This is a genomic window from Novosphingobium sp. HR1a (genome assembly GCF_015594425.1).
In the GTDB taxonomy this organism is placed as follows: Bacteria; Pseudomonadota; Alphaproteobacteria; order Sphingomonadales; family Sphingomonadaceae; genus Novosphingobium; species Novosphingobium resinovorum_A.
In genome coordinates, this window is record NZ_JABXWS010000006.1 from 1 (window position 1) to 56,837 (window position 56,837).

Sequence of the window (56,837 nt, forward strand, 5' to 3'; positions counted from 1 at the left end):
ATCCGCGTCGCCAGAAACGGCGCGGCGGCGCGGGGGGCATAGTCCACCGCGACGGGAATCGGGTTGAGGTCGGCGAAGATCAGGATGCGCTTCACCTGTGGCAAGGCGCGCGCATCGACGGTGACGGGAAAGACGCGCTGGTTCTCTGCGATTTCAGGTATTTCGACCTTCACGGCAGGGTCGAAGCGTACCGTGGCGCCGCCGAACAGACGCTCGGCGTGATACTCCCACATCGGCGATTTCAGCGGGTCGGCAGGCAGCGCGAAGGCGGCCGGGACCGGCGCGGCGAGGGTGGCGATGAGGGCCAGCAGGATCTTCTTGCGGATCATACCAAGGGCCAATGTAGGCCGGGCCTCGCTCGCGTCATATTGGACCTTGGGAGGAGCCATGGAACGCATCGGACGAAGGCTGGCGATAGGGCTGATTCTGGCGGTCGTTTGCGCCCCGGCAGCGCACGCCGCCGACGACTTCGACATAGATGGCTACCGCACCGCCCGCTACCGCGCGCCGGTGGACCGGCTGCCCGCGCCCGCCCGCCGGATCGCGTTGGAGGACGCGCTCGGGCTGGACGAAGCGCTGTTCATCGACGTGCTTCCGGTCGAGTCCGGCCACCGTGACCCCGCGACCGGCCAGTGGCGCCTCAGCCAGCCGCACGAGACAGTGCCCGGCGCGCTCTGGCATCCGGAGACGGGGCGCAGTCCGGTCGATCCGGTGCTCTGGCGCGGGCTGGAGCAGGCGGTCGCCGAGGCGCGCCGGGGGAGTCCGCGCCTGCCGGTCGTGCTGTTCTGCCGCACCGATTGCTGGATGGGCTGGAACGCCGCGCGGCGTCTGGCGAAAGGCGGCGTGCGTCACGTCTACTGGCTCGCCGAGGGGATCGAGGGCTGGCACGCCGCAGGCCGCGCACTGGTGCGGGCGGAGCCGGTGGTGGTGGCGCCGGGTTCCTGGCTGCCGCAATGATAACGCAGCGTGCGCGTCGACATCCTTCGACAAGCTCAGGCTGAGCGGAGTCGGGTGCCGTGCCCCCCTTTCTCCCCGCTCAGCCTGAGCTTGTCGAAGGCCCCGCGTGCAGGGATTCGCGCCGTTCACTCAAGAACGATGAGAGATGAAAAACCCGCCCGCCGCTGGGTCGCGGCGGACGGGCCCCTTGAGAGTCGGTCGTGAAACTCAGCGCTGCTTCTTGAGGTAGTCGATGATTTCCTTGCGCTTCGCCGCGTCTTTGAGGCCGGGGAAGCTCATGCGGTTGCCGGGGACCAGCGCGCGCGGATTCTCCAGCCACTTGTCGAGCGTGGCGTCGTCGAGCGTCAGGCCCGACTTCTTCACCGCGTCCGAGAAGGCGAACTTGCCCTGGCCCATCTTGTGGCCATAAGTGCCGAACAGGTTCGGGCCGAGCTTGTCGGGCGCGCCCTTGGCGGCGTTGTGGCATACCGCGCAGCGTGCGAACGAGACCGGCGGCGCGGCCGGAGCGGCGGGGGCGGCCTCTGCGGTCGAGGTCAGCGCAGCCTGTCCGCCGAAGCAGGCCACCAGCGCCAGCGCTCCCGCAGCGGCGAGGCCCATGCGCTTCTGCCTGATGTTCATGTCATGTCTCCCGTTAGCCTGTCCTGTGGCCTGTCGCTTTCGCACGGGGCATGGCGGGTCGATATTGGACTTTGGACCGGGCCGATATTCGACCAAGCGGCATCGTACCAAGGGTCACTTGTCCGCCTCCGCCCCGCAGGCGCAGTCTGGCGCCGGGCAAAAGGGGGAGCGGACTTGCTGAACGAGCACAAACTGCGCCGCATGGTAGTGAGCGAGATGCACTTGCGACGCTGGCCTCTGGTCCGCGCGCCGGCCTCGATCGTGCAGTTCGTGCGTGTGCTCGATGCCGCCGACCGCGAGGAGGAACTGGCGGCGATGCGCGCGCTGCCCTCGGCCGGGCCGATAGAGCCGTGCAGTCGGCCTCGCCATCTTTCCGGGACCCTCGCGCCGGGGCTCGCCTTCACATGGGAGCGGCACAGCGAGGCGAGCACGACGACGCTGTTCGTGACCGGCGGCGCGGTGATTCGGCCCGCTCTCAGCGATGCGCTGGCATGGGCGGGGAGCTTGCCGGGCAAGGTCATCCGGGCCTCGCGCGTGCAGCTGGTCGAGGATGAGGCGGCGGCGCTGGCGCTGCTGCCCGAACTCGGCTTCGCGGCGGACGACCTCGTCACCTGCTACATCGGCGATGCGCCCGGAGAACGGCAGGCGCGGATCTGGTCGGACTTCCGGCTGCGCGAGGACGGCTTCGGGGTGATTCTCGCGGCGGCGTGCGGGATGGCGCCCATTGGCGGGGGCGGTGCGCTCTCGCGCACGGTGCAGCGGCTGCAGGAGTTGGGCAACTACCGCAACCTCGCGCTGCTCGGCCTGCCTGTTGCGCGTGAGGGCTGGCGCGCGCTCGACCGGATCGAGGCGATGCTGGGCGAAACCAACCGCGCCGTCGCCCGCCCCGAAGTCACCGACGATGATCTGCTGGAGGACGTGACCCGCCTCTCGATGGAACTGGTGGCGCAGGCCAGCGCCTCCGATTTCCGCATGAGCGCGACCGCCGCCTACGCCACCATCGTCGAGGAGCGGCTGGCCGAACTCAACATCGCCGCGATCCCGGGGCAAGTCTCGCTGGCGGACTTCACCCAGCGCCGCTTCCTGCCCGCCGTGCGGACCTGCGCCGCCCACCGCCGCCGGGCCGAGCAGCTGTCGCAGCGCACGTCGCAGGCACTGGCGCTGCTGAGGGTGCGAATCGAGACGCGAATCGAGAACCAGAACGGCCTGCTCCTCGCCTCGATGGAGCGCAGCGCCTCGCGTCAGTTGCGCCTGCAACAGCTGGTGGAGGGGCTCTCGGTCGTCGCGGTGAGCTACTACGCGCTCGGCCTGATCGCCAAGGTACTGGAAGGCGTGGAGGAACTGGCACCGCGGATTCATGCGCATGTGGCGACCGCGCTGCTGGCCCCGCTGGTCCTCGCGGGGGTGTGGCTGGCCATCCACCGGATGAAGCGGCGCATTCTCGGTCCGGAGGAAGGAAAATGACGCTGGATGAAAATAATCTGCAAGACTCACTTGCCGGGTCCGGATTCGTGCGCTAGTGGCGCGCTCCTGCCCCGGAGCGGATGCAAATCCAGCTCCAAGATTTAGCGGTCGTGGCGGAATTGGTAGACGCGCAACGTTGAGGTCGTTGTGGGCGAAAGCCCGTGGAAGTTCGAGTCTTCTCGACCGCACCAGGCAGTATTCGAACAGCACTGATCATGGCCTTCGGGCTCCCCTCGCAAGAGGGGGATCAGCTGTTCGTATCCTTTTTCGACCAGAAGCATCTGCATGCGGCGACCGGGATTATCCCCGACGCCGGCCATCGCCGCGTTCGGACGGACATGGGCAAATCTGCACGAATGTTACAGAGTCGCTCCACATCACTGCTGTAACGAGGCGCAATGCCCTCCCGGAACGTCCATTCCCGTATCCACGTGCTTGCCATCGGCGGCGCGCATCAGTTCGGCCATATCGTGCCGGTCGCCTGTGAGCTTGCCCGCCGTCATCCGGGGCAGGTACGCCTGTTCGTTTCCGCCGAGGCCGAAGTGGCGGCGGCCATGGCCTATGCAGGGCAGGGCGCGGCGCCCGAGATCGTCGTCATGCGCCTGCCCGCCGTCACTGCGCTGCTGCCGGCCTCGATGCACAAGTTCGTGCGGCTTACGCTCTGGGCGAAGCGGCTGCGCGATGCGGCGGTGATCCTCTGCGCCGAGCGGACCTCCACCATGCTCAAGCGCCTGCCGGGGGATTGCCCGCCGATCCTTCACATCCCCCACGGAGCGGGCGACCGCGCGGTCGGTTTCGAGCCGCGCTTCCGCCTGTTCGATCACGTCATGCTGGCGGGCCGCAAGGACCGCGATCGCCTCGTCGAAGCGGGCTTCGTGAGAGCGCAGGACTGCACCGTTACCGGCCCGGTCAAGCTGGCCGCCGTGCTCGATAATGCGCAGGCCCGGCCACCGCTGTTCGACAACGCGCGGCCGACGATCCTCTACAACCCGCACTTCTCGAAGAAGCTCTCCTCGATCGAGGCGTTCGGGCGGGGGCTGATCGCGGCAGTGGCGGCGGACGGTCGCTACAACCTCGTCGTCGCGCCGCACGTGCGGCTGGCGAAGCGATGGTCGGCGGCGAAGCGGCGCGCGTGGGAGGCGCTGGCGATCCCGGGGCAGGTGATCGTCGACCTCGGCTCGGCGCGCAGCAACGACATGACATATACGCTGGGCGCGGACCTCTACGTGGGCGACGTCAGCAGCCAGGTCTACGAATTCCTCGTCCGCCCGCGCCCGTGCCTGTTCGTCGATGCCAAAGGCGTCGACTGGCAGGACAGCGAGGACTACGCGATGTGGCACTTCGGCGAGGTGATCGCCCCCGACGCCGACCCCGTCGCCGCGATCGAGCGCGCCTTCGCGGCGCACGGGGACTACGTCCAGCAGCAGCGCGAGCGCATGACCTACACCATCGACGGCATCGCGTGGCTGGCTGACGGCACGCCGACTTTCGGCACGCGTTGCCCGGTGCGCGAGGCGGCAGACACGGTGGAACGGTTCGCGGGGCTGAGAATGAAGGCAATCGCGGCAATCGCTTGACCCCCAATTAGCGCGATTATCCACCTATCCTCGTCATCCCCACCTTCGCGGGGATGACGGGATGTGCTTACGGCCTTTCCGGCGGGGATCGAACGGCGGTGTGGACCTGCCTCCAGAATGGGAACATAAGAAGAACATAATTCCCGATTCGTAAGGCCCGTCCCATGTCCCGCCCTCAGGCCCCCGCCTGTATCGAAGATCCGCCCCCGGGCACGCTCCCACGCCTCGCCCGGGCGCAGCTGCACGAGGTCCATGCAGAGGCCGAGGACTGGGCCTCGGCGCTGGCTTTCGCCTTCGGCATGGTGGACGCAGAGAAGGCGCGCCCCGTCCTCCTGCTACGCCCCCGCCGCAAGGGCGCGGGCCTCGTGCCGTGCGGTGAGGGGCTGCGCGCGCTCGGCGTGGACCCGGCGCGGCTGGTGATCGTCGATGCCCGTAACGACGCTGCCCTGCTGCGCGCGGGGCTGGATGCGGCGCGCAGCAGCGGCCCGGCTGCGGTGCTGATGGAAAGCTGGGGGGCGATGCGCGAATACGACCTCGTCGCCAGTCGCCGCCTGATCCTCGCGGCGGAAGGCTCGCGCATCCCGGTGGTGATCCTGCGCGGCGATGCCGAGCCCCGCTCCAGCGCCGCACATACCCGCTGGACGGTTTCCAGCGCCCCCTCGACCCCGCTGGAGATGCGCGCGCCGGGGGCCGCGACGCTGCTCGTCGAACTCGTACGCAGACGCGGCGGCCCGGCGGGGCAGCGCTGGCGGCTGGAATGGAATGAAGACCATGGCGGTTTCCGCGAACTCCCCCTCCACACTGAACCCGCCACCGAAGAGCGCGGGCCGCCGCTACCTGGCACTGTGGTTCCCCTTTCTGCCGTGCGAGCGCGCGCGCCGCTCCGGCGTACTGCCTGAGGGAGATGCCCCGCAGGCCCTCGTCGCGCGCGATGGACAGGCGCTGCGCCTCGCTGCCGTGGACGTGACCGCGATGCGGCAGGGCCTGTCTTCCGGCATGACCCTCGCCGATGCGCGGGCGCGCAGCCCGGACCTTGCCACCGCGCCGCACGATCCCATCGCCGACGCGCGGGTGCTGGAGCAGCTGGCGGGGGCGATGATCGCCTTTACCCCGCTCGTCGCGCTCGATGCGCCCGATGGCCTGCTGCTCGACGTCACCGGCTGCGCGCACCTCTTCGGCGGGGAGGAGGCGCTGGTGCGCCGCGTGGTGAAGGATGTCGGTCCGACTACCCGCCACGCCCTCGCGCCTCACTCTGCCGCCGCCCGTGCGCTTGCCCGCTTCGGTGGGAAGGACGACGTTCGCACTCTTCCGGTCGCCGCGTTGGAACTGGACGAGGGCGCGCTTTCCGGTCTGCGCCGCGCGGGCCTCGAGACGCTGGGCGATCTTGCCGCGCGGCCGATGGCGGGGCTGGCGGCGCGTTTCGGGGAGCTTGCGGTCAGCCGCCTACGCGCCATTCTGGGAGAGACCGGCAGCCCGGTCATCCCCGTGCGCCTGACCGAGCCGATCCGGCTGGAGACGCGCTTTCCCGAACCGCTGGGCCGCACCGACGATGCGCTGGAGGTGGTCGAGGACATGCTCGCGCAGGCCGGGCGCACGATGGAGCAGCGCCAACTGGGCGGGCGGCGCTGGGCGGTCACGCTCCACCGCAGCGACAACCAGCGGCGGCGGCTGGTGGTGGAGACGGGCCTTGCGGTGCGCGATCCCGCCGCCGTCATGCGCCTGCTGCGCGAGCGGATCGACACGCTTTCCGACCCGCTCGACCCCGGCTTCGGCTTCGATGCGATCACCCTGGCGGTGCTCCACGCCGATCACCTGCCCTCGCGCCAGATCCTGCTTGAGAGCGGCAAGGAAGAAAACGCCGATAATGTTTCGGCGCTGGTGGACCAGCTCAGCGTGCGGCTGGGCGAGGACAGCGTGCGCCGCCTGATCCCGCGTGACCGCCACTTGCCCGAGAAGGCGCAGGCGCTGGTTCCTGCGCTGCGCCTGCGAGGCGCCCCATGGCCGGAGCCCGAAGACATGCCGCCCCGCCCGCTGCTGCTACTCGATCCGCCGCAACCGGTCGAGGTGATCGCCGGTGTCCCCGACAGCCCGCCCCAGCGCTTTCGCTGGAAAGGCCGCCTCCACGACGTCACGCTGGCCGAGGGGCCGGAGCGGATCGGCGCGGAATGGTGGCTGAAACGCGGCGGCCACATGCCCGGTGCTGCGGGCGAGACGCGCGACTACTACCGCATCGAGGACGGCGCGGGCCGCCGCTACTGGATCTTCCGCCACGGCCTGTTCAGCGAGAAGCCCGACCCGCGCTGGTATCTCCACGGCCTGTTTCCGTGAACTTCGCCGAACTGGTCACCGCCACCAACTTCAGCTTCCTGCGCGGCGCCTCGCCGGGGGAGGAGATGGTTGCGCGTGCGCTGGCGATGGGCATGACCGGCATCGGCATCGCCGACCGCAACACCGTGGCGGGCGTGGTCCGCGCCCACCGGGTCTGGAAGGAGATGGGGCGGGCGAAAAGCGGGCTGCGCCTGCTCGTCGGCGCGCGGCTGGTCTTCGCGGACGGCACGCCGGACGTGGTCGCCTACCCGATGACCCGCCACGGCTGGGGCCGCCTGACGCGCCTGCTCACCGTGGGCAACCGCAAGGCGAAGAAGGGCGAGTGCGAACTGCACCTGAGCGACCTTGTCGAGCACGCGCAGGATCTGGCGCTGATCGTGATGCCGGGAGATGGGGACGCGGACGAAGCGCTGCTCGCCACCCTGCGCGGTTTGACGCCGAAGCTATGGCTCGCCGCCACGATGCCGCGCGCGGGCCGCGATGCGCGTCGGCTGACGCAGCGCATGGCGCTGGCCGCCCGCGCGGGCGTGCCGCTGATCGCCACCAACGACGTGCTTTACGCTAGCCCGGAGGACCGCCCGATGCAGGACGTGCTCACCTGCATCCGCGAGGGGTTGACCGTCCAGACCGCCGGCCGCCGCCTCGCCGCCAATGCCGAGCGCCACCTCAAGTTCCCCGCCGAGATGGCCCGCCTCTTCCGCGCCTGCCCCGAGGCGCTGACGGCGACGCAGGACCTCATGGCCTGCGTCACCTTCACGCTGGATGATCTCAAATATGAGTACCCCCACGAACCTGTCCCCGAAGGCTGGGAGCCGCAGCCGTGGCTGGAACATCTCGTCATGGAGGGTTCGCGCAAGTGGTTCCCCGATGGCCTGCCGCCCAAGTACCAGGAGACGCTGGACGAGGAATTCGGTCTGATCCGCGAACAGAAGATCGCGTACTACTTCCTCACCGTCCACGACATCGTGCAGTACGCGCGCGGTCTGGAGAAACCGATCCTGTGTCAGGGACGCGGCAGCGCGGCCAACTCGCTGGTCTGCTATTTCCTCGGCGTGACCCCGATCGACCCGGTGCAGGAAAGGCTGCTGTTCACGCGCTTCCTTTCCACCGAGCGCGACGAGCCGCCCGACATCGACGTCGATTTCGAGCACTCCCGCCGCGAGGAAGTGATGCAGTACATCTACCGTCGCTACGGCCGCGAGCGCGCCGGGATCGCCGCGACCACGATCTGCTACCGCCAGCGCAGCGCCATCCGCGAAGTCGGCAAGGTGCTGGGCATGAGCGAGGACGTCACCGCGCGGCTTTCGGGCACCGTCTGGGGCAGTTGGGGCGGCGACGAACTGCCCGAAACGCGGCTGACCGAGGCGGGCTTCGACCCCGGTAATCCGCAGGTGGAGCGCTTGCGCGACATGGTCGGGCGGCTGCTCAACTATCCGCGCCACCTGTCGCAGCACGTCGGCGGCTTCGTGCTGAGCGAAGGGCGGCTCGACGAACTGGTGCCGATCCACAATGCGGCGATGGAGGACCGCACGTTTATCGAGTGGGACAAGAACGATCTGGAATCGCTCGGCCTGATGAAAGTCGACATTCTGGCGCTCGGCATGCTGACGGCGATCCGCAAGAGCTTCGACCTCCTGCGCGATCACGGTTTGCGCGATCTGGAACTGGCCACCGTCCCGCAGGGCGACAAGCCGACCTACGACATGCTGTGCACCGGCGACAGCATCGGCACCTTTCAGGTCGAGAGCCGCGCGCAGATCGCGATGTTGCCGCGCATGAAGCCGCGCATCCTCTACGATCTCGTCATTCAGGTCGCCATCGTGCGGCCGGGGCCGATTCAGGGCGGCATGGTCCATCCCTATCTGCGGCGGCGCACGGGGGAGGAGGAGGTGGTCTTTCCGGGGCCACCGGGAGAGATGGAGGATCTGCTCCACAAGACCATGGGCGTACCGCTGTTTCAGGAACAGGCGATGCGCCTTGCGATCGTCGCGGCGAAGTTCACGCCTGCAGAGGCCGACCGCCTGCGCCGCTCGATGGCCACGTTCCGACGCAACGGTACGATCCACCAGCATCAGGAGAAGTTCGTCAACGGTATGGTTCGGCGCGGCTACCCGCAGGATTTCGCGGAAGGCTGCTTCAAGCAGATCGAGGGTTTCGGCGAATACGGCTTTCCCGAAAGCCATGCGCAGGCGTTCGGGCTGCTGGCCTATGTCTCGTCATGGCTGAAGTGCCACTATCCGGCGGTGTTCACCTGCGCGTTGCTCAACAGCCAGCCGATGGGTTTCTATGCGCCCGCGCAGCTGGTCGCCGATGCGCGCCAGCACGGGGTGGAGGTGCGGCCCATCGACATCGCCGCAAGCTGCTGGGACAACACGCTGGAAGGCGAACGTATCCTGCGCCTTGGCCTCAGGCAGATCGGCGGGTTCAAGGAGAACTGGGCCGAGGCGCTGGAGAAGGCCCGCAAGGTTGCCCCCATCGCCAGCCTCGAAGATGCCGCGCGCCGGGCGAACCTGCCTTCGCGCGCCTTGCGGCTGCTGGCGGATGCCGATGCGCTTGGCTCGCTGGGGCAGAGCCGGCGGCAGGCAGGGTGGGAGGCGCGGCGGGTTCCGGCGGTGCAGCTGCCGCTGTTCGCCGCGCTCGATGCACCCGAACTGGCGAAGGAACCCGACGCCGCGCTCCCGGCGATGGCGCCGTCCGAGGAAGTCGTGGCCGACTACCAGACCCAGCGGCTATCGCTGAAGGGCCACCCGATGCAGTTCCTGCGCGCGCATTTCGAAGGGCAGGGCGCGCTGACCTGCGCCGGGGTCAATGCCGCGAAGGACGGCCGGAAGGTGCGCGTCGCGGGGGTGGTGCTCATCCGCCAGCGGCCGGGCAAGGGCAACGCGATCTTCATCACGATCGAGGACGAGACCGGCGTGGTCAACGCGCTGCTGTGGGCGCGCGAGTTCGAGAAGCAGCGCCGCGCGGTGATGGCCGCGCGGCTGATGGTGATCGACGGTGAAGTGCAGCACAGCAAGGAAGGCGTCGTCCACCTGATGGTCACCTGCGTGACCGACGCCAGCGAGGCGCTGTCCCGCCTCTCGGCTCCGCCCGCGCTCAAGCCCGAGCCGATGCCGGGCGACGCGGTGCGCCATCCGGTCTACGATCCGAACCGCCCGACTTCGGGGCATGCGACACGCGGCCACCCGCGCAACGTGCGCATCCTGCCGCGCTCGCGCGACTTCCACTGACGCTCAGTAGATGTCCCGCAGATAGCGGCCGCCCTCGGCCATCTCCTCCAGCAGCGCATCGCCGAGCACGGCCCGCAACGCCGCATCGACGGCGGGCGCCATGCCCAGCAGGCTGCCGCAGACGAGGATCGTGGCCCCGTCCCCTACCGCTTCGCGCAGGGCGTCGGCGACTTGCGGGATCACCTCCTGCACGTAGCGGCCGCAATCGGGATCGCGCGACCAGGTGCGCTCCAGCCGCGCCAGCGTGCCGTCCGTCAGCCAGCCTCGCAGTTCGGCGTCGAGGAAGGCATCGTGCTCCCGCGAACGCTCGCCCAGCAACAGCCAGTGACCGGCGCTTCCGGCCGCCGCCGCCTGCCGCAGGTGGCCGCGCAGGCCCGCGAGGCCAGTGCCGTTGCCGATGAGGATCAGCTGGCGCTGCTCTTCGGACACGCGGAAGCCGGGGTTGGCATGGAGCCGCAGCGCGATCTCCGTCCCCAGCAGCGCATGCGCGGTCAGCCAGCCCGAACCGAGGCCGAGGTTGCCGTCCTCGCGCCGGACCTGCCGGACGATCAGTTCGATGCATCCGTCGGTCGGGATCGAGGCGATCGAGTATTCGCGGTGAGGAAGCGGGCGAAGTCCAGCGACTATCTCTTCGGGCGTGCCTGCGAGGCTCTCCGGCAGCACGGACTCGGCGATGTGTGCGGTAAGGCTGCGGTTATGTACCTCGTAGGTGCCGTTGAGTGCCGTTCTGTCCAGCAGGGCGCAAACCGCCGCCGGGTCGTTGGCGGGGCGTATTTCGGCGATGTCTCCGGCCTGCCAGTCGAGCGTTTCCCCGTCGAGCGGTTCGAGCGCGATCAGGAACGCCGGACCGCCCGGACTGCCCGGATTGAGCAGTTCTCGCCCGGCCAGACGCCAGCGCCCGTAGCGCGCGGGAGCGAATTCCGCCGCCATCGGATCGGCGCCCAGCGCGGTCAGTTGCTGCTGCCACTGGCGCTCGGCATCGATGTCCTCGCCATCGACCTCGATGGTATCGAACAGTCGCCGCCCGCCGCCTGTGTGGAGCCAGCGATCGACCTCGTGCCCGAAGGCGCAGAACTGAGGATATTCGCGGTCTCCCAAAGCGAGAACGGCGTAGTCGAGGTCCTTCGCCGCAGGCGGCAAGGCCATCGTTTCGCGTGCGAAACGGCGGACGCGGTCAGGCGGTTCGCCTTCGCCATAGGTGCTGACGACGAAGAGCGCGCGCCGCGTTTCCGCCAGCACCGTGCCGTCCACCGAAGACAGCGGCAGGACCTTGGCGCCGCCGAGGACCGCTGCCGTCTGCCGCGCCAGTCGCTCGGCGCCGCCGGTCTGGCTGGCGAAGGCGATCAGCATGTCCGTGTTGGCTGCGCCGCCGGCGGGCAGTCCCTGGACTTGCGCGAGAGCGCGCTTGCGGCGGCGCCGCGCGATGTAGAGCAGCAGCCCGGTGACCGCGAAAAGCGGCATGGCAAGGCTGGTCACGAAGATCACGATGCGGCCGGGGAGCCCGAAGATGGCGCCGCGATGAATTTCGAACATGCTCGTCGCGACGACTTTGCCGAGTACCCTGTCGGCATAGCGATCCGCCTTGAGCAGACGGCCGCTGGCGAGGTCGATGGTGAGGTTGTCGGTCATGCGGTCATGTCGCGCGCCGGCCAGCAGCACGCGGAAAGTCGCCTTCTTGCCCGCTTCGGGCAGCGTCACGAAGACCGAATCGAAGCGGCCGGCGGTCTCGCGCTCCACCGTCTTCCAGGCCGGGGCGAGGAGGACGGGAGGCCGCGGCGCGCCCTTGTCCTTTTTCGGCCCGCCCTCGGCCTCGCCCTTGGCCGAGCCGGTGAGCACGACCATCGCGCCTTGGCGATACCACTCGTAGGACCACCATAGCCCGGTGAACGCACTGAGCAGGTAGACGAGCGCGACCCAGCTGCCGATCACCACATGCAGTTCGCGGTAGAGGTTGCGCCCGCTCTTGCGCCAGTCGAGCACCAGCCACGCGCGCCAGTCGAGCGCGCGGCGGGGCCAGCGCAAGTAGAGGCCGGACAAGGCGAAGAAGATCAGTCCGATCGTGGAAAAGCCGGTGATCTGGCGGCCCCAGCCCTTCGGTCCGCCGGGAAGTGCCAGCCAGCGGTGGAGGTCCTGCACGGTCTGGAAGAACCCGGCGCCGACCGGTTCGCCGAGCAGGCGGCCGTCGCGCGGATCGACGTAGCTGCGCTCGCCGCGCCGCTTGTCCGCACCGGCTTCGAACTGCACCTGCCATGCGCGCGTCGGATCGGCTTCGACGGTGAGCCGCTCCACCCTCAGGCCCTCGTGCAGGGCGGAGGCGCGCGCAATTACCGCATCTGGCGAGAGCGGCGGTGCGTTGCCGGGTTTTAGCGTGACGATGCCGGGGCTCAGCACGCGCATGCTCTCGTTTTCGAAGCTCATCGCGGCCCCGGTCAGGCCCATCGCGGCCAGCACGAGGCCTGCGGTTATGCCCAGCAGCCAATGGATCTGGAACAGAATTCTGCGCGTCACTTCGGCCTTGTCCCCTATGCGGGGCACGCGAAACGGCGCTCCCCCCTGGAGAAAGCACGTGCCGGTTGGCATTGCGGGCTTTCGCTTCCCTCTCGCGAAATTGCGCTAATGCTAGCAAGTTGCAATATCAAGCGATTTTCGGCCGGTTCTCCGGCTTTGCCAGTGTAATTCAGGCTGCGCGGCGACCGGGCGCGGTACGTCCGAACAGGGCATTCCGGCACTCCAGATGGCGCAGAGGAACATAAGCATCCTGCCGGGCAAGCCCGCGCAAATGCTGGATTTTGAGCAAGAGAACCGTAGTGCCGGCCGCCGCCACGCAGGCCTGCCAACGCGGGCCGTCGAGGGTTCCCGAAGCTCCTGCATGGATGCATTCCAGCACGGTTATGAACACCAGGAGTGCACCGACCAAGTCCCCGGCCCGGATCCGCGGCGCTCCCATGAGCAGGACCGACGCGCTCAGAAGGAACCCCGCAGCGGCGACGGTCGGCGTGCAGGCCATCCATAACACCGCCCAGGCAAGGCCTCCGAGGCACAGGGGCGCGGCGGCCCTTGCCGCGATTACCAGATGCTGCGGTGTCACTGCGGGAAAGCTCATGACTTTTCCCTAGCGCCCAATCCTGAAAATCGCGTTTAAAGCATTTTCCAATCAGATGGAAACATCTGATGACCCGGAAAATGCTGTAAACGAATGACTTAGAGCGGTTTCTCCGACGCAGTCGGATCGGAAACCGCTTTAACGGGGGGAGACTTTCGCAGCAGCGGGCAGCCGCAGGACATTGAGCATCCGCTGTGCGATGTGCCGCAAACCGCGTCCGGCAGCATCATGGAAAAGATCGTAGGCAAGTTCGTGCCACCAGAAGCGCGGATCAAGGCTGAACAGGTAGTGGCTGAGGTTCTTCCTCGTCGTTGCCGTTGCGCAATCCTCCAGTTCAGCGCCATCCTGTGCACCGAGCAGGCTGGCGCGCGCGACGGCGTGAAGTGCACGTGCCCGCCATCCCGGCATCGCCGTTTCCTCCGGCATGGGCGTCCCGTACAGTTCACGAGACAACAGCAGCGCCGCCATCGCCGGTTGCGCGAGGCCCTGTGCGGCTGCGGCCGCCGCGATGCGGCCGGGCATGTGCGTGTCCTGTCGCAGCAGCGCGGCAAGGTCGGCCAGCCACTTCAGCCGCGACCAGGCGTGCTCGGCACCGTGCAGGACAAGGTAGAGTGCGGTGACGTGCGGCGGCAGGACCGGGAGGCTCAACCCGGGGGCCACCGTGCGCGCCTGCGCATCCCCGGCATCCACGCAGCCGAGCAGGCGCGGGTTCTGGAACAGTCGCCAGTGCAGTTCGATGCCGGTGTCGCTGTGGTAGTGATCGAAGCCCCAGTCCTTGCCGTACCGCTTGCTGCCTTGCAGTTCCTGCGCGGTGGCATCGGGCGGCGGGACGCTGCGCATGTAGCCGATCCGTTCCAGCACGCGACGTGCCGGATCGACCTGATCAGGTCCGACGAGCAGGTCGATATCCACGCTGCGCCTCACGCCTGCCTCTCCGTAAATGGCCAGCGCGGCGGGAACGCCCTTGAGCACGGCGACCGCAATACCTTGAGCGCGCAGTGCGGTGACAGCATGGCGCGTCTGCATGAGCTGGCGGAATTGCTCCTCCGCCAGCGCCATCGCCTCTGCCTGCAAGTCCCGGCGAAGGCGCGAACCCGCGAAACCGTCGCAGTGACCGACTGCCCGCGCGACAAGGCCGGTCACGTGATGGCGGCGGCTCAGGGCCATCAGCAGGTCCGGATCGGAAACGGCCTTCGCTGCGGCACGAATGGCCGTGATCGCTGCGGCATCGTGCGGCCAGGTGGTCGCACGCAGGAGGAACGTGAACTCGGGCCGCAAAGGCGATGGCAAGGTCACGCCGCGCAGTCCGCCCAGATCGCGCGGCGTCCCTGGGGCCATGTCGCGAGGAGCGCGAAGATCCCCGGCTCCGGGGCGCCGATGACCGGGAACTGCGCGGTCTCGATCCAGACATGGGCGCGGATGGGCCGCGATGATCCGGGCAGGGCAGCGACACCGTACAGCAGCGTGGAATCGATCCCGCGCCGGCGCAGCATGATCTGCGCAGCCATGCCCTGTTCGAAACACAATGCCCTCAGCGGGCTGCGCTTGGCGGCGCGGTCGATCGCCCAGCCGACCATCCAGATCAGCACTTCGCTGCGCTCGGGCGTCTGCGGCGATGCCCCGAAAGGCCCTGCCGACGCAACCCGCCCCAGTACCGTCAGCGGCAGGATCCGCACCGCCACTGCCGCCAGCATAAGCAGCAGCAGCGCCTCGACCAGGCAGCGGCGCTCTTCCCAGTCGAACCGGGCGAACTTGCGGCGCAGTGCGGCGAGGTTATCCCCGTTCACCGCTCCAGCCAGAACCAGGTGTCGAGAGAATCGTGCGCGCCGTGCAGATGCACGCTCATGCCCTCGTCCGCCTCGAAGCACTCGGTGACGTGGAACTGGGCGCCGAAGGCCCGCACGTCTTCGTCCAGCGTATCGTAGATCAGTCCCTCGCTCAGGTGGAAGCGCAGCCACTGGGCGATCCCGTCGATCCGGCCCCGCTTCAGTGCGACCTTGGCGCTGGCGCGGCCGGGGTGGATACGCCCGCCTGCCGCGTCGAAGTCGAACAGCGTGACAGGATCGCTGCGCAGTTCGAACTTGCCGCGCGCGATGGTGAAATCGCTGCAGCGCAGGATGTTGAAGGCGCTCATGTCGATACCCTCGACCACGCCCATCCGGTGCTCGGCGACTTCCAGGTCGGTGACCGGAGCGGCGAGGAGTTCGGCCCGTTCCGGCAGCACCGGCGCTCCCGGCCTGACCAGACGCTCCCGCGCATCCGCAAGGGTTGCCGCGCATCCGGCCCCCAGGAAATTGTTGGCCAGATTGTCCCACAGCAGCACGTCGGCCGGTTCCGGCAGGTCGCGGCCGAGGCGAAGTTCCCGCGAATCGATCGGCAGGACGGTGATGCGATCCGCAAAGCCATTGCGCGCAATGGCTTGCTCGGCGGCCCGTGCGACTTGCGGATCACGCTCGCAGGCGATCACCCGGGTTGCCCCCGCCCGCACGGCCAGCATCGCGAACAGCCCCGTTCCCGCGCCGATGTCGAGCACCACGCCGCCGCCGCGAAGAACACGGCCAAGCGCCTTGGCATAAAGCGCGTGGCGCCGGGCATCGAGCACCATCGTGAAATACCACGCGCCGATGCCGTCCGACAGGATCGGCCGCGCCAGGGCCAGCGCCTCCGGATTGTCAGGGGCGATCGCGAGCGCCTCATGGCAGACCGCGCGGGCGCGTTCCACCTCGCCGCTCGCCATCAGCAGCGTGCGCGCGCAGTTGATCATGGCGACGGGATTGCCGTGAACCGAAGCCAGCAGGGTATCGATCGGGACGGTGCTTGCGGGGACTTGTCGGGCGTCCGGCGTCACAGGTTGCTCCTTGCGATGTGCCGCATGTGGCTTGCCGCCGAAATCGTGCGCAGGCAGGCCAGGCGGTAGCTGTTCTCGGCCTCGTCGCTGTCCCATTCGGGCGAATCTGCGACGGGCAGGGTGTCGATGAGGCGGCGGATTCGGGCGGTGTCGAGGAAGTCCGCAGTGGGCTCGTAGAGTTCCAGCCGCTCCATCTCCTCGATGAAGGCTTGCCGGTCCTCGCAGATCGACTGTGCCCAGTCGGCGCTCTGGTAGCCGCGCTGCCGGTTATCCAGCACTTCCGGTGGAGCGCGGTCGGCCAGGACGCGGCGCAGGATCGCGCGCGGCTCGCCGTTCCAGATCAGTCGTTCGACCGGGATGCGCAGCGAGAGTTCGACGAGGCGCCGGTCCGCCGTCGGATCGCGCAGGTCGAGGCCCCACTGCGCGAGCATCGCCTTGTACATGTCGCCGTCCCCGTTGGTCCGCAGGGCGCCGAGCCGGAAGTCGAGCGAGGTGACCCCGCGTTCCCGGCTGTGCTCGTCGAGGTCGGGATCCGGCTGCCCGGCAGCGATCGCGGCCCGGCGGTGCGCCTCGGCGGCCTGCGTGTATGCTCCGGGGGAGAGCAGTGACATCGCGCGTTCATCCTCCACGGTCTGGCCAGACGCGCCCATGGCCCAGCGCCAGAGCCGATCGGGAAGGCGATCCTCGATGGTGTTGAACAGCACCCCGCGCCAGCGCATCCAGCCGCCGCGCACGAGGCCTCGTGCGATCTTCAGCCAGGTGCCGAACCGCCGCTGCCGGGCGAGTTCGCGCAAGGCCCAGACGCCGGATTCGCTGATCGACGTATTGCCCTGAAGTCCGTGCAGCAGGACGCCTACCCCGTGATCGCGGGCAAGGTCGTTGATCTCCTCGAACCAGGGCAGATTGCACAAGTTCGCGATGGGCGTGGGATAGAGGCCGCGCGTCCGATGCAGCGCTGCCAGCGGCCCGCCGCGTGGCACGTGCCGGACCAGGTCCATGTTCGAGTGCATCGCGGCGGTTCGAGCCGCCAGCAGCGATTCGTCGGCGATGTGGCGCGGTGCCATCGTGCGCCCCGGGCCGGAACGGGGCGCGGCGACAAACGCGGTGATGCTGTCGCCCCGTGCGGCAAGCAACCGGGCCGCCGTCGTCGCTATGGCGGTGCTGTCGAACCCGGAACTGAGGTGCGTCCCCAACTTCCCCGCCGTGCGGTGCAGGCAGGCCGCCACTGCCGCTTCCAGCGCCGAGCCGAGCGCGGCTTCATAGTCGGCCTGCTCCGGCAATTGCAGCGGCGTGAGGTCGGGTTTCCACCAGAGTTTTTCCTCGACGCCTGCGGTGCCGACCGTGACGATGTGACCGGGCCTGACGACACGGATGCCCTGGAGTGCCGAGCATCCCGGGCCGAATGTGTTCATTCTCAGGAACTGGCGGTACTGGCCGGGATCGGGTGCCCGGGGCACCTGCGGGTCGGCCAGCAGGATGTCGGGCATCGATGCGGCGGAGCAGAGCGCGCCTTCCACATGGTAGAACAACGGCCGCTCGCCCAGCGCATCGCGTGCCATGATCAGGCGCCTGCCGTGCCGGTCCCATGCGATGACTGCGAAGACGCCGTAAATGCGCTCGAACGCCGCCTCGTCCCACCGTTCCAGCGTAGCGGCGACCAGCGCGCTGTCGGACAGGCCGCCGGCATCGAGCGAAAGCTGCCGGGCAAGGTCTTCGCGTTCCGTCAGTCGGACGTCGGCGGCAATGATCCAGCGAGATGAACCTGCAGGCTTAGTGTCCTCCAGCGGGTCCGCCAGACGGTCTTGCGGCATCAGCGGATAGAGGCATTTGCCGAGGAAAGCGGCGCCGTCGCTCCATTCATGCCACTGCGCGCGCCCGTATCGCCGCGCGGCCGGTGCGAAAATCCGGCCAGTCTCGGAAGCGTCCGCGCCGTCGCGGTTCCAGCGGGCGCAGATCGCCGTCATGCGGGTATCTCGGGTAGGGCGACCGTCATTGCCGTGCTCAGGCCCGGCTGATCAGGCCGATGTCGGCAAGTTCGTGGAGAAGTGAAAGGGTCTGCTCTTCACATGTGGCGGGATCGACATCGTAGAGTTCCAGCAGCGACGCGCAAAGGCGGTCAGCGGTCGGATACGCATCGAGCAGTTTCCAGATGTGGGTTGCGACAGGATCGAGTCCGAAGCAGATTCCCGCCTGGATATCGAGCGCCACGAGTTGGCCGTCGATCTCGGCCGTTGCGGTCGTGGGAACCTTCGTGAAGGTTTCGAGGTACGTCGTGGCCATGATCGGTCCGGTCCTTTGATGGGGCGCAAATGCGGGGAAGAAGCCGGCCCCGGTCCCCGAAATGGGCATCGGCACCGGCCTCCCCTGTTCAGGAACCCATCATGCGACGCGGACGAAGCGTGTCCGTGACCATCGACATCATCGTGTTTCCTTCCGCATCGGCCGCGCCCATGCGGACGACGGAGGGGCGCTGCCACGACAGACGGCCGGATACGCCGGCGGCGGAATTTTCCGAATTGGCCATATCTAACCAACCTTTCATTTGAGTATGAGTACGGAAATGAATTCATGTTCCATGAGAATCACAGTAATCATTATCCGAATGCATGTATCGCTCGGATTGTATAAATAATCATCTCTATAAATCAGCGATTAACACAATTTCATGGTGATGAAATTTCATTCAAAATCGACTTAAAATGTGTCTCGATTTGGCGGGACTGTGCTGAAAAATGCTCGAATCCCCAGGTTCGCGAAATACGGAAGACGGGTGTGGAGGAGGCCAGTTCCACCGCTTCCCGCAGATATCGCCTCGCCCCTCCGGCAAGGTCTGCGATTCTACGCCGATAGATGGACGCGGTGATGGCATCGACTGCACCCAGGCCATGCAGCCCGGCGATGCCGAAGTGATCGTCAGGTTCCGCCGGAAGGAGGTGATAGATCGCGGCGATCGGCAACTCGGCCCTGACGCGATCTGCGTGCATCTCGATCTCGAACTTGCCTTCGGCCCACGGGATGGAAGAGACGGGCGCCTTGCTTCGGCCCATCGCATGGCGCGCGTCGTCCCAAAGCCGCAATCGCGGCATTCCGGGGTGACCTACCGCGTGCCCCTCCCGCGTGAAAGTGACGGCGCAGACATCGTCGGTCAGCAGCGGGTAGCCACGGCTCTCGAACCAGGCGGCGAGCGTTGACTTGCCTGCTCCGGAATCGCCGCAAAGCAGGATCGCCCGACCGTCGCATGCAAAGGCATTGCAGTGCAGAGGCAGCATTCCGCGCTGGTGGAGTACCGCGCCCATGACCGATCCTGCCAGGTATAAGTCGATTTCTGCCGGTGTGGCGCCGGGCCAGGGATCGACGATCACCGTGTCGCCATTGCTCACGCGAAAGCGGCCGACTTCTTCGACGGAGATGGTCAGACCCTCTGTGCTCCATGCGACGTCGAGGTCATCGTTGACCGTTTCCATGCATGGCTGCGGCGGCACGGCAGCGAAAGCTATGCGGACGTCGGCTGGGCGCTGCGGCGTAACCTGCGCGCTGCGCAAGGTCATGACTTCACGAGGGAATTCTACCTCGAGGCCGAACACGGCATATGTCCAACCACTCATTGACGACGATCCGGGCGCAATGTTTCAAACACCGCGTCGAGAATCGCCAGCTCCGGCATATCGAAATGTGCCGCCCATCGCGCAGGGCGAACGAGATCGGCACAACCTGCAGGATGGTAGTGCAGAAATGCAAGGTGACAGAAACCCGCGTCAGGAATCGCGTCCCGGTAGTGCCACTGCGATGAGCCCGAAAACAGAAGCGCTTCATTGGGGCGCAGCGAATGGGACCGGAAAGCCGTGGCGGCCGGCACGTTTCCGTCGGCATCGGAGGTAGGCCAGGGGACCACGGAACTGAAATGGATCGGCCATTCACCGCTTTGGGCGAGGCACAGATCGAGCGTCCACTTCGCCGACGGTGCATCGAGATGCGGCGCGCAGGTTCCTGCGCCGTCGTAGAGGCTGAGGAACGTGTAGCAGGGCTCCACCGCTTCGCCTGCCAGTTCGGCGACCAGCGGCATCAATTCCAACTGCAATTCCGCGAGAATCGGCAGATCGCGGGCAATGCGGCGGCCGAAATCGCCGCGTTCGTGGCCATGCAGGCTGGACGCGGGAACGGCGCGCAACTGAGCGAGAAAATCCGCAAAGCGAGCCGGTGGCAGGACGTCGTGGACCCGCCGCACTTCGAAATCCGCCCTTGTCCGCAAGGTATCGAATGCTGCGGCGAAGCGCCGACTTTCACCGGGCCTGACGATAGCCAGCATCCTGCGCGCGGCCTCGAACTTGGCGAGAAAGCAGCCGTCGTACCAGTCGAAGCCCGGCAATCCGTGCAGGACGTGCATTGCCGCCATGTAGTGCCGTGCGACGAGTGGATCGGACAAGTCTAGCGACTGCAGCACGTTTCGGTCCTCGGCGGCTCGACCGTCCGGTAGCGCCATGCTAGAAACCCGGCAGAATTCCTATCGTTAGGGCTGGTATTACGACGTTGCATGGCAAGAACTGCTGATCATGGCGGGTGACGACCCGAGGGACGAACACGCTGTCGCAAGGCCGCCGTCCGCTTCATCGAATGCCCGGTCGCGTCCTGTGCCCGCCGGCGGCAGGCCCATCGTCTGGAAATGGTGGCTGCTGGCGGGGGCGCTCAGTCTTGCGCTATGGGCGGGGATAGTGGCGGTGATTACCTGATCCTCGATGGGCGATGGGGCGATCCTCTGGTGCAGGATACCCTCGATCCGGTCGATCCAGGTTTGCGGGGTCAAGGCAAGAGGCCGCGTTGCGGCATAGGCGGCCTCGCTCATGGCGCGAATTGCGGTGTCGTCTTCGGAAAGTTGCAGGATTGCGGCTGCGAAGCGCGGCGTGTCGCGCGGGTCAATCGCGAGCCCGGCACCGCAGCCGATGATGTCCGGCGCCAGTAGCGCGGTTTCTGCAAGGATTACCGGCAGCCCGCTCCACGCCGCTTCGATCGCGACCAGGCCGAATGGCTCCGGATAGCGACTTGGCATGACAAGCATTCTCGCCCGGGCTGCGATCTCCCGGATTTCCGGCGGAGAACGCCGGCCCAGCATGCGCGACGCCGGGTACAGGTCCGTGACGCGATCGGCGAATGGGCCTTCTCCCACCACGCTCAACGGTGCTCCGGCCATCGCGGCCGCTCTTGCGGCAAGGTCCACGCCTTTGGAGTCTTCCAGGCGGCCTACGAAAAGGACCTCCCGGTTGCGCTCGGCCGGGATGCGGCTTTGCGAGAAAGGGACGGCCGGATTGGGCAGAGTGACGATGGCGTGGTCCGGAATTCCGCCTCGGGAAAGAAATTCGCGCATGCTTTCGTGAATGGCGAGGACCGGCGGAGAGGATCGAGGGTGAAAAGCCTTGCGGTGGATTGCCTGACGCACGCTGCGCCACGCTTTGTGCGCCGCGCCGTCACGATCGCAAGGTGTGATGAGGCACGCCTGGGACAGCGGCGTATGCGGGCACACATTGCCTGACTTGAGCCATGCAAACGCGCCGTTCGGACAGGCGAGGAAGAAATCGTGAGCGGAAATCACCAGTCTGTCGCGCACGGGGGTGAGAGCGCCGAACACTGCGGGCGACAGGATTTGTGCCCAGCCATGGAGATGGTACACGGTTTGCGGGGTATCGTGGGCGGCGATCCATGCGCTGACCATGGCATGGGCGGCCCGGTTCCACAGGCCGTTCGCCAATGCGCTGAAGCGCCCGCTTGCCTTGAGCCGCTGTTGCCCCAGCGCGACGATGTCCACTCCCGCGGCGGTCAATGCAGGGCTGTGTCCTTCATCGCCTGTGATGAAAGTTACCGGGTGGCCGCGCGCCGCAAGTCCGCAAGCCGCTTCGACCGCGAGTTTGCTTGCTCCGCCCTTTGGGTCGCTGAGATCGTTGATCTGGACGATGCGATCGATCATCGGACGCGCCTCGGGCGCGCCAGCGCGGCCGTTCGAAGGGTGGCTGCGAGGGCTTCGACTTCCGAGCGGGCGCGGGCGGCAAGGGGGGCGGGATCGAAGTGGTCGGCGATAGCGGCGGCGGTCCGGGTGCCCATTTCCTCGGCCGCGATGGCGGACGGATCCAGCATATGCTCGGCGCGACCGGCCAGTCGGAAGAAACTGTCGAGCTTTTCGTCCCAGCGCAGCCCGATCGCCGGAATGCCGAAGGAATAGGCGGCGATGCATGCGTGCATTCTGTGGCCGACGATGGCGTCGCACCCTGACACCAGCGCGGCCAGATCGCCGGGCGTGTTGAACGATCGCCCGAGCATGACCGGGCCTTTGGCCTGGCGAACCCAGGCATGAAGCCGGTGGTGCAGGTATTCCCTGTCTTCCGGACTGCCGTTGGTGAACAGGACGACTTCGAAGCCGTGCTCCACCAGCGATCGCAGCGCCGCAGGATACCACGCTTCGAGGTTCGCCGCGCAGGCCGCATCGCTGTGATAGCGTACTGCCAGCGGATCGGTGATGCATACGCCGATCTTGCGCGTGCCGGGACGGCGCAGGCTCTGCGGGTAATGGCTGCTGGCGAGCACGCCGGGATCGACGGTCAGCTGCGCCGGTGGGACTGCGTATCCCGCGAAATGGCGCTGCCAGGCTCTCTGCGATCCTTCGTCGCGTACCGAGGCCCAGGCCAGCCGTGACCGCTCCAGAGCCTGTGCGAAAATCCGCGAACCCCATCGCGACCACCGCGAGGAGACGCCGACGGCATAGATCACGACAGGCAGGTCACGGCGGGCAGCCTGAGCCAGCGCGCCGGAGATTTTCATCGGGAAATTGAGATCGGCATCGGTGAGCAGATTTCCTCCGCCCACGATCACCGCTTCGGCGCCCTCGAGCCCGGCGCTGTAATGCCGCCGCAGGCGTACCGCGATGACAAGGCGCAGCATCGTCCACGCGGCGCAGCGGCGCAGCCTGCCGGGCAGTCGCTCGAGCAGGGCAAGTGCGGTCCCGCGTGTTCGGCCGTAGCCTGACGGATAACCGGTGCGCCCCGCCAGATCGATGGAAGTGACCTCGCAATCCGGCAGTGCGCGCGCCAGTTCCCGTTCCAGGCATTCGCTGAGCAAGCCGTCGCCCAGGTTGGGGCTGTACTTCACATTGAGCAGGACAATCCGTGAAAGCAAACGCGCTTCGTCTTGCGCACTTCCGTCCGGCGTCATGGCCGGGCGTATGGCGTTGGACGAGGCGTTCATTCGTAAGCAACTCCATGGCGCAGACCGGCAGGTCATGTCTTCGGAGCATGGCGTAACAGAACTGATCGGCTCTTCGCAGATGGTGAATGTATTTTAACGATGATGATCGCCGTCATGGCCGTACCTTTATGGCGAATGAAAGTATTCGGTTGGCGATGGATGTATTCGTCGACCATTTTTCTACGCCCATTTGATCTTGATGATGTCGAAACACGAGGAACAGTCGCTTGCCCAGTATCCATGTCGTGATCGCGACCGTCGGCCGCGCGCAGGTGGTGCGGCAGACGGTGGACCTTCTTGTGGATCAGACACGCCGCGCTGACGGCGTGCTTGTCGCCGCAGTCGATCCCGAAGACGTGGCCGGCATCGATTCCGCACGTGGCCGGACGCAAGTGCTGTTCTCGGAAAAAGGGCTCTGCCGTCAGCGCAACCGCGCGCTGGATGCGCTGGAGAACGTGGCGGACATCATCGTCTTTTTCGATGACGATTTCGTTCCTGCGCCCGATTATCTCGCCAGTGTCGAGGCGCTTTTCGTTGCTCATCCGAATCTTGTCGGCATTACCGGCGAACTGCGCGCGGACGGGGTGCGGCGCGGCGGTTTCAGCGTCGCAGAGGCGAAGGCGATCCTTGCCAGTCCTGCCGCCGCACCGGCCGCGATGCGCCACAGGCATGAACTCTACGGGTGCAACATGTCGATCCGCATGAGCGCCGCCAGGGGCATGCGTTTCGACGAGAATCTGCCTCTGTACGGCTGGCAGGAAGACATCGACTTCACCAGCCGACTGGGGCGCAAGGGGCGCCAGGTTTCGACGGGAGCCGTCACGGGTGTTCATCTCGGCGTCAGCGGCGGGCGGACATCCGGAAAGCGTCTGGGTTACTCGCAGGTCGCCAATGTGGTCTACCTGCAGCGCAAGGGCACGATGCGGCGCGATTTCGGCTACCGGCTGATGATGCAGAACCTTGTGTCGAACGCGTGCCGCAGCCTGTGGCCGGAGCCGCTGATCGACCGGCGCGGACGCCTGCTGGGGAACATCATCGCGCTGCTCGATTGCCTGCGCGGACGAGTGGACCCCCGCCGAATTCTCGAGATGTGAGCATGCCGGCGTCACCCCTCGATGCGGTCGGTAGCCCCGCGCGCGGGCGCGTGCGACGACAAGTGTTCGTCTGCGGCGATCTCCACAATCTGGGCGATCTGAAGCTGTTGCTGCAGAACCTCGCCTTGACGGAGGGGCGCGGCGGGATCGTGCGGCGCTGGGCGCCTCTTCCCGCAGAAATCGAGCGTCAAGTGATCACTGCTGGCGGCGAACTCGTGTCCGGACGGGCGGTGCTCGGTTTCGCGCGCCGGGCTTTCGGAGCGCAGATCGTGCTGGGAGGCGGGCAACTCGTTCGGGACAACGTCTCGATCGCGGCGCTTGTCGGGCTGTTGCTTGCGATCGTCAGCGCTAGGCTTGGCGGGGGAGCGCTCGTCACGCGCGGACTTGGCGTGAGCGTGATCAGGTCGCCGTTGCGGCGGGCTTTGTGGCAGGCGATTCTCGCGCAGTGCGGCGTGGTGAATCTGCGAGACGAGGGCTCGAGCAAAAATCTGGAACGGCTGTTTCCGGGCAAAGCGCGGGCCGTTCATGCCGATATGGTATTCCTGCCGACCGGCGGAGCGCATGCGATCATACCGGGAGGCGGGCCACGGCGATGGATAATCGTGGCGCCTTGTGCCGATCCCAGCGAGGGGCGCTCGATCGAGGGCGACGCGCTCGACGCGGTAGTGGCCCGGGCTCTGGACCGCCTGCCGGGAGCGGGGCTGGCCATTGCCTGTCATGACCCGCGCGCCTGCATGGACAAGGCCGTCGCCGCGCGTCTGGTCGCACGCTGGCCGGACCGGGAGATCACGGTCTTTGACGGCTACGACCTTGCCAGACTGGTGACGCTCTATCGCGAAGCCGCGCTGGTGGTGACCAATCGCCTTCATGCGCTGATCTTCGCGATCCTCGCCGATGCTCCTGCGCTAGCGGTGGAGGACGGCACTGCCAAAGTTCGCGTGGTGGCCGACCGCTTCGACGTGCCCGTGCTGCCCCGAGAGGGACGAACGGCCGCAGGCGCATGCCTGGATGCAGCTTTGTCGTTCGATCGCCTGTCGCGCCGCCGGATGCGACAAAATCTGGCGTTGAGCGCTGCGCGAAACCTGTGACGCGGAGTCGCGCACAAACAACTTTCCTACACCGAATCCGATGGAACATAAGTCGAACATCGATGCGATACGAGTCGCGTCGAACTCTTCGCCATCCAGCCGGAGCATGCCATGTCCGATCCTTTCGAGACTCAATCCGATGCCGCTTTCGCCCCTTCGCGCGCACCTTATCCCATCGTGCCGAGTGATACCGAGCAACTGGCGCTGGTGCCCAAAGGTATCTACGTCGGAACCGGAGGCGACATCGTGTTGCGCGGCATCGACGGCACGACCGACGTGACTTACCGCAATCTTCCCGATGCGAGCTTCGTCGCCGTACGCGCGCTTTATGTGCGGGCAACCGGGACCACTGCCGCCGATCTCGTCGGGGAGGCGTGAGCATGGTGCGCCTTGTTTCCGGCGGTCGTTCCGGCGGCGTCGCCAACCGCGCCCGAACCGTATCCGGCAATGGCGACCTGCTGGCCCTGGCGCGCTCGCTCGGCGCCGGCTCGACCTTCAGCCTGCGTCCGGGTAGCCATGCGAACCTTTCGATCTCCGGCAAACTTGTGTCTGCCGCCTCGGCCCTTGCGGCGGGGGAAAGCCAGGTCGCGCTGATCCGGGAGAGCGCGGGATCCGGTCTGTCGTTGCGCGCGGTGGAATATGCCGTGACGCTGACCGGCGCGACGGCGGCTCCGGAGCAGGGCACCTGGCTGCCTGCAAGCGCCGCGCTCGCGGGAGCCTATGGCCTGGGCAAGCTTGTCGCCGGGTATGACGGGCCGGCCCTACGGGTCCGCCGCGCCTCCGACGGTGCCGAGCAGGACATCGGGTTCGCCGGGCAAGCGCTTGATATCGCGGCGGCCGCTGCGTTCATGGGCACCTCCACGCTCGGTGTCGCGCTAGTCTACGATCAGACCGGAAACGGCCGCCATCTCACGCAGCCGAGCGCATCTGCGCAACCGTCGCTATGGCTGGGCGAGGGCGGACCGACCGTGACCAACTACGACACCGACAGCCCTATGCTGATCCCGGCGACACTGGCCATTCCGCGCGCGGACTGCGCGGTCTTCATGGTCGCACGAACGCCGGGGCAGGCCGCGACCTGCGCGTATTGGGCTTTCGGCGCGGGCACGACCGACTACGGCCTCACCAGTCCGCGCACGGCGGGCAATCTTGCAATGCAGCCGATGGTCGCGAGCGCGTCGATTCCGGCGACCGCCACCAATGCGCAGGCACTGAGTGTCAGCAACTTGGCGGTCATCGGCCTCGTCTCGAACGCCTCGAAACAAGTCGTGCACCGCGACGAGCAGACCGCCACATACCCTGCCGCTTCCCCCGCAACCCTCAACGCTGGCGGCGAAGTCGGCGAGGCGATCGAATATGGCGGCCGGACCGACTGGCGCGCGTTCGTGGTCTACGGCAGTGCCCCGTCCGATGTCGAAGTGACCGGGATCAAGGCGACGCTCAAGACGGTATTCGGGACCTGCGAACCGGCTACGCTGTCGTTCCTCGGCGGCGGTGACAGCATCGTCTTCGGGACCGGCGGCGCGAACAACCGCACGATCACTGCGGCCATGCACCACCGCTCGGCAGCGTCGGTGTTGCTGCGCAACATCGGGATTGCCGGGCACAGGCTCGATCAGCACTACAACGATTTCGACACCGTCTCGGCCGGCTACATCACGCCGGGCGTGCCGAACGTCTACTTCGCAGACTATGGCCACAACGACATCAAGTCGTACGTGACCGACAGTGCGACCGCGCTCTCTGCGGTGGAGGCGATGAAGGTGCAGGCACGGCGAATGGCGGCGCGTTTGCGGGCTTACGGGTTCTCCACGGTAGTTTGGCAGGAGGCCTATGCCGACACCAGCTTCACCGCGGCGCAGGAAAGTGCGCGCGATGCCTGGAATGCCTGGCTGCGCTCCAGCCCGATAGCCGAGGATGGATTGCCTTGCTTCGATGCGATCGACCTTGTGGCTAGCGACGCCGGGTTCGTTCTTTCCGATGCGGAAACCGATGCCGGGCGAGGCATGGCGATGACCGCGAATTCGTCGGACGGGGTTCACCCCAACGAGGTGCATGCCGGCGCGCGCGCCGCGCACCTGCTGGCAGCCTATGCCGCGATCCCGTTCACGCTCAAGTACGTCGCCCAGCCTGCACAGCAGGGCCTGACGTACACGGGTTACCTGCCACGGCTGGTCAAGGGCACGGGACCGTTCACCTTTGCGCTGGCAACCGGCTCCGCTCCGCTGCCTGCGGGCCTCTCGCTCGATACCGGGACGGGCGTGATCTCGGGAACGCCGACGGTATCCGGCACGACTTCCGGCGTGATCCTGCGCGCTACGGACAGCCTCGGCGCGGCGGCGCAGGCGGAATTTGACCTGACCGTGGCCGCATCGGCGACGATCGCGGTGGCCGATCAGACCGAAAGCTGGAATACCGCCGATGCGACCGCAGTGACGGTCACCATGCCGGTCACGGTCAATGCCGGAGACGTTCTCGTCGCCGTGATGAGCGTGGATGGCACCGTCACGGTCGGGTGGGACAACGCCACCGCCGGAGCATGGACCCAGCGCGCCGCCTACTCGGCGAATTCCAACCAGCATCTGCTGGCGATATTCACCAGGACTGCGGACGGGACCGAGGGGGGCAAGGTGCTCAATGTGGGGCTTTCTGGTGCGCAGCAGGCCGTGACCCGTGTGTTGCGGGTGACCGGAGCACGCGGTGCGGCGGAAGTTTCGACTTACGCGCGGGGCAATGCCGTCGCGGCCGATCCGCCGGCGCTGACGCCAAGCTGGAGCGGCGCAAGTCTCTATATAGCCGCGCTCGCGCTGGACGGTACCGCGACCATCTCCTCGGGGCCGACGGGGTATTCGGGCATCACGTCGCGCGTGTCGAGCGCGAGCGGCCAATCGACCAACGCCACCGCCTGGAAACTGGGCGCGGGTGCCGAGGATCCGGCGGCCTACACGATCTCCGCCACGTCGAACTGGGTCGCGGCGACACTCGCTCTGCAGGCGAGTTGAGGGTCTGGGGCCGCGCTCATGCCGTGCGCAACGAGCGCACGAGGGCGGCCCCGATCAACAAGGGCAGACGCCGGAAACGGCTCGATGCGAGCGCCGCGGGCACGACACCGCACAGGCTCGCCAGCATGGCGGGGCGCATTGCCCGCGTTTTTTCGCGCGAGATCGCACGGTAGCGGCGAAATACGCGCAGCCGGACATAGGCCTTCACAACCAGTTGCGGAGGCAGGGCGGATCCGGCGCGAACCAGGGCATCGAGTTCGGCTCGGACGGCCGAGCGCTCCTGTTCTTCGACGTTTCCAACCGAAATCGCGCCGTCGTGGCGGCGATAGAAGAGTACATCGACCGGCGGGTTGTCGATCCGGCCGAAGGCGGCGGCGCGGATGAACAGGTCATAGTCCTCGGCATGGCGGTAGTCGTTGCGATAGCCGCCCATGGCCTTGAGCGCCGTCGCCCGGATCATGATCAGCGGGTGCATCGAGACCGCGACGCGCGGCGGAAATACGGAAAGGTCGGTGGCTGTGTGCCGCCCGCCGCAAGTACGGATGCTGGCTGCGGTAGGATGGCGGTCCGAGACCGCCTGGCCGCCGACGATGACGGTGTGCGGGTTGTCGTCCAGCCAGGCGACCTGGAAAGCGAGGCGCCGGGAAAATGACACGTCGTCCGCGTCCATGCGGGCGATGTATTCTCCCCGCGAATGATCGATTGCGGTGTTGAGGGCGGCGACGATACCGCCGTTGGGCTGCGTCACCACACGGATGCGCTCGTCTCCCTGCGCCATGCGGGCCAGCAGCACGGGCGAAGCGTCGGTGCTGCCGTCATCGACGATGACGAGTTCGAAGTCCGCGAAACTCTGGTCGAGGATGGACTGCACGGCTTCGCGCAGGAAGGCCTCGCCGTTGTAGCACGGCAGGATCACGGAGACGCGCGGCGGAAGAGTTCTCATGCGGGGGCTCGCAACGGGCGATCGCTGAGCGCGAGGATGGCGTCGAGAAGTTCGGCTCCGGCACGCCCCCAGGTGAACTGCCTTGCCCGTGCGAGACCGGCTTCCACTTTATGTGCGAACAAGGATCCCACGGGATCGAGCGCGGCGATCGCCTGTGCCCAGGATGCGGGATCATCGACGTCGGCATAGAGAACGGCGTCGCGGCACACTTCGGGCATTGCGCCCGCCGGTGCCACTACGGCGGGCGTGCCGCAGAGCATCGCTTCGAGCGGAGGCAGGCCGAAACCTTCGGTACGGGAGGGGCAAAGCAGGCATCGCGCACCGGCATAGAGCGCGCGCAGCGTGGCATCGCCGCAAGGGCCGACGAATATCGCGTCCTCCGGGACTGCCAACCCGGCTGCGGCCAGGGCATCTCGCGAAGCACCGACGACGACAAGCGGCACACCCGCCGGTGCTTTTCGCGCATAGGCTGCGAAAACCACGGCATTGTTCTTGTACGCCTTCGGGCTGCCGAACATCAGTGCGTAGCCGCGCAGCGCAAGGCCGTGCGCGGCGAGCACCGAGCAGTCCGCATCGTCCTCCAGGATATGGTCGGCGCCGTTGTAGAGCACGTGCGTGCGCCGCGCCACAGAGACACCCATCACATCAAGCACGCGCCGGGAATAGTCACTGACGGTGAGCACGGCTGCGCTCGAACGGGCCATGCGCGGGGCCAGGAACCGGTAGCCCACGCGCTGGCGCAGCGGATAGGAACTGTCAGGGAACAGGAACTGCGCGTCATGGATGAGCGTCACCTTGCGGCGGTGGCGCAGCGGCGCGAGGTTCGCGAGGTTGACCAGCACGCCGTCGGAGGAGAGCGCGGGAAGCCTGCGTTGTTCCCAATATTGCGAGGCGACCTCGTCCAGTTCCCGCACTGCGATGTTGCGCAGCACCGGCTTCCAGTCGCCGCCATCGCGAGTGGGCAGGAGCAGGGTAACCTGCGGGGCGCCGGGAACGCCCAGACGCGCATCGATTTCTCGAACAAGGCGGTCGGCAACGCGGTGAACGCCGTTGAGGCCGCCCGAGTAGAACTTTCCATTGATATATACAGGCAGCATCGAAATTCCCGGAGAATCGAGCCGCAACATAATATTGCGCTGCAGCGAACTCGACGGGCGATACCGGACCTTGCCAAGTTTTAATCCTCGGCGGCGCGGGCCCGTCTTCCCTGCAATGTCAGGGCACGTCATTGAACGCAGGGGAAAGGGGGCGTGGATGTCGCAGCGCGGCGATGCGATACTGATCAATGGGCGGTTCCTCATGCAACCGGTGACCGGGGTGCAGCGGGTCGCGCGCGAACTGGTCGCCGAAATGGACCGGCTGCGCGGTGCCGGAGAGACGCCCCTGCATCTTGCGCTTGCCTGCGAACCGAATGCGGACATCTCCGGGCTGGGCTTGCGTCATATTCCGGTGGAACGGCGCGGCGGCGCCAGCGGGCATGCCTGGGAGCAGTTCGTGCTGCCGCGCATGGCCGCTGGCCGGCGCCTGCTGTGCCTCGGCAATACCGTTCCGCTCGCCTCGGCACTCGGAAGGCAGCGCCTTTCGGTGATGATCCACGATGTGTCGTACCTTTCGTTGCCCCAGGCCTACTCGCTGCGCTACCGCGCCGCGCACGGGGCGCTGTTGCCGGTGATGCTGCGCGGTGCGGACACGGTGTTCACGGTCTGCGATACGGAGGCGGAGCGTTTACGTCGCCTGCATCGCGGCGCTCGCGTGGTCGCCTTGCAGAACGGCGCCTGGATTCGCGACAGGGTGGAGCGCGTGGATCATGGCGAGCGGGAGCGCATGGTTCTCTATGTCGGATCGTTATCGCGCAGGAAGAACGTCGAGCGCGTGATCGAGGTCGCGCAATATCTGGCACGCGAAGACGGTGTGCGCACCGTGCTGGTGGGCGGCGGGAATGAAATCCTCGCGCCGATCCGCGCCCGCGTCGCCTCCGACGTCGAATCCATGATCGATTTCATCGGGCAGGTTCCCGATCTCGAAACCCTTGCGGGATACTATCGACGCGCGGGTTGTCTGCTGTTCCCATCGCTCTACGAGGCGTCGCCGCTACCCCCGGTTGAGGCGATGAGTCTCGGCTGCCCGGTGGTCGCCTCGGCGATCCCCTCGATAACCGAGCGATGCGGCTCTGCCGCGCTCTATTGCGATCCGCACGACAGCACGGACATCCTTGCCGCAGTGCGGCGGGTCCTTTACAATCGCGAGCAGGCCGATGCCCTGCGCCACGCCGGTTTCGAGCGTGCCGCGCGCTATTCCTGGCGCGATCAGGCTCGGGGACTTCTGGCAGCCATGACCAGGAGTTAATTTGTCCCTGCAAGGGAGCCCGGCGATGATCGTGTCATGAGTGCAGTGCGTGCCCAAAACGCCGGTCGCAGGCAGCCCGTCTACGGGCTTGACCTCGTACGCTTTGCCGCTGCGAGCCTGGTCGTGCTCTATCATCTCGGCTTCAAGGCCTGGGCGCTGGACGGCAGCAGCCTGCATGGCGCACTTGGCCGTTCCGATGCCTTTCCAGCGGGATATGCCTTGACCTGGTGCGGCTGGGTGGGCGTGCAGGTCTTCTTCGTGGTCTCCGGATCGGTCATCGCCTATTCCGCTCGGGGCGTGAGCGCGAGGCGCTTCGCCCGCCGCCGCGCTGCCCGGTTGCTGCCGGCGGTGCTGATCGCCGTGGCCATAGCGCTGCCCACTGCGGTGTTCGTGTTCGGCACCGCAACCGCCCAGGCGGTGGTGCTGAGCCTGAAGACGATCGCATTCGTCCCATGGGGGCCATGGATCGTCGGCCAGTTCTGGACCATTCCGATAGAGCTGGCCTTCTACGCCATTGTCGGGGTGGTCCTCGCTTCGGGGGCGCCGGAGCGCGCGATGCACGCGCTGGTGTGGGTGCTGGGCATAGCCAGCGCCGCCTATTGGCTCGTCGCCGCATCGGATGCGATCGAACCCGGCGGGCGGCTGGCTGAACTGCTCCTGCTGCAGCACGGCGTCTATTTCGCGCTCGGGATGCTCTGCGCCCGTATGGGTGAGGGAGATTTGGGGCGGCGTCATCTCGGCCTTGCGGCGACGTGCATAGTTGCCGCTTCGGTGCAGGTGCGCACCGCCGCCGAATGGGAGATGGGAGCACGCACCGATTTGTCGGCGCAATGGCCATGGGCCTATGCGCTCTGGCTTTGCCTGGCCGCGCTGATCGCGGCTTCGTTCCTCTGGCGAGCGCAAGTGGCGGCGCGGATCGGCCGGTTCGGCGGCGTGCTGCGCCTTGCCGGGCTCGCCACTTACCCGCTCTATCTCATCCACATCCATGTCGGCGGCACAATCCTGCTTGCGGCGGCAAGGCTGGGCGTGGTTCCGGCGGTCATCCTCGCTTTCGCAGGGACGGCGGCCGTTGCCGTCGCCATCGCCTTATGGTTCGAGCCACCTCTTCATGCCGCGATCGACGCGGCACTGCGCCGTATCGGACAACGGGTGCCGCGTTACCGGCCGGCGGGGTAGGCGCCGCCTCAGGCAGCCACGCGCCGGTCGCCGGTCGTCCTTGCCCAGTCCACTGCATCGGTGATCCCCTCTGCGCGATGGACCAGCGGGGAACCTTGCGTGAAGGCTTCCAGAAAGCGCGCGATCTTGCCGTAATGGTTGTCCAGAACCGCATGGGGGCGCCCCAGCAACAGCGACAGAATGTGGACGTGGAGCCGATCGGTGACGATTGCCCGTCCTCGGGCGAGTTGCCGGAATCCGCGCTCGACCCGGTGCCGCGCCGCTGCCTCGTAAGCCGACGCGCGTGCGCTGGCAGGCGAAAGCGACGTCCACGCGCGCATGATCCCGGCGGCCTTGGCACGTCGCACGGCGGCGGTATCGTCGATCAGCCAATCCTCGACGGTGATGTCGGCAGGCAGGCCGATTGTTTCCGATCGTTCCTTGTCCGTGCGCAGCATGGCCAGCACGTCGATGGAAGCAGGCGCGCCCTCCCGCTCCCCCATGGCGAAGGCGCTATCCGGGCAGAGCTTGACCGCGCAGTCGAAATGGCGGCGGGCGAGGTCGAGCGAGGGAAGGTCGCGGACCAGCAGGGTGAAGTCGGGATGCGCCGCTATTACGCGTGCGGTACGGGCGATCCGCTCCGGGTCGCCGTAGTGAATCGACTGCGGCAGTTGCACGATACGGCGGTCGCCAAGGCGGGCGATCACATCCTCGCGAAACGTCTGGTGATGGTTCCAGATATCGCCGAAATTGCCGCCCCCATGCAGGAACACGGTGCCTTCGGGAACTGCGGCGCGCATCGCCTCCTCATCGAAATTGTCGAATGCACAGACATAACCGGGCGCTGCGCCGGCAAGTTTTCCCAGCAGTCGCAGTTCTCCCAGCCAGATCGCGGAATCGCCGACGTTGGCATGGTTCGGAAAGTCAAGGAGTGCAAAATCCGGAGAAGAATAAAGTGATATTGTCTCCGAAAGTTGATTTTCGATTTCGACGATCAGGGGATTAAAAGAATTTAATCGAGTATTCACGTAATTCAAATCCCGATTAAGCAGAGTCAGTATTGTCTCGCATCTGCGGCAATTCTATGCAAGTCCGGTATGGCAAGAAATCCGGAAATGGCCGGCGAAAGCAGGTTGAGCCGCCGCGCTGCCGGCGCCGTGGGGTGGAGCATCGTCCGCTTCGGTGGCGATCAGGTGTTCGCTTTCGTCATTTTCGCGGCGCTGGCGCATCGATTGGATCCGGCGACCTTTGGTGTATTCATCGTCGGTCTTGCCGTGGCGGAAGTGGGCAAGATCATCGCGCAAGGCGGGTTGGTGAGCAGTCTCTACCGTGCTCCGGAGATTACCGCGCGTCTCGCCGACACGGTGTTCTGGGGCAACCTGGGCATGGCGCTGCTGGTCGCGATCACCTGTGTGGTGCTGCGCCATCCGTTGGCCGAGGCGATGGGCAGTCCCTCGGCGGCGCCGGTCGTGGCGGCGCTTGGATGCGTGGTGCCGGTTTCTGCAGCAGGGGCCTCGCACATGAGCCGCACGCTTCGCGCCTTCGGCCATCGCGCGCTGGCGATCCGTTCGCTTGGCGCGGGTGTGATCGGGGGCACGCTCGCCCTGCTGGCAGCACAGGCGGGTTGGGGAGTCTGGGCGCTGGTGGCGCAGCGTTTTGCAAGCGAGACGATAGGCACCCTCGTCGCCTGGCACGCATTTCGCTGGAAGCCGGGTCTGCAGTTTTCCTGGACGACGCTGCGGGCGCAATGGCGACTGGGAGCGGGCGTCGCCGGCTCGCAATTGCTGCTGGTGGCGCTCAACCGCACGCAGGACATGATCCTGGGCCACAGTATCGGGCCGGCGGCCGTAGGCGTCTACCGTACGGCATGGAAGTCGATCGAGGTCGTCGCGCAAGGGGTGATCAGCCCGTTCGCCAGCGTAGCCGTGCCGACGCTGGCGAAGTTGCAGCATGACTTGCCCGTGTTTCGGCGCGGCTACGTACGAATGGTCTCGGCGACCGCGACAATCGCCTTTCCCGCGATAGCCGGGATCGGTGTGCTGGCCGATGCGCTGATACCCTTGCTGTTCGGTCCGCAATGGGTGCAAAGCGTGCCGGTTGCGAGGGTTCTGTGCCTGCTGGCCCCGCCGTTTGCGCTCAATTTCTTCGCCGATCCGGCACTGACGGTCCTCGGCAAGGCGGGCGTCATGGCCAGGTTGGCGGGAATCCAGCTTGTCCTGACCGTGTTGTTCTGCCTAGCTGCCGCCCCATACGGGCTGGTCTGGTTCGCGGCGGCATATGTCTTGCGGGCCTATGTCACGCTGGCGCTGCAACTCGGGCTGCTGCAGCGGGCGACCGGAGTGCGCGCGATCGAGGTGCTTGCTGGCATAGCCCCGCCCTTGGGTGCGGCGGTGGTCATGGCGATCGTCGTGTGGGGTACTGGCGATACCATGCCGGTCGATGGCGGACCCAGGAGTCTCCCGGCCCTTGCTCGCATGGTGTTTCTGGTGACTCAGGGAGTGCTCGTCTATGTAGGCGTGCTGCTGGCCCTGATGGGCCGTTCACGCCGGATGGAACTGGCGACCTTCCTGCGCGGCCTCAGGCCTGCGAGGCGAACGTCCTGATTGATTCAGGCCGCACCGACACGGGAAAGCGGCTGATCCGCGCGCGCTGCAACCCTCGACCTGTCGCCGCGACCGGCGCGCAGTGCGATGGCGCTCCCGGAAAGGACGGCGAAAGTAAGCCCGGGATCGCAGCTTGGAGAAGACACCGAAGCCACGCCCACCCCCACGAGCACCGACCACGCGGCAGCCGCGCCGACATCGCGGTCTCGGTCGCAACTGCGGCTCCAGGTCGATGCGGCGAGCGGGGCAAAGGCGCGGACCACATGCAGCACGAATGTACAGGCGCCGATGATGCCGGTCGAGCCGAGGATCGCGGTGATGAGGCTCGACGAGCGGAACGAACCCGGTCCGATGCCCAGCCCGTGCGAGGCGACGAACGCGGTTAGGCCCTGTCCCGCCCAGAACAACCGCTGCCGACCGGAAAAGGAATCGGCCTTGTCCAGCGTCATGTGCTCCAGAAGTCGTTGCATCGATGCGGCGAGCGCGGGTTCCAGCACCAGCAAGGCGCTGACCGCGATGATCGCCGCAAGGCCTGCGAGAGACAGCCATGCAAGCCGGTCAGGAGGCAGCAGGTGCGGCGTTGTCGCGATGCGCAGCACCATGACGGCAGCGAATAGCGCCAATCCGACGTAGGCCGTCGATGACGTACTGGTGATCAGCGCGATGCCGAGCAGCAGCGCGGCCGGGCCGTTCCATCGGGGATCGACGCGGCGTAGCCAGCATTCGAAGGTGAATACGAACCAGACGACGGCAAAGCTCGCGAAGGAGGATGCCTCGGGCCACAGACCGTTCATGCGCACGAAGCCGCCCCATTCATGATCGAGCTGGGCGTAGTTGCCGTTGCGGAAGAAGTGGAAGAGGGCTTCTGCCGGGGTTCCGCGCAGCGCCACCCCGGCGAAACCCGAAAGCGCGTGCGCGATGCCGATCAGCGCACCGGTCCTGGCCAGCGTTCGCCCGCCGTTCGGTCGGTGCCGCAATACCGCACAAGCCGCCAATGCCATCGTCATCGTGCCCGTCATGTATGCGGCGGTCGTCAGGTTCTGGGTCGTGAAACGCAGAGGTTCTGCGGCAAGAATCCGGGCGAGCTGGGTGCCGTAGCGGGCGCGGATCTGGCCTCGCAGCGGGGTTACGTCGATCTCTCCGGCGAAGATGCGCGGCAGCACTAGGGCGGCGAGGACCCCGTAGGCGACGAAGACGATCAGCCAGGTGTTGCCGCGCACTGCGGCGGCCAGATTGGCACCGCTCACGCCTCCCGGGGCCAGGCAGCGCAGCAACAGGAATCCCAGCGCGAAGTGTGCCGGCGAGATCGACGAGCCCCCCAGCGCCGTAAGGTTGAGGGCCGCCGAGCCGCCGAGCAATGTCGCCCCCATCACCAGCGCGAACAGCGCGCGCACGGTTCCGAAGGCGAACAGCGCCAGCGCGACGAACAGTTCGATCGTTCCGATGACGGTCAGTTCCATGCCCGTGTTTCCGTCAGATCAACGATCGCAGGATGCCGGCGTCGAATGCGGCGGGCGCGAACCGGCGTGCCTGGATCATGGCGAGTTCCGGGTCGAAGGACGGCAACCAGTCCTCGAACCGGGATACCGCTTCGCTCAATGAATCGACGGTCTGTCGGTCGAAAAACAGGCCGGTCTGGCGATCGACGACGGTGTCGAGCGCGCCGCCCTTGCCGAAGGCCAACACCGGCCGGCCCGAAGCCATTACTTCGACCGGGACGATCCCAAAATCCTCCTCGGCCGTGAAGACGAAGCCGCGGCAGCGGGCGTAGTGTCGGCGCAGGCTGGCGAAGTCGAGGCGGGGGATTATCGTCACGGTAGAGCCTGCCATTCGCCGCAGGCTTGCTGCCATCGGCCCGTCACCCACCACGGTCAATGGCAGGCCCAGGCGGTTGAAAGCCTCGACCGCAAGGTCCGGGCGCTTGTAGGGCACCAGTTGCCCGACCCACAGGTAGCTATCGTCGATCTCGTGGGAGGCGGCGAAAAGGTCTACGTCGACCGGCGGATGGACGACCGTGGAAGGCATCCGCCAGGCGCGTTCGATACGGCGCTGGATGAAATGCGAATTGGCGACGTAGCGATCGACGCGCGATGCCGATGCCACGTCCCAGGTACGCAGGCGATGGAACAGGAACGGCATCACCGCGCGGTTCAGCGGCCCCGTCCCTTCGCGGTACTGGTGGTAGTGGTCCCACAAGTAGCGCATCGGCGAATGGACATAGCACAAATGCATGGCGTCGGGATCGGTTATGACGCCTTTCGCCGGGCCGCTTTCGCTGCTGATGACCAGATCGTAGCCCCGCAGGTCCAGTTCCTCGAGCGCCATGGGCATGAGCGGCAGGTATTTCTGGTAGTGCCTGCGTGCTCCGGGCAGCTTCTGGATGAAGCTGGTGGTCACTTTGCGCCCGGCGATGGTGCGAGAGACGCGCGCCGGATCGTAGACGTGGGTAAAAATGTCGGCTTGGGGGAAAAGCCGCAGCAATCGCTCGATCACCCGCTCGCCGCCGCCCATCGTGACCAGCCAGTAATGCACGATCGCCACCTTGCGGAAGCGCTGGCGAACGTGGTCGAGAAGGCCGTCGTCGCCGTCTTCCGGGACCGGTCGCAGGTTAAGCATAGTAGTCCTTGTACGCCTTGTAGAACGCGTTCTCGTCGAGGCCGAAGGCGGCCTGCTTGCGTACGTCCACGCGGGTGAGGATGGCGCCGGCGAGGCCGACCGCGCCTTCCGGGAGCAGCCTCAGCAGCGACCGGATCGCGGCTTCCGGGGTACGGCGCCAGCGCGCGGCGATGACTGCCGCGTCGGCCTTGCCCAGCAGCAGTCGGGCATCGGCCATCGGCAGCACCGGCGCGGTGTCCATGATGACGGCGTCGAATCCCTGTCCCGCAGCGGCCAGCAGCGCATCCATGGCAGGACCCGTGAGCAGCGCGTGGTCTTCCTCGCGTGCGGCGCTGAGAGGCAGGATCGAAAGCCCAGTGCGCGGGTCGATGACGATCGCGTCCTCCAGCCTGGCATCGCCGCGCAGCACCTCCAGCAGGCCGATTTCGCGCGTGCCGCCGATCCATCGACTGACCCCGCGGCGCCGCACGTCGCAGTCGATCAGGAGTATCGCATCGGAGGCCCCGGCCATCGACCGGGCGAGACACAGGGCCACGGTGGTCTTGCCCTCTGCGGGAAGGGCCGACGTCACTGCAATGATCCTGGGACTTTCGACAGCGAAGGCGATCGAGGCGCGCAGGTTGCGAAACGCCTCCGCAAAAGCGGAGCGCGGCTGTTCGACCACCGCATCGACCGGATCACCGCGCGCCTTGCGGCTGGCCACGGAACCAAGTTCGGGGATCGAGCACAAGTAGCGCAAGCCGAGGCGTCGTTCGATCTCCTCGCCGGTCGTGAAGCCGCTGAACATCAGTTCCGCCGCGATGGCGCAGACAAGGCCCAGACCCAGACCGATGGCACCGGCCAGTACCATGTTGAGCAGGATATCGGGGCGGGCCGGCCTGTCGCTTGGCTGAGCGGGATGGAGCACCCGGGCTTGCGGCTGGCGAATGCCTATGCGGGCGGCGAGTTCCTTGTATCGCCCCAGATAGCTTTCGTAGAGCTGGCGCGAAGCCTGCGCGCGTTGCTCAAGGTCCTGCAGATCAACCATCGCCACGTTGTCGCGGCGAAGCGCACCTTCCGATGCACGCAGCGAGCCGGACAGCGAACCAAGGCGCCGCTGTGATACTGCCGCCTTGGCGGAAAGGTTCGAAACCACCCGGCCGATTTCCTCGGCGATTTGGGCATCCACCGAAGCGAGTTGGCTTCGCGCGCGCTGGAGGTCCGGGTGGCGCGGTCCGTACTTGCTGGAAAGAGATGCTATTTCGGCAGCATAGGCGGACTGCTGCTGTCGCAACGAGGCGATCACCGGAGAGCCGAGCGATTCGCCCACATCCTCCCCGCTCGATCCCGAGCCGAGTTGCTGGCGGGCGGTCGCCAGGCGAGCAGCGTCTTCGGCTGCCTGCGCCCTTGCCGAGGTGACCTCCTGGTTGTAGGCCGAGATTTCCTGCTCGGTCAGCGAGCGGTCGCTGGTGCTTGGCAGGTCGTGCGCGAGGCGATAGTGCGAGAGGACGGCGGCGTCGGCGGAGGCCTGCGTGCTTGCCTTGGCCATGCGCGCGCCGATCTCGCGTAAGGCGCGGGTGTCTGCGGCTTCCTTCTCGGTCACGCCGCCTTCGGTGTACTGGGCGGCGAAGGCGTTGGCGATCCGCGCGGCTTCCTGCGCATCTTCGCTCTCGAAGCTGACGGAAAGCGTGTAGGTCGCACCCGAGCGGAAGGCGGATACGCCGCCCGCGACATAGTCGATCGCTGCCTGCCGCGCTTGCGCAGCAGTGCGGTCGTCCCTGGCGAAGCGGCGGGGAAGGGCAAGTCGATCGACGACCGCGGCGACGTTGTCGCTTGATGTGATCACTTCGACTTGCGTGTCTATCCAGGTCTCGCCCATGCCTCCCTGGGCCGCGAGGCGATCCTCGTCGGTCAGCGGGGCGATGGGCTCCACTTTGGGGTCCAGCGTAATCTCGGCGGTCGCGAGGTAAGTGGGGGTCCGCGTCGCGGTAAGGGCGAAACCGGCGGCCAGGGATGCGAGAAGCGTTCCGAGCATGATGGGCCAGCGGCGGCGAAGGAATGCGATCAGGATGCCGGGATCGATCCGGTCCGGGGTTTCGGCGGCGCCCGGCCGAACCGGCGGAACGATGACCCCCGGCGGGGGCGCAAGAACGATAGGTTGATTCACTCTGATGCCACCCCTGTTTTCCGTGCCACATCATCGGCCCGTCGGAATCGGGTGCAGTTTCGGCTTTTTTGTTTGAGTGGCGCAAGTATATGCCGGAAGTTTACAAAAATGTAACGATTTCAGTTTTGAAATATTCAACAATTATTCTACAAAATTGCCGAATATTTTGAATTTCATTTTTGTAATTGGAGTATTCCATCGCGCGGGGGTCTGATCGCCACACGATGTGCGACGCACGGGGAAGGAGATTCGGGCACGTGATGAGGATCTGCAATCCGTACCGCCGCATGATCGATATAGCGGCAATCTGCGGCGCGGCGCTGTCGATACAGGGTTGCGCCGCAACGGGCACAGCGCCGCTGAGCGCCGCCGAAGCGCGCTTGGGGCTCGATACCTATCGTCTCGGCGCGGGCGACAAGCTGCGCGTGACGGTCTACAACGAACCCAATCTTTCGGGTGAATATGCCGTGTCCAGCGCGGGCAAGATCGCGTTTCCGCTGGTCGGCATGGTCGATGCGGCCGGGCAGACGGTGGAAGACCTGTCGCACGCCCTTACACTCCGCATTGCGGACGGCTACATGACAGATCCGAAAGTCAGCGTCGAAGTCCTCAACTATCGACCGTACTATATTCTGGGAGAAGTCCAGAAGCCGGGGCAATATCCTTACGTTGCCGGCATGTCGATCGAACAGGCGGTGGCGGCTGCAGGCGGGTTCAGCTACCGCGCCAATGCGGGGCGGGTGAACCTTCGCCGAATGCCCGGCGCGGCGGAGAAGTCGGTCCAAATCAATGCCGGACAGATCGTCGTGGTCATGCCGGGCGATACGATACGCGTTCTTGAGCGTTACTTCTGACCCTTTCGACGGGTCCTTCGGGTAAGCAAAGACAAAAACAAGTGTTCAATTGTTGCGGGCTCGGCCGGAATGGCCGGGCTCGCACGATTTTGGGTTGTTTCGTTCAGAGGCGGATCACCCTGTCTGCCAGCGCCACGCTGGCCGGCCGGTGCGTGATGAGCAGCACCGTGCGTCCATGGAGAATCCGGGCGCATGTTTCCACGAAGCGCTCTTCGCCCTCCGGATCGTACATCGACGTCGCTTCGTCGAGGATCACGATCGGGGCGTCCTTCAACAGCGCGCGGGCAAGCGCAATGCGCTGGCCCTGGCCGCCGGACAGGCGCACTCCGTGATCGCCGATCCCGGTATCGAAGCCTTGCGGCAGCGCCTGGATGAAGTCGTAGGCGTCGGCGCGGCGTGCAGCCGCCTCGATTTCGGCCGCACTCGCTCCGTGGCGGCCGAAGGCGATGTTCTCGCGCACGGTGCCGCTGACAAGTTCGGGGCGCTGCGGTACGAGGGCGATCTGGCGGCGCAGGGTTTCCACTGCAACGCCGGTGATGTCGTGGCCGTCGAGCATGATGCGGCCGGAGCGGCAATCGTACAGCCGCAGCAACAGGGCGACGAGCGTAGTTTTGCCGATGCCGTTCCCGCCGAGGATGGCCACTTTCTCGCCCGGTGCGATGGTGAGGTCGAAGCCGCTCAACACCGGCGGTCGGCCGGGATAGGCGAAATCGACTCCTTCGAAGCGGATTTCTCCATTCAGGCGGGGGAGGCGCGCGGCCGGGGCATAGCCGGGTTCGGCGCCGGCCGCGAGTACCTGGGCCATGCGCGCGAGGATGCCGCGTGTCACCTGCACCTGGCTCCAGCTTTCGGCCAGAGCGGCCACGGGCCGGGTGAGCAGGGCGGCGTAAAACAGGAAGGAGAACAGTTCCTGCGTGGCAAGGCGGCCTCGATGAACGTGATCGCCGACCATGAGCAACAGCGCCAGCGCGGCCAGCGCGGCCACGAGCGTGCCCACCGGCTCCACCAGCGCTTCCATCCGGTTGAGGCGTACCGACACGCGGCGGGCGGCATCTACCCGCCGGCGATACCGGGCATGTTCCGGTTCTTCGCGCGTGAACGTCTTGATGGCGGCGATCACGCCGAGATTGTCCTCGGCGAGAGCGAGGACACGGGCTTCCGCTTCCTGTTCGCGTGCCCCCAGATCCCGAAGACGGCGGCCGACCAGCTTGAGGAGGATGACGTAAGTGGGCACCAGCACCGGCACCAGCAGGGCAAGGGCAGGGTCGATCCGCAGCATCAGCAATGCGGCGCCTGCGGCAGTCACCAGCAGGGGCGGTATCGCGACCAGCGTACCGGTCAGGAAATGGCCGAGATGGGCGACCTCGCTGGTGATCAGAGCAAGCACGTCGCCGTGCCGGTGCGCGACGTGCCAGCTCATCGGCAGCCTTTGGAGATGCGCATAGAGACTTGAGCGCAAGCCGGCGAGAATGCGCGCAGCCGTTTCGCCCGATACGATCTGCACTACCGCCCCCAGCGCGGCGGATGCCACGATCGCTCCGACCAGCAGGGCGACGAGCCGCACGGTCCCGGTCGAGCCGGCTTCCACGAGATGTCCAGCAAGGGTTCCCGCGAGCCAGGGGATGGTAAGGGTCGTTCCCGAGCCCGCCAGGGTCAGTGCCGCGACAAGCGCCAAAGCGCGGGCATGCGGCCGCGCGAGGGCAAGGATCAGGCGAATCTGCGTCGGGCCATCGGCATCCGGCGCGGGTTGGGGGGCTTCTTCGATGGAAGGGCGGGCCGTGTACATGCGCTTCAACTGGCGGCGAGCAGGCGTTGGAGCGCCGGGCCTTTCGGCAGGCACTGCGCTTGGTCCGCCCGTTGGAAGCGCGCGCAGTCCCAGTAGGCACCTTCGCTGCCGCCGCGGCGCACGTAGAGGAAGCCGACGTCCTGCGCTATCCGCCCGGCGACGCGGCAATCTGCGGAACGCCCGCAAAGCGAGAGCGCCTTGAGCGCGAACGTTCCGGTGGCAGCCTGGGGGTCGAGGACAAAGTCCAACGCAGCCGGGATTGCAAGCGGCAGCGGCCGCGCAAGGGCCGGCAGGAGGCCGATATCGGCCGGACGTTCCGCGGCAGGTGCGGGTGACCCCGAAGCCGCGGCCATGGCGGGGATGCGCGGCTCGATTGTTGCTGGAGGCGTACGGCGCATGGCGGCGGGAGAGCCCCAGTAGCCCGGCCACCGATAGAACAGATGGACGCCTTGGCGGGCCAGCTTGACCATTCCGTCGCGCCAACGGGGCACCACGTAGTCCGCGTGGTAGTGCGTCGCGAGGCCGACGTGCGGCTCGACGGCACCCGTCAGGGCTGCCTGTGCGATGGCGCGCGCGCGAACGAGGGCGGCGGGCGGCGAAACGCGGCCAAGCGCGCCGTCGCAGGTGAAGGTGAACTGGCAACCCGTCTTCCGCTCCGATCCCTGGAAAACGACCGCACAGACACTGTCCGGAAACGCGGGATGGCGCACGCGGTTGAGCACGACCTGGACGACGGCGCGTTCGCCGGCGGGATCGTCGCCCGCTTCGTGGAACGCTGCCACAGCGAGGCAATCGCGGGCGCGGAGGCGGGATTCGTCGTCACCGGCAAAAGTGAAGGGCCGGGCTGCCAGCGGGGTCGGGTCCGCTATCGGCAGGCGGTCGTTGGATGTCCGCGCGTCCTCGGCGGAAGGTGCGGGCTGCGGCCTTGCATCCGGCGGCAGAGGCCGGGGCGCGCTGACGGCGGCATTCGTGATTGCCGGGCGGGGCATCGGTGCGGGCGAGAAGGGCGATCGAGCGATAGCGAGGATCGCGATGGCCAGCGCCGCCGCGATCGCCATCCTCCACGCCAGCGACCCGTTCTGCGTTGCCTTGCCGGGGATTGCCGAGGAGGTCACAGCGTGTACCTGACGGACACCGACATGCGCCTGCGATCGAATTCGCGGCCTCCGGTGCCGTCGCTGCGGGTGCGCTGGAGCCCTGCCTGCGCCGCGAGCCGCAACTTGCGGCCAAGCAGCCAGTCGGCGCCCAGGCCACCGGAAAGGTCGGTCTGGTTGCGCGCGGTGCCCGCATACTCGCTGACCGTGCGGTCGAGGCGCCCCCACAGGATCAAGTTGCGGCGAGCTTCATAGTCGAGACGAATGCCGTAGCGGCTTTGCCGAATGCCGGCGACGCCGACGAGTGGCGAGCGCTGGATCGACCGGCGTGCTTCCAGCGCCCAGGTCATCAGACGGGTGGGGCTCCATTCCACGCCGGCGCTGAAGTCCAGTCCCTTGATACGCGGGAAGGCCGGGTCGTCGTAGCGTTGATCCTGGTAGCCGATCGCGGCGCGGCCACGGACCAGACGCGTGACCCCGAAACCAAGCCCGCCGCGCAACGACCAGCCGCTGGAACTGCGGTCGAATGCGCCGGTATCGCCGGGGTAGCGGGCCTGATTGTAGCTGCCCTCGATGAAAGTAGCCACGCCGGGTGCGATGGCATAGCCCGCGCTGGCCCCGGCATTCCAGGTGCGATAGTCGCGGTCGCCAGGAGCGATCTGGGCGCCGCCCGCGCGATAGGCTACGTAATGGTAGCCGTCGAGCCCGGCCCGAGCGCCCAGGATCAGGCGTCCTGCCGTGTGCTCGACATCAAGGCCGAGTTCCAGCGCGTTGTAGGCGATGCGCGGGCCGCGCAAGGTGGTGTCGCCGATCGAGCCGCGCGGTTCGAAGGCGCGGGAATATCCCGCCCTCACCGCAAGCCGTGTCAGGGTGCCGAGATCGAGGCGCCCGCCAAATCGTGCATCGTAGGTTTCGGTATCTTCGTTGGGCTGCGAAAACCCGCGGACCAGCGCCGCATCGCTATCCAGGGAGACGGCGTGGCGGCTCCAGGTGGAATGGGCCGAGAGGCGGGTGCTCAGGGTCGCGAGGGCATCCCCGGTCTTGTCGTTGCGGGCCGCATAGATGTTGTCGTCATAGGCGATGCGAGCTTCGGTCGAGACCAGTGCTTCGAAGCTGCCGAAGCGGACGGGCACCGGATCGAGTTCGGGGTGCGCTCGCTTCTGGACGGAGATCGCCGCGTCGCTTGCCGAGGCGTCCTGCGCCTGCGCACCCTGCGCGGCGCAAGCGCCGATCAGGCCCAGAAGGCATGGCACCAGCGCCGGTTCCGATCCGGACCGACGCATTTCCTTTGCCGCTCTTCGCCTCAAGGTCGCCCGCGCTTCAAGATTCGTGCCCCCGTGAAGGTTAATGCCCTCTTGACGGTGTTTGCGGGCACGGCGCGCGCGCGGCAAATGAACGATTTGTCACGGCATTGGCGCGTCCTCCCCGGCGGGGAGGGGCGCGGGGGTCAGTCGGGCTTCCAGCCGATCTCGGCGGCAGCGGCGGACTTGGGGATGTCGGTCAGGGCTTCGTTGACGGTGATCGTCTCGCCCGGGGCGAGACGGTTCTTCGCGGGTACGACTTCCTTGGCATAGACCACGGTTTCACGCCGGTCGCGTAGGACGACAAGAAGCGAGGGGACCTTGCGGGTCTCGGCGCCGATGTTGGTGATCGTGCCGCTGACGCTGAAGAACTCGGTGCCGTCGGGCAGCGGCTTGCGGTCCTGGCGGCCGCGCGGGAAGTCCAACTTGAGGTCGGGCTGGGCCTGGCTGAAGGTCGCGCGCGGGACCGGCAGCCAGTCCGGTAAGCCCCCGACCGCGACCGCGACGGCGAGGCCCAGCGTCGCCACCGCAAAGGCGATCGCGGCGAACGTGCCGATCCGCGACCAGTTGCGGCGCGGACGGAACGGCGGCGAGAAATCGAAGCTCGATGGGCCTTCGTCGGAATAAGGCTTGATCGAGGTGTCGTCGTAATAGACCGGACCGGGGCGACGCGAGGGTGCCGGCGGCGGCATCGGTTCGGAGCGCGGGGCCTCGGCAGCCGGTTCCGGGGCGCGGGGAACCACGACGGCGGGGCGCGGCGCCGGTCGTGCTGCAGCCTGAGGGATCGGCTGGGAAACCGGCTCCGGAGCTGGCTGCACAGGCGCGGCATGTACCGGCGGCGGGCTGACGGCCGCTTCGGCCTCGACCGGCGCGGCGAAAGCGCCTTCGGTTTCCAGTTCAGCTGGTTCCTGGAACCAGCTGTGCCGGCACTTGGCGCAGCGCACGGTCCGACCTTCCACGCCGATGGCGCTGTCGGGGACAGCGTAGCGCGTGGAACAGGCAGGGCAGGCGATGATCATGATCGCATTCATAAGCACGGCTTGCTCGCGCGCGACAAGCGCCTCGCCTGTGGGTTCGCGCCATGACGCTCTTTTTTCCACATGCATGGATGGCTATAGGCATGAAGGTCGCCCGTTCGGTCCGACTGTGCAACACGATCCTTGACGAGCATGACCAGCGACGGGGAAATCATCCACTTCGACAATGTCGGCCTTCGCTACGGCACCGATCGCGAGGTGCTGAGCGACCTGACGTTCACGCTCTATGCGGGGCGGTTCTATTTCCTCACCGGCGCGAGCGGCGCGGGCAAGACTTCGCTGCTGCGGCTGCTCTACCTTGCGCAGCGGCCCTCGCGCGGGGCGATCCGCATGTTCGGGACCGACGCCATCACTCTTCCGCGTGCCCGGCTCCCTGTGATGCGGCGGCGGATCGGCGTGGTGTTCCAGGACTTTCGCCTGATCGAGCACTTGTCCGCCTTCGACAACGTGGCGCTGCCGCTGCGCGTGGCGGGCCATGCCGAGAAGGACATCGCCGGGCCGGTGCGCGACATCCTCGAATGGGTGGGTCTGACCGACCGTATCGACGCCAGCCCCGCCACGCTTTCGGGCGGCGAGCAGCAGCGCGTTGCCATCGCCCGCGCCGTCATCGCCCGCCCCGCCATGCTGGTGGCGGACGAGCCTACCGGTAACGTCGATCCGGACATGGCTGCCAAGCTGATCCGCCTGTTCGAGATGCTCAACCGGCAGGGCACGACGGTGGTGGTCGCCACCCACGACCTCGACCTGCTGCGCAAGGTGCCCGACAGCCTCATCATGCGGCTGGACAAGGGGCGGCTTTCCGATCCCACCGGCGCGCTGCGCTATCCGCCAAGGAAGCTGACGTGAGGCGCTCGTCGGTTCTGGGTCGATGGTTCACCGCCGGAAGCCGGGTCGAGCTGATCCCGCAGGGACGCATGTCCGGGCCGATGCCCTGGGTCATCGCGATCATGGTGGCGATGACCGCTATCGCCCTCGCGGCCGGGCTGGCGCTTGGCAATGCGGTCTCGGCGGCAAAGGCCGAGATCGACGGCGGCGTCACCGTGCAGATCATCGAGCCGCGGGCTGACGTGCGTGAAGCGCAAGCCGCGCGCGCGGTCGAGGCGATCAAGACGATGCCCGGCGTCGCGGGGCTGCGGCAGGTTCCGCAGGCGGAATTGGACGCGCTGATCGAACCCTGGCTAGGCACCGGCATCGCGGCGGCGACCGGCTCGGCGATCCCCGTTCCGGCGCTCATCGACGTGCGCCTGAACGGCCCTGCGAGCGCGGCGCAACTGGCCGCGATCGCGAAGCGGGTGACGCCGGTGGCGCCGTCCGCCCGGATCGATGCGCAGTCGAACTGGCTGCGGCCGGTGTTCGACGCTATGGTGTCGCTGCAGGTCTTGGCGATGGTGATCGTCGCGCTGCTGGCGGGCGCGCTGGCGGCGGCCGTGCTGCTGGCGGCACGATCGGCGCTGGGGGCGAACCGGGACACGATCGAGATCGTCCACCTGCTCGGCGGCACCGACGCTCAGGTCGCGCGGGTGTTCCAGCGCTCCATCGGATACGATGCGGCAGGCGGCGGCGCGGTGGGACTCGCACTGGCGATGGTGGTGATCCTCACCCTCGGGCGACGGTTCGAGGGGCTGGGTGCGGGGCTGGTCGACAGCGGCGCGCTGGTGTGGAGCGACTGGCTGATCCTTGCGGTCGTGCCGGTGCTGGCGACGCTGCTCGCCATGCTGACGGCGCGACTTACCGTGCTGCATGCGCTGCGAAAGATGCTGTAACCGGCGCAAACCCCTATATAGCTATTCATCTATGTTTCGTCGCTTCACCGCCTCTGTCGTGCTGCTCTGGGCCTTCGGGTTCCTGTGGTTCGCCGTTTCCCTGCCCGGGCCTTTGCCCGCGAGCGTGAAGACCGACGCGATCATCGTCCTCACCGGCAGCCAGGGCCGCATCGAGCATGCGGTCAAGGTGCTGGAGGCGGGCAAAGCGCCGGACATGCTCGTCTCCGGCGTCGATCGGGAGGTGCGTCCCCGTGAATTCGCGCACCAGTTCCGCGTACCCGCGCGCCTGATGCGCTGCTGCGTGACGTTGGGCTACCGGGCCTACGATACCCGCTCCAACGCCGTCGAGGCGGTGCAGTGGGTGACCGAGCATAACGCCAAGTCGGTGCGCCTCGTGACCGCTGACTGGCACATGCGCCGCGCCGCGCTGGAAATCGCCCGCGAATTTCCCGACGACGTTCGGCTGGAACTGGACGGCGTGCCCTCGCATCCCAGCCTGAGCACGCTGTTCCTCGAATATCACAAGCTGCTGGCCCGTGCCGCGCTCAACCTCTGGGAAGCCCTGCGATGAATTCCGAAAGGGCGAACCCGCTCGATATTGTACGTTCTCTGTTGTTCTATGTCGTGTTCTATCCGGGCACGATCGTGATGGTGACCGCCTGTTTCGTGGGGTCGCTGTTCGGCGAGGAGCCGCTGCGCCGCGCCGTGCGGGGCTGGGGCCTGTTCCACCGCTGGTGCGCCCGCTGGCTACTCGGCATCCGCCTTGTCATTGAAGGGGAACTGCCCAACGAGGGCGTGCTCGTCGCGATCAAGCACGAGAGCTTCTACGAGGCGATCGACCTGCCCGCGCAGATGCAGCGTCCGGCCCCGTTCCCCAAGGCGGAACTGGCTGAAATTCCCGGCTGGGGATGGGCCTTGCGCCGCTATGGCGCGGTCGTGGTGGAGCGTGGCGAGGGCGCCAAGGCTCTCCGCACCATGGTGTCGAGCGCGCGTGGTCTCGCCGCGCAAGGCCGCCCGCTGGCGATCTTCCCCGAAGGCACGCGTGTGAAGACGGGAGAACGGCCGCCGCTGCAGTCCGGTTTCGCGGGTCTCTACAAGCTGCTGGGGCTGCCGGTGGTGCCGGTGGCGGTCGATAGCGGGCGGCTCTACCACCGCCGCTGGAAGAAGCCGGGGACCATCACCCTGCGCGTCGGCGAACGCATCGCCCCCGGCCTCCCGCGAGACGAGGTCGAGGCGCGCGTCCACGCCGCGATCAACGCGCTGAATATCTAGAGTGCCGCGCTGACCCGGACGGTCTGCGAGAGCATTTCCACCTCGCCGAAGCTGGAGAGGAACGAGACGTCCGCCGCGTCGCGCCCGACGCCGATCTTGGCGACGCGGTCGGGCGTCGTCATGCCGGTGGCATCGACGAGGTGCCAGGCGCCGTCGAGGAAGACTTCCGCGATGGCGTGGAAATCCTGCGGCTCGACGCCGATGCCGTAGGCACTTGCGAAGCGGGCCGGGATGGCACTGGCGCGGACCAACGCGATCATCAGGTGCGCGTAGTCGCGGCAGACACCCTTGCGGCTCTGGAACGTGTCGGCGGCAGTGGTGAAGGCGTCGCTGGAGCCCGGTTCGTAAGTCAGCGTGCCCGCGATCCAGTCGCGGATCGCGCCGACGCGCGCGCCGCCCTGCAATCCGGCGAACTCGCTCTCCACGAAGTCGTGGAACGTGTCGGAGGTGCAGTAGCGCGAGGGCATCAGGTAATCGACCGTCTCGCCCGGCAGCCTGTGCGGGGGCACGGCCCGGAGCCCGTTCACGGGGGCGAGAAAGCGATCGACCTCTACCGTGGCCTCGTAGCGGACCGTCAGCGGCGCGGAGGTGCGCAGCCAGATGCGTTCGCCGATGCAGGCCTGCGCGGGAACGCGGGCGAAATGTTCGAGCGGCGGCAGCTCGATGTGAGCGTGCAGAACGCGCTGCTCGGGGATGATCGCCGCCTCGATCTGGAGCAGGACGTCGACGGGGCCGGGCACGGCGTATTCAAGCATGGTCTGGATGGATAGCTGCATGGCGTCGGGCTCTCGAGCAGGAGGTTCGCCCGCTCAAAGCACGAGATGCCCGGTAGCTCCAAGCCCCGATAAACAAAGTGGCCGTCATCCCCGCCTTCGCTGGGATGACGTGCTTTACCGGCCTTCGTGATCCCCGCGGCCGAAGTCCGGCCGCGCGTCGTCCTGGCCTTCCTCGATGATCGAGCGGCGGATCGCGCGGGTGCGAGCGAAGGTATCGAACAATTGCTCGCCGTCGCCGACGCGGATCGCGCGCTGGAGGGCGGTCAGGTCCTCGGTGAAGCGCTGGAGCATCGTCAGCACCGCGTCCTTGTTGGACAGGAATACGTCGCGCCACATCGTCGGGTCGGAAGCGGCGATGCGGGTGAAGTCGCGGAAGCCGCCGGCCGAATACTTGATGACCTCGCTCTGCGTCACGTCTTCCAGATCGGAGGCCGTGCCGACGATGGTGTAGGCAATGAGGTGCGGCAAGTGGCTGGTGACCGCGAGCACGAGATCGTGGTGCTCGGGCGTCATGATCTCGACGTTGGCGCCCAGCGCTTCCCAGAAGCCGACGAGCTGCGACAACCGCACCATGTCCACCTTGGCGGGCGGGGTGACGATGCACCAGCGGTTGCGGAACAAGTGCGCGAAGCCTGCGTCCGGCCCCGAGTTCTCGGTGCCGGCGACGGGGTGCGCGGGGATGACGACGTGGTCGGGCAGGGCCTCGCCGAGCGCCTTGGCGATGGCCTGCTTGGACGAGCCGACATCGCTGACCAGGGCGGTCTCGGGCAAGGCGCCGCGCACCTGTTCGGCGGCGATGCCCATCGCGCCCGGCGGCACGCAGAAGATCACCAGGTCGGCATCGCGCACGGCTTCGCTGGCAGTGGCGCAGACCTTGTCGACAAGGCCGCGCTCGGCGGCGCGGGCGCGGTGGTCGGGGCTGAGGTCGAAGCCGGTGGTGCGCGCGTCGGGCAGGAACTCGCGCACGGCGAGGCCGATCGAGCCGCCTTGCAGGCCGAGCCCGATGATGGCGATTTTCGCGAAGCTCATTTCGCGGCTTCCGCCATTTCGCGCAGCGCCTCGGCGATCGCGTCCATGTCGGCGCTCTTTCCGATGGTGATGCGCAGCGCCTGAGGCAGCCCTTGGCCGGGCAGCCAGCGTACGATGTAGCCGCGATCCGCGAGGCCCTCGAACGCCGCTTCGGCGGTGAGGGCGCCTTCGAACAGGGTCAGCACGAAGTTCGCCTGGCTGGGCAACGGGCGCAGGCCGTGGTTTCCGAGCGCCTCCAGCTTCGCGACGAAACGGGCGCGCTCGTCGCGGTTGTGGATGCGGCTGGCTTCGACAAATGCGGCCTCGGCCAGCGCCGCCTCGGCCATCGCCTGTCCGGTGGAGGAGACGTTGAACGGCCCACGGATGCGGTTAAGCGTGGCGATGATGTCCGGTGCACCGGTGCCCCAGCCGATGCGTTCGCCGGCAAGGCCGAAAATCTTGGAGAAGGTGCGCGTCACCAGCACGTTGTCATGCACGGCGGCCAGCGCCAGCGCGCCGTCCTCGTCCTCGGGCGCGACGTATTCGCCGTAAGCCTGGTCGAGCACCAGCAGCACGTCGGAGGGAAGGGCGGCGTGCAGGCGCGCGATCTCGCCCTTGGGAAGATAGGAGCCGGTCGGGTTGTTGGGGTTGGCGACGAAGACCACGCGGGTCCGCTCCGTCACCAGCGCCAGCAGCGCATCGACGTCGGTGCCGTAGTCGAGGTCGGGCGCGACAACGGGCGTCGCGCCGCAGCGGCGTGCGGCGATGTCGTAGACCGAGAAGCCGTAGCGCACGTAGATCACCTCGTCGCCGAGGCCCGCATAGCCCTGCGCCGCAAGGTTGAGCAGTTCGTCCGAGCCGGTGCCCATCACCACGCGCGCCGGATCGATGCCGTGGCGCGCGCCGATCGCGGTGCGCAAGGCGGTGCTGTCGGGGTCCGGATAGAGCGCGGGCGCGGCGGCCTTCGCGGCCAGCGCGGCCTCGCTGGTGCCCAACGGGTTCTCGTTGGCGGAGAGCTTGATGAGCGGGCGGCCGTCCTTGCCTTTCGACTTGCCGGGCACATAGGCGTGGATCGCCTCGATCCAGGGCTTGGGAGTCGGGGCTTTCGGTGTGGTGATCGTTTCGCTCATGACGGCCGGCCCCATAACGCACCATGGCGGCTAATGACAGAGCCCGATTGAGCCTCTATTGGGGCTCGGATCATGGCAACCGTGCTCAATCCCCCAATCGAGAACCGCCACCTCGACCTCGACATGCCGCTGCTGCTCGACGGCGGGCAGATGCTGCCCTGCGCGCGCATCGCCTACGAGACCTGCGGCACGCTGAATGCGGCCAAGGACAACGCGATCCTGATCTGCCACGCGCTGACCGGCGATCAGCATGTCGTCTCCAACCACCCCAAGACCGGCAAGCCCGGCTGGTGGGTGCGCATGGTCGGACCGGGCAAGCCGATCGACACCGACCGCTTCTTCGTGATCTGCGCCAATGTGATCGGCTCGTGTATGGGTTCGACCGGCCCGGCCAGTGACGGCCCGGACGGTACGCCCTGGGGCATGCGCTTCCCGGTCATCACCATCCGCGACATGGTACGGGGGCACATCGCTGTGCTCGATTCTCTGGGGATCGACAGCCTTCACGCGCTTGTCGGCGGATCGATGGGCGGGATGCAGGTGCTCAGCCTTGCCGCCAACTTCCCGGAGCGTACGCGCGCGGTGCTGGTGCTGGCCTCGACTGCGCGGCATTCGGCCCAGAACATCGCATTCCACGAAGTCGGGCGTCAGGCGATCATGGCCGACCCCGAATGGCGCGAGGGCGATTACTACGCCTTCGGGAAGGGGCCGGAGAAGGGACTCTCCGTCGCCCGCATGGCCGCGCACATCACGTACCTGTCGGAAGCGGGCCTGACCGAGAAGTTCGGCCGCCGCCTGCAGAACCGAGAGGAAAAGACCTTCGGCTTCGACGCGGATTTCCAGATCGAATCGTACCTGCGCTATCAGGGTTTGTCGTTCACCGACCGCTTCGATGCGAATTCGTACCTCTACATTACCCGCGCGATGGACTACTTCGACCTCGCCGAAGAGCACGGCGGCATGCTCGCCAATGCCTTCGCGAAGTCGAAGGCGCGGTATTGCCTCGTCAGCTTCGATACCGACTGGCTTTATCCCACGGCGGAATCGCGCAATGTCGTCCACGCGCTCAACGCGGCGGGCCTGCCGGTGAGCTTCGTTGAGCTTTCCGCGCCATTCGGGCACGACTCGTTCCTGCTCGACGTGCCCGCGCTCGACCGCGTAGTTCAGGGGTTCATCGGATGATCGCGCTGTCCGACGATAAGGCTCGCCTCGACGTGGCGCGGGTGCATGGCTGGCTCGCCTCCAGCTACTGGACCCCGGGCATCGCGATCGAACAGGTCGAGCGCCAGATTGCGGGCTCGCACTGTCTCGGGGCCTATCACCCCGAACATGGGCAGGTCGGTTTCGCCCGCATGATCACCGATTACGCCAGTTTCGCCTGGCTCGCCGACGTCTGGGTGGATGAGCCTGCACGCGGGGCGGGCCTCGGCAGCCGCATGGTGCAGTGGTTCCTCGATCATCCGGGCTACGAGACAGTGCGCCGTTTCGCGCTGACCACCGCCGACGCGCACGGTGTCTACGCCGCGCTCGGCTTCAATCCGCTGATGCGGCCGGAGCGGCTGATGGAGCGTCTCTCGCCCGCCTTCGCCGCGCAGTTGCAGGTGGCGTCATGACCCCGGCGATGAAGACCGGCCTGCGCCCGGACCTTGCGATCATCGCCGAGAACGTCGCGCTGGATTCCAGCGTGCTCGACGTCGGCTGCGGCGACGGCACCTTGATGCAGGCCCTGCGCGACGGTTCAGGCTGCGCCACGCGCGGTATGGAGATCGACGCGCTGAACGTGGGCGCCTGCGTGGCCAAGGGCCTCTCGGTGATCCAGGGCGATGCGGACAAGGACCTTGCGTTCTATCCCGACAAGTCGGTGGACTACGCGATCCTGTCGCAGACGCTGCAGACGACGATGCGGCCCGACATGGTGCTGGAAGAACTGCTGCGCATCGGCCGCAAGGCCTTCGTCAGCTTCCCGAACTTCGCGCACTGGCGAGTCCGTACCTCGCTGCTGTGGAACGGCCGCATGCCGGTGACGCGGCTGCTGCCGATCGCCTGGTACGAGACGCCCAACATCCACCACCTGACGGTGAACGATTTCCGCGCGCTGCTGCAGGAACGCGGGATCACGGTGGAGGGGCGCTGGTTCCTCTCAGGCGATACCCAGTGCAGCGCGGCGGCGGCGAACTTCCGCGCCGAGCACGCGGTATTCCTGCTCTCGCGCGGGGGCTGAGTCGCGAGGGTTGCATTGCTGGGCGAGGCATGATGCTCTCTCGGAACCGGCGGGCCGGGTGCCCGCACCTTTTCGGGAGACGAACCTTGCGAATTGACGCCTCGAAAGCCGTCGGTGCCTATGCCGCAGTGATGACGCTGGCGACGGTGTGGCTCGGCCTCACCGCCGTTTCGGCGCCTGCCACCAAATTCGACACCATCGACGTCCAGCGCATCAACGTGCGCGAACCCGACGGCACCTTGCGCATGACGATCTCCGGCAAGGCCCGCATTCCCGGCCTGATCCTTGGCGGGGTCGAGCATCCCCACCCGAACCGGCAGGAAGCGGGGATGATCTTCTTCAACGATCAGGGCGACGAGAATGGCGGCCTCGTTTTCGACGGCGGGATGAAGAACGGCGTGCCCACAAACGGCGGCAGCCTGACCTTCGATCGCTATCATCAGGACCAGACGTTGCAGATGGTGAGCACCGAGGACGGCAAGGCGCGCCGTGTCGGCGTCATCGTCACCGACCGCCCGGACAGGCTGATGGACGTGGCGGCGGGGCACCGCCTGCGCGACATGGCGCCGGGGCCGGAGCGGGCCCGGCTGCTGGCCGAGGCAGGCTTCGAATCGGCCCGCCGCGTCTGGCTCGGCCGCGATGCGAAGGGTGAGGCATCGCTGGTGCTGAGCGATGCCGAAGGCCGCCCGCGCCTGACGCTGGGCGTGGGCGCGGACGGGACGCCGGGGGTGAGGCTGCTCGATCCCGCAGGCAAGGTCACCCGCGAGATCAAGTGAGCGTCAGTGCGGCCGCGCTTTCAGCAGCGCCAGCCCAAAGCCGATGAAGAACACGCCGGTCACCCGGTTGAACGCCTGCTTGATCGCGGGGCGCGTGAGGTAGCCCGCCAGCGAACGGCCGCCCAGCGCATAGGCGCAGTACCACCCGGTTTCGATGACGGCGAACGTGCTGAGCAGGATTGCGAACTGCGGCACTTTGGGCAGCGCGGGGTCGATGAACTGCGGGAAGAAGGCTGCCGCGAAGAGGATCGCCTTGGGATTGCTGATGGCGATCGTGAAGCCGCCCCGGAACACCGCGAGGCTCGAAGGAGCGGGCGGCAGTTCGCCCTCGGTGGGGTCGAGCGGTGCCACGGGCGAGCGCCAGGACTTCACCCCGAGGTACACCAGATAGGCCACACCGGCATAGCGCAGCACTTCGAACGAACCCGGGAGCGCCAGCAGCAGCGTCGTCAGTCCGGCGGCGGAGGAACCCATCAGCAGGAAGATCGCGCAGAGGCACCCCGCCATCGCGATCGTGCTGCGCCGCGCGCCCATCTCGACGCTGCGCGACAGGACGTGGAGCATGTTCGGCCCCGGCGTGCCGGAAACCACGAAGACGGCGGCGACGAAAAGCCACCAGGTATGAAGCGTCACGGTGCGCAGGTCCTTGCACGGGATTGAAGAAGGCGCGGCTTATGCCCGAGGTGCGGACAAGGCAACACCAGTGGCACAAGCTGCAAGATAATCGCTGCCCTTTCGCTTGACCGGAGCCTGCCCGGCTGCGAGGTGCGCCGCCTTCTGCCGGGCGCCTCGCCGCGCCCGCAGCTGACAGACCGGCCAAGGGCGCAGCATTGCCCCCTCCATGCCGAGCCGGTCGTCCATCCCGTGGAGACGATTCCCGACCAGGCCGACGGCCGCGTATCCCATTCGTATTCGGGAGGGCGTCCGGCGACCGTGACCCGAATCGACGAGTATGACATGACCCTGAAGACCACTCCCGCCGCGCACGCGGTGCAGCTTATCGACGCCGTGTTTCCCGGCGACACCAACCACCATGGCACCCTGTTCGGCGGCGTCGCGCTGGCGCACATGGACAAGATCGCCTTCCTCGTCGCCGCCCGCCATGCCCGCGCGCCTTTCGTCACCGCGCGGACCGAGCGCATCGACTTCGAGAACCCCGGCCGCATCGGTGATCTGATCGAGGCGACCGGCCTGATCACCCGCGTCGGCACCCGATCGGTCGATGTCGAAGTGGAACTGGTCGCCGAAAACCCGCTCACCGGCGAGCGCCGCCTTTGCACGCGCGGCCTTTTCGTCCTCGTCGCGCCCAAGGGGCCGGATACGAAGCTCCCGTTCCCTCCCATGCCCGAGCCCGCGCCTTCGGTCGAGACCGGGCGGCTGCACATGGTCGACATGGTGTTTCCGGCGCAGACGAACCACTACGGCTCGCTGTTCGGGGGAGACGCGCTCAAGATGATGGGACGCGCTGCCTTCA

The 56,837-nt window shown here is 67.0% G+C and carries 51 protein-coding genes and 1 tRNA gene (1 of these 52 running past the window's edge); 24 read left to right on the plus strand and 28 right to left on the minus strand.

Annotated features, from left to right (window positions below):
- Window positions 1–329, minus strand: a 329-nt coding sequence (locus HWN72_RS01430; protein WP_248005735.1) for a thiosulfate oxidation carrier protein SoxY, incomplete at its 3' end; no start/stop codon positions are given.
- A 58-nt stretch (window positions 330–387) separates the two neighbouring features.
- Between HWN72_RS01430 and HWN72_RS01435 the strand changes: the two genes are divergently transcribed.
- Complete coding sequence (locus HWN72_RS01435) at window positions 388–957, plus strand: rhodanese-like domain-containing protein (protein WP_211149590.1); 570 nt, start codon at window positions 388–390, stop codon at window positions 955–957.
- Window positions 958–1,164: 207 nt separating this feature from the next.
- Here HWN72_RS01435 and HWN72_RS01440 read toward each other — a convergent pair whose 3' ends face one another.
- Window positions 1,165–1,575, minus strand: a complete 411-nt coding sequence (locus tag HWN72_RS01440; protein ID WP_211149591.1) for a cytochrome c family protein — start codon at window positions 1,573–1,575, stop codon at window positions 1,165–1,167.
- Window positions 1,576–1,749: 174 nt separating this feature from the next.
- Here HWN72_RS01440 and HWN72_RS01445 point away from each other — a divergent pair, with 174 nt between their 5' ends.
- The 6 genes from HWN72_RS01445 (at window position 1,750) to HWN72_RS01470 (ending at window position 10,174) form a co-directional block, all read left to right on the plus strand.
- Window positions 1,750–3,039 (plus strand): DUF3422 domain-containing protein, encoded by a 1,290-nt coding sequence (locus HWN72_RS01445; RefSeq protein ID WP_211149592.1) that lies wholly within the window; start codon window positions 1,750–1,752, stop codon window positions 3,037–3,039.
- 104 nt (window positions 3,040–3,143) lie between these two features.
- A tRNA-Leu gene (locus HWN72_RS01450) sits at window positions 3,144–3,230 on the plus strand.
- A 207-nt stretch (window positions 3,231–3,437) separates the two neighbouring features.
- Window positions 3,438–4,616, plus strand: coding sequence for a glycosyl transferase (locus HWN72_RS01455; RefSeq protein ID WP_211149593.1), 1,179 nt, complete (start codon window positions 3,438–3,440; stop codon window positions 4,614–4,616).
- 164 nt (window positions 4,617–4,780) lie between these two features.
- Window positions 4,781–5,515 (plus strand): ImuA family protein, encoded by a 735-nt coding sequence (locus HWN72_RS01460; RefSeq protein WP_211149594.1) that lies wholly within the window; start codon window positions 4,781–4,783, stop codon window positions 5,513–5,515.
- The gene (locus HWN72_RS01465; protein WP_248005739.1) at window positions 5,508–6,944 is read left to right on the plus strand and encodes a DNA polymerase Y family protein; all 1,437 of its coding nucleotides are present in this window, start codon (window positions 5,508–5,510) and stop codon (window positions 6,942–6,944) included. Before HWN72_RS01460 ends, HWN72_RS01465 begins: the two co-directional genes overlap by 8 nt.
- Window positions 6,941–10,174 carry an error-prone DNA polymerase gene (locus HWN72_RS01470; protein WP_211149595.1) on the plus strand — a complete coding sequence of 1,078 codons (3,234 nt, stop codon included), beginning with the start codon at window positions 6,941–6,943 and terminating at the stop codon, window positions 10,172–10,174. Before HWN72_RS01465 ends, HWN72_RS01470 begins: the two co-directional genes overlap by 4 nt.
- Before the next feature lie 3 nt (window positions 10,175–10,177).
- On the opposite strand, the gene HWN72_RS01475 is transcribed toward HWN72_RS01470, so the two are convergent.
- The 12 genes from HWN72_RS01475 to HWN72_RS01530 form a co-directional block, all read right to left on the minus strand.
- Window positions 10,178–12,709, minus strand: coding sequence for a sulfite reductase flavoprotein subunit alpha (locus tag HWN72_RS01475; protein ID WP_211149596.1), 2,532 nt, complete (start codon window positions 12,707–12,709; stop codon window positions 10,178–10,180).
- A gap of 142 nt (window positions 12,710–12,851) precedes the next feature.
- Entirely contained in the window at window positions 12,852–13,277 is a 426-nt protein-coding gene (locus HWN72_RS01480) for a hypothetical protein (protein ID WP_211149597.1), read from the minus strand.
- Window positions 13,278–13,415: 138 nt separating this feature from the next.
- A complete protein-coding gene (locus HWN72_RS01485; RefSeq protein WP_211149598.1) occupies window positions 13,416–14,615 on the minus strand; it encodes a nucleotidyltransferase family protein in 1,200 nt (399 codons plus the stop codon).
- Entirely contained in the window at window positions 14,570–15,064 is a 495-nt protein-coding gene (locus HWN72_RS01490) for a lasso peptide biosynthesis B2 protein (protein WP_211149599.1), read from the minus strand. The genes HWN72_RS01485 and HWN72_RS01490 overlap by 46 nt, the downstream gene beginning before the upstream one ends.
- Complete coding sequence (locus tag HWN72_RS01495) at window positions 15,061–16,125, minus strand: 50S ribosomal protein L11 methyltransferase (protein ID WP_211149600.1); 1,065 nt, start codon at window positions 16,123–16,125, stop codon at window positions 15,061–15,063. The genes HWN72_RS01490 and HWN72_RS01495 overlap by 4 nt, the downstream gene beginning before the upstream one ends.
- Window positions 16,122–18,089, minus strand: a complete 1,968-nt coding sequence (locus tag HWN72_RS01500; protein ID WP_211149601.1) for an asparagine synthase-related protein — start codon at window positions 18,087–18,089, stop codon at window positions 16,122–16,124. The genes HWN72_RS01495 and HWN72_RS01500 overlap by 4 nt, the downstream gene beginning before the upstream one ends.
- 37 nt (window positions 18,090–18,126) lie before the next feature.
- Window positions 18,127–18,405 (minus strand): PqqD family protein, encoded by a 279-nt coding sequence (locus HWN72_RS01505; RefSeq protein WP_211149602.1) that lies wholly within the window; start codon window positions 18,403–18,405, stop codon window positions 18,127–18,129.
- Between the two features lie 88 nt (window positions 18,406–18,493).
- Entirely contained in the window at window positions 18,494–18,649 is a 156-nt protein-coding gene (locus tag HWN72_RS01510; RefSeq protein WP_211149603.1) for a hypothetical protein, read from the minus strand.
- Window positions 18,650–18,788: 139 nt separating this feature from the next.
- Complete coding sequence (locus tag HWN72_RS01515) at window positions 18,789–19,709, minus strand: hypothetical protein (RefSeq protein ID WP_211149604.1); 921 nt, start codon at window positions 19,707–19,709, stop codon at window positions 18,789–18,791.
- A 17-nt stretch (window positions 19,710–19,726) separates the two neighbouring features.
- Window positions 19,727–20,605, minus strand: a complete 879-nt coding sequence (locus HWN72_RS01520; protein ID WP_211149605.1) for a hypothetical protein — start codon at window positions 20,603–20,605, stop codon at window positions 19,727–19,729.
- Between the two features lie 39 nt (window positions 20,606–20,644).
- Window positions 20,645–22,081, minus strand: coding sequence for a glycosyltransferase family 4 protein (locus tag HWN72_RS01525; protein WP_211149606.1), 1,437 nt, complete (start codon window positions 22,079–22,081; stop codon window positions 20,645–20,647).
- Window positions 22,078–23,352, minus strand: a complete 1,275-nt coding sequence (locus tag HWN72_RS01530) for a polysaccharide pyruvyl transferase family protein (protein ID WP_211149607.1) — start codon at window positions 23,350–23,352, stop codon at window positions 22,078–22,080. Before HWN72_RS01530 ends, HWN72_RS01525 begins: the two co-directional genes overlap by 4 nt.
- Before the next feature lie 227 nt (window positions 23,353–23,579).
- On the opposite strand from HWN72_RS01530, the gene HWN72_RS01535 reads away from it, so the two are divergent.
- From HWN72_RS01535 to HWN72_RS01550, 4 genes are all read left to right on the plus strand, one after another.
- Complete coding sequence (locus tag HWN72_RS01535; protein ID WP_211149608.1) at window positions 23,580–24,446, plus strand: glycosyltransferase family 2 protein; 867 nt, start codon at window positions 23,580–23,582, stop codon at window positions 24,444–24,446.
- A 2-nt stretch (window positions 24,447–24,448) separates the two neighbouring features.
- Complete coding sequence (locus tag HWN72_RS01540) at window positions 24,449–25,534, plus strand: polysaccharide pyruvyl transferase family protein (protein ID WP_069708918.1); 1,086 nt, start codon at window positions 24,449–24,451, stop codon at window positions 25,532–25,534.
- A gap of 111 nt (window positions 25,535–25,645) precedes the next feature.
- Window positions 25,646–25,912, plus strand: coding sequence for a hypothetical protein (locus tag HWN72_RS01545; protein ID WP_069708919.1), 267 nt, complete (start codon window positions 25,646–25,648; stop codon window positions 25,910–25,912).
- A gap of 2 nt (window positions 25,913–25,914) precedes the next feature.
- Entirely contained in the window at window positions 25,915–28,536 is a 2,622-nt protein-coding gene (locus HWN72_RS01550) for an Ig domain-containing protein (RefSeq protein ID WP_211149609.1), read from the plus strand.
- A gap of 16 nt (window positions 28,537–28,552) precedes the next feature.
- Here the strand turns inward: HWN72_RS01550 and HWN72_RS01555 are convergent, their stop codons facing one another.
- Both HWN72_RS01555 and HWN72_RS01560 read right to left on the minus strand, forming a co-directional pair.
- Entirely contained in the window at window positions 28,553–29,479 is a 927-nt protein-coding gene (locus tag HWN72_RS01555) for a glycosyltransferase (protein WP_211149610.1), read from the minus strand.
- On the minus strand, window positions 29,476–30,576 hold the full coding sequence (locus HWN72_RS01560; RefSeq protein WP_211149611.1) for a glycosyltransferase family 1 protein: 1,101 nt from the start codon (window positions 30,574–30,576) through the stop codon (window positions 29,476–29,478). The genes HWN72_RS01555 and HWN72_RS01560 overlap by 4 nt, the downstream gene beginning before the upstream one ends.
- 34 nt (window positions 30,577–30,610) lie before the next feature.
- Between HWN72_RS01560 and HWN72_RS01565 the strand changes: the two genes are divergently transcribed.
- Window positions 30,611–31,825, plus strand: coding sequence for a glycosyltransferase family 1 protein (locus tag HWN72_RS01565; RefSeq protein ID WP_211149612.1), 1,215 nt, complete (start codon window positions 30,611–30,613; stop codon window positions 31,823–31,825).
- Between the two features lie 36 nt (window positions 31,826–31,861).
- Window positions 31,862–33,001, plus strand: a complete 1,140-nt coding sequence (locus HWN72_RS01570; protein WP_211149613.1) for an acyltransferase — start codon at window positions 31,862–31,864, stop codon at window positions 32,999–33,001.
- 8 nt (window positions 33,002–33,009) lie between these two features.
- Here HWN72_RS01570 and HWN72_RS01575 read toward each other — a convergent pair whose 3' ends face one another.
- Window positions 33,010–34,008 carry a polysaccharide pyruvyl transferase family protein gene (locus HWN72_RS01575; protein ID WP_211149614.1) on the minus strand — a complete coding sequence of 333 codons (999 nt, stop codon included), beginning with the start codon at window positions 34,006–34,008 and terminating at the stop codon, window positions 33,010–33,012.
- Between the two features lie 87 nt (window positions 34,009–34,095).
- On the opposite strand from HWN72_RS01575, the gene HWN72_RS01580 reads away from it, so the two are divergent.
- Complete coding sequence (locus HWN72_RS01580) at window positions 34,096–35,583, plus strand: lipopolysaccharide biosynthesis protein (protein ID WP_211149615.1); 1,488 nt, start codon at window positions 34,096–34,098, stop codon at window positions 35,581–35,583.
- 5 nt (window positions 35,584–35,588) lie between these two features.
- On the opposite strand, the gene HWN72_RS01585 is transcribed toward HWN72_RS01580, so the two are convergent.
- The 3 genes from HWN72_RS01585 to HWN72_RS31770 are packed head-to-tail and all read right to left on the minus strand — an operon-like array spanning window position 35,589 to window position 40,345.
- Window positions 35,589–37,043 carry an O-antigen ligase family protein gene (locus tag HWN72_RS01585; protein ID WP_211149616.1) on the minus strand — a complete coding sequence of 485 codons (1,455 nt, stop codon included), beginning with the start codon at window positions 37,041–37,043 and terminating at the stop codon, window positions 35,589–35,591.
- Between the two features lie 13 nt (window positions 37,044–37,056).
- Window positions 37,057–38,199, minus strand: coding sequence for a glycosyltransferase (locus tag HWN72_RS01590; protein ID WP_211149617.1), 1,143 nt, complete (start codon window positions 38,197–38,199; stop codon window positions 37,057–37,059).
- Window positions 38,192–40,345 (minus strand): AAA family ATPase, encoded by a 2,154-nt coding sequence (locus tag HWN72_RS31770; RefSeq protein ID WP_211149618.1) that lies wholly within the window; start codon window positions 40,343–40,345, stop codon window positions 38,192–38,194. The genes HWN72_RS01590 and HWN72_RS31770 overlap by 8 nt, the downstream gene beginning before the upstream one ends.
- Window positions 40,346–40,605: 260 nt before the next feature.
- Here HWN72_RS31770 and HWN72_RS01600 point away from each other — a divergent pair, with 260 nt between their 5' ends.
- On the plus strand, window positions 40,606–41,199 hold the full coding sequence (locus tag HWN72_RS01600) for a polysaccharide biosynthesis/export family protein (RefSeq protein WP_248005737.1): 594 nt from the start codon (window positions 40,606–40,608) through the stop codon (window positions 41,197–41,199).
- 103 nt (window positions 41,200–41,302) lie between these two features.
- Here HWN72_RS01600 and HWN72_RS01605 read toward each other — a convergent pair whose 3' ends face one another.
- From HWN72_RS01605 to HWN72_RS01620, 4 genes are all read right to left on the minus strand, one after another.
- A complete protein-coding gene (locus HWN72_RS01605; RefSeq protein WP_211149619.1) occupies window positions 41,303–42,985 on the minus strand; it encodes an ABC transporter ATP-binding protein in 1,683 nt (560 codons plus the stop codon).
- A 5-nt stretch (window positions 42,986–42,990) separates the two neighbouring features.
- Window positions 42,991–44,100, minus strand: a complete 1,110-nt coding sequence (locus HWN72_RS01610; protein WP_211149620.1) for a cell wall hydrolase — start codon at window positions 44,098–44,100, stop codon at window positions 42,991–42,993.
- Entirely contained in the window at window positions 44,097–45,362 is a 1,266-nt protein-coding gene (locus HWN72_RS01615) for an outer membrane beta-barrel protein (protein WP_211149621.1), read from the minus strand. The genes HWN72_RS01610 and HWN72_RS01615 overlap by 4 nt, the downstream gene beginning before the upstream one ends.
- Window positions 45,363–45,526: 164 nt before the next feature.
- Window positions 45,527–46,399 carry an MJ0042-type zinc finger domain-containing protein gene (locus tag HWN72_RS01620; protein ID WP_211149622.1) on the minus strand — a complete coding sequence of 291 codons (873 nt, stop codon included), beginning with the start codon at window positions 46,397–46,399 and terminating at the stop codon, window positions 45,527–45,529.
- A gap of 150 nt (window positions 46,400–46,549) precedes the next feature.
- Here HWN72_RS01620 and ftsE point away from each other — a divergent pair, with 150 nt between their 5' ends.
- Genes ftsE through HWN72_RS01640 form a run of 4 tightly spaced genes read left to right on the plus strand, consistent with a single transcriptional unit; the run spans window position 46,550 to window position 49,452 of the window.
- On the plus strand, window positions 46,550–47,263 hold the full coding sequence (gene ftsE, locus HWN72_RS01625) for a cell division ATP-binding protein FtsE (RefSeq protein WP_211149623.1): 714 nt from the start codon (window positions 46,550–46,552) through the stop codon (window positions 47,261–47,263).
- A complete protein-coding gene (locus tag HWN72_RS01630) occupies window positions 47,260–48,180 on the plus strand; it encodes an ABC transporter permease (RefSeq protein ID WP_036525963.1) in 921 nt (306 codons plus the stop codon). Before ftsE ends, HWN72_RS01630 begins: the two co-directional genes overlap by 4 nt.
- Window positions 48,181–48,211: 31 nt before the next feature.
- Window positions 48,212–48,751, plus strand: coding sequence for a YdcF family protein (locus tag HWN72_RS01635; protein ID WP_008829997.1), 540 nt, complete (start codon window positions 48,212–48,214; stop codon window positions 48,749–48,751).
- A complete protein-coding gene (locus HWN72_RS01640; protein ID WP_211149624.1) occupies window positions 48,748–49,452 on the plus strand; it encodes a 1-acyl-sn-glycerol-3-phosphate acyltransferase in 705 nt (234 codons plus the stop codon). Before HWN72_RS01635 ends, HWN72_RS01640 begins: the two co-directional genes overlap by 4 nt.
- Here the strand turns inward: HWN72_RS01640 and HWN72_RS01645 are convergent.
- The 3 genes from HWN72_RS01645 to hisC all read right to left on the minus strand — a co-directional run bounded on the left by HWN72_RS01645 (window position 49,449) and on the right by hisC (window position 52,381).
- On the minus strand, window positions 49,449–50,228 hold the full coding sequence (locus HWN72_RS01645; RefSeq protein WP_036525965.1) for a transglutaminase family protein: 780 nt from the start codon (window positions 50,226–50,228) through the stop codon (window positions 49,449–49,451). The genes HWN72_RS01640 and HWN72_RS01645 overlap by 4 nt on opposite strands.
- Window positions 50,229–50,342: 114 nt before the next feature.
- Window positions 50,343–51,257, minus strand: coding sequence for a prephenate/arogenate dehydrogenase family protein (locus tag HWN72_RS01650; RefSeq protein WP_211149625.1), 915 nt, complete (start codon window positions 51,255–51,257; stop codon window positions 50,343–50,345).
- The gene (hisC, locus tag HWN72_RS01655) at window positions 51,254–52,381 is read right to left on the minus strand and encodes a histidinol-phosphate transaminase (protein WP_211149626.1); all 1,128 of its coding nucleotides are present in this window, start codon (window positions 52,379–52,381) and stop codon (window positions 51,254–51,256) included. Before hisC ends, HWN72_RS01650 begins: the two co-directional genes overlap by 4 nt.
- 57 nt (window positions 52,382–52,438) lie before the next feature.
- Between hisC and HWN72_RS01660 the strand changes: the two genes are divergently transcribed.
- From HWN72_RS01660 to HWN72_RS01675, 4 genes are all read left to right on the plus strand, one after another.
- Window positions 52,439–53,548 carry a homoserine O-acetyltransferase gene (locus HWN72_RS01660; RefSeq protein ID WP_008829992.1) on the plus strand — a complete coding sequence of 370 codons (1,110 nt, stop codon included), beginning with the start codon at window positions 52,439–52,441 and terminating at the stop codon, window positions 53,546–53,548.
- On the plus strand, window positions 53,545–53,979 hold the full coding sequence (locus HWN72_RS01665; RefSeq protein ID WP_036525969.1) for a GNAT family N-acetyltransferase: 435 nt from the start codon (window positions 53,545–53,547) through the stop codon (window positions 53,977–53,979). The genes HWN72_RS01660 and HWN72_RS01665 overlap by 4 nt, the downstream gene beginning before the upstream one ends.
- Complete coding sequence (gene metW, locus HWN72_RS01670) at window positions 53,976–54,587, plus strand: methionine biosynthesis protein MetW (protein ID WP_008829326.1); 612 nt, start codon at window positions 53,976–53,978, stop codon at window positions 54,585–54,587. Before HWN72_RS01665 ends, metW begins: the two co-directional genes overlap by 4 nt.
- 86 nt (window positions 54,588–54,673) lie before the next feature.
- On the plus strand, window positions 54,674–55,363 hold the full coding sequence (locus tag HWN72_RS01675) for a hypothetical protein (RefSeq protein WP_211149627.1): 690 nt from the start codon (window positions 54,674–54,676) through the stop codon (window positions 55,361–55,363).
- 3 nt (window positions 55,364–55,366) lie between these two features.
- On the opposite strand, the gene HWN72_RS01680 is transcribed toward HWN72_RS01675, so the two are convergent.
- Entirely contained in the window at window positions 55,367–55,996 is a 630-nt protein-coding gene (locus HWN72_RS01680; RefSeq protein WP_008829328.1) for a LysE family translocator, read from the minus strand.
- 132 nt (window positions 55,997–56,128) lie between these two features.
- Here HWN72_RS01680 and HWN72_RS01685 point away from each other — a divergent pair, with 132 nt between their 5' ends.
- On the plus strand, window positions 56,129–56,837 hold the 5' portion of the coding sequence (locus tag HWN72_RS01685) for an acyl-CoA thioesterase (RefSeq protein ID WP_289357519.1). The gene runs 236 nt beyond the window's last position; only the first 709 of its 945 coding nucleotides appear in the window; its start codon is at window positions 56,129–56,131; its stop codon lies off the right edge, out of view.

What these genes read in the sequence shown, in the direction of transcription:
- HWN72_RS01440 (WP_211149591.1), bottom strand. Translation starts at nt 1,575, where the DNA reads ATGAACATCAGGCAGAAGCGCATGGGCCTCGCCGCTGCGGGAGCGCTG.
- HWN72_RS01650 (WP_211149625.1), bottom strand. Translation starts at nt 51,257, where the DNA reads ATGAGCTTCGCGAAAATCGCCATCATCGGGCTCGGCCTGCAAGGCGGC.
- HWN72_RS01640 (WP_211149624.1), top strand. Translation starts at nt 48,748, where the DNA reads ATGAATTCCGAAAGGGCGAACCCGCTCGATATTGTACGTTCTCTGTTG.
- HWN72_RS01435 (WP_211149590.1), top strand. Translation starts at nt 388, where the DNA reads ATGGAACGCATCGGACGAAGGCTGGCGATAGGGCTGATTCTGGCGGTC.
- HWN72_RS01620 (WP_211149622.1), bottom strand. Translation starts at nt 46,399, where the DNA reads ATGATCATCGCCTGCCCTGCCTGTTCCACGCGCTACGCTGTCCCCGAC.
- HWN72_RS01665 (WP_036525969.1), top strand. Translation starts at nt 53,545, where the DNA reads ATGATCGCGCTGTCCGACGATAAGGCTCGCCTCGACGTGGCGCGGGTG.
- metW (WP_008829326.1), top strand. Translation starts at nt 53,976, where the DNA reads ATGACCCCGGCGATGAAGACCGGCCTGCGCCCGGACCTTGCGATCATC.
- HWN72_RS01530 (WP_211149607.1), bottom strand. Translation starts at nt 23,352, where the DNA reads ATGAACGCCTCGTCCAACGCCATACGCCCGGCCATGACGCCGGACGGA.
- HWN72_RS01455 (WP_211149593.1), top strand. Translation starts at nt 3,438, where the DNA reads ATGCCCTCCCGGAACGTCCATTCCCGTATCCACGTGCTTGCCATCGGC.
- HWN72_RS01600 (WP_248005737.1), top strand. Translation starts at nt 40,606, where the DNA reads ATGAGGATCTGCAATCCGTACCGCCGCATGATCGATATAGCGGCAATC.
- HWN72_RS01660 (WP_008829992.1), top strand. Translation starts at nt 52,439, where the DNA reads ATGGCAACCGTGCTCAATCCCCCAATCGAGAACCGCCACCTCGACCTC.
- ftsE (WP_211149623.1), top strand. Translation starts at nt 46,550, where the DNA reads ATGACCAGCGACGGGGAAATCATCCACTTCGACAATGTCGGCCTTCGC.
- HWN72_RS01520 (WP_211149605.1), bottom strand. Translation starts at nt 20,605, where the DNA reads ATGGCGCTACCGGACGGTCGAGCCGCCGAGGACCGAAACGTGCTGCAG.
- HWN72_RS01540 (WP_069708918.1), top strand. Translation starts at nt 24,449, where the DNA reads ATGCCGGCGTCACCCCTCGATGCGGTCGGTAGCCCCGCGCGCGGGCGC.
- HWN72_RS01590 (WP_211149617.1), bottom strand. Translation starts at nt 38,199, where the DNA reads ATGCTTAACCTGCGACCGGTCCCGGAAGACGGCGACGACGGCCTTCTC.
- HWN72_RS01605 (WP_211149619.1), bottom strand. Translation starts at nt 42,985, where the DNA reads ATGTACACGGCCCGCCCTTCCATCGAAGAAGCCCCCCAACCCGCGCCG.
- HWN72_RS01555 (WP_211149610.1), bottom strand. Translation starts at nt 29,479, where the DNA reads ATGAGAACTCTTCCGCCGCGCGTCTCCGTGATCCTGCCGTGCTACAAC.
- HWN72_RS01570 (WP_211149613.1), top strand. Translation starts at nt 31,862, where the DNA reads ATGAGTGCAGTGCGTGCCCAAAACGCCGGTCGCAGGCAGCCCGTCTAC.
- HWN72_RS01460 (WP_211149594.1), top strand. Translation starts at nt 4,781, where the DNA reads ATGTCCCGCCCTCAGGCCCCCGCCTGTATCGAAGATCCGCCCCCGGGC.
- HWN72_RS01510 (WP_211149603.1), bottom strand. Translation starts at nt 18,649, where the DNA reads ATGGCCAATTCGGAAAATTCCGCCGCCGGCGTATCCGGCCGTCTGTCG.
- HWN72_RS01545 (WP_069708919.1), top strand. Translation starts at nt 25,646, where the DNA reads ATGTCCGATCCTTTCGAGACTCAATCCGATGCCGCTTTCGCCCCTTCG.
- HWN72_RS01480 (WP_211149597.1), bottom strand. Translation starts at nt 13,277, where the DNA reads ATGAGCTTTCCCGCAGTGACACCGCAGCATCTGGTAATCGCGGCAAGG.
- HWN72_RS01485 (WP_211149598.1), bottom strand. Translation starts at nt 14,615, where the DNA reads ATGGCCCCAGGGACGCCGCGCGATCTGGGCGGACTGCGCGGCGTGACC.
- HWN72_RS01645 (WP_036525965.1), bottom strand. Translation starts at nt 50,228, where the DNA reads ATGCAGCTATCCATCCAGACCATGCTTGAATACGCCGTGCCCGGCCCC.
- HWN72_RS01585 (WP_211149616.1), bottom strand. Translation starts at nt 37,043, where the DNA reads ATGGAACTGACCGTCATCGGAACGATCGAACTGTTCGTCGCGCTGGCG.
- HWN72_RS01580 (WP_211149615.1), top strand. Translation starts at nt 34,096, where the DNA reads ATGGCCGGCGAAAGCAGGTTGAGCCGCCGCGCTGCCGGCGCCGTGGGG.
- HWN72_RS01635 (WP_008829997.1), top strand. Translation starts at nt 48,212, where the DNA reads ATGTTTCGTCGCTTCACCGCCTCTGTCGTGCTGCTCTGGGCCTTCGGG.
- HWN72_RS01500 (WP_211149601.1), bottom strand. Translation starts at nt 18,089, where the DNA reads ATGACGGCGATCTGCGCCCGCTGGAACCGCGACGGCGCGGACGCTTCC.
- HWN72_RS01550 (WP_211149609.1), top strand. Translation starts at nt 25,915, where the DNA reads ATGGTGCGCCTTGTTTCCGGCGGTCGTTCCGGCGGCGTCGCCAACCGC.
- HWN72_RS01560 (WP_211149611.1), bottom strand. Translation starts at nt 30,576, where the DNA reads ATGCTGCCTGTATATATCAATGGAAAGTTCTACTCGGGCGGCCTCAAC.
- HWN72_RS01615 (WP_211149621.1), bottom strand. Translation starts at nt 45,362, where the DNA reads ATGCGTCGGTCCGGATCGGAACCGGCGCTGGTGCCATGCCTTCTGGGC.
- hisC (WP_211149626.1), bottom strand. Translation starts at nt 52,381, where the DNA reads ATGGGGCCGGCCGTCATGAGCGAAACGATCACCACACCGAAAGCCCCG.
- HWN72_RS01505 (WP_211149602.1), bottom strand. Translation starts at nt 18,405, where the DNA reads ATGGCCACGACGTACCTCGAAACCTTCACGAAGGTTCCCACGACCGCA.
- HWN72_RS01525 (WP_211149606.1), bottom strand. Translation starts at nt 22,081, where the DNA reads ATGATCGATCGCATCGTCCAGATCAACGATCTCAGCGACCCAAAGGGC.